Origin of the sequence: Streptomyces sp. NPDC102437 (genome assembly GCF_044765565.1) — a bacterium.
In the GTDB taxonomy this organism is placed as follows: domain Bacteria; phylum Actinomycetota; class Actinomycetes; order Streptomycetales; family Streptomycetaceae; genus Streptomyces.
Map to the genome: position 1 here is coordinate 57,672 of NZ_JBIWKI010000013.1, position 56,650 is coordinate 114,321.

Here is a 56,650-nt window from a genome sequence, read left to right on the forward strand (position 1 = left end):
GCTGGGACCTGCCGCGCGGCAGGTCGCCGTACAGCTACCCGCTGGACGCGCCGCGCGGCCCCGTGGTCGCCGTGGCCAACGAGTTCTCCGGCTCGGACGGCGACGTCGTGAACGCCGCGATCAAGGCGCTGCGCATCGGTCCGGTAGTCGGTACCCGGACCTGGGGCGGCGTGGTCGGCATCGACAGCAAGTACCGGCTGGTGGACGGGACTCTGGTCACCCAGCCCAAGTTCGCGTTCTGGTTCGAGGGTTACGGCTGGGGCGTGGAGAACCACGGGGTCGATCCCGATGTCGAGGTCGTGGTGACACCGCAGGACTATGCGGCGGGGCGGGATCCGCAGTTGGACGAGGCGATCCGGATCGCGCTGGAGTCGCTGGCCGAGACGCCGGCGAAGCGGGCGCCGGGGCTGCCGGAGCTGCCGGAGGCGTAGGGACAGCGGGGCGGGTGTGCGGGTGGGGGTGGGGTGCGCCTGCGGCGGGCTCGTTGCCCCTGCCCGCCCCTTCCCGTAACCGGGGGCGCTGCCCCAGGCCCCCGCTCCTCGATCGCCGGAGGGGCTGGGTTCCAGGTTCCGGAGGGGCTGGATTGCTGGGCCGATACCATGCCGTACAACGATCATCACCTAGCGAGGAGCAACCCCATGGCGGGAGAACCGCAGCCCGACTGCCTGTTCTGCAAGATCGTCTCGGGTGAGATCCCGGCAACCATCGTCCGCGAGACCGAGACCACCGTCGCCTTCCGGGACATCAACCCGCAGGCCCCCACCCACGTACTCGTCATCCCCCGCGTCCACCACCCGGACGCCGCCGCGCTCGCCGCCGCCGAGCCGGCCATCGCCGCCGACATACTGCGCGAGGCCGGGCAGGTCGCCGCCGACGAGAAGATCGTGGACACCGGTTACCGGGTCGTCCTCAACACCGGCTCCGGCGCCGGCCAGACCGTCTTCCACGCGCACGCCCACGTCCTGGGCGGCCGCGGACTGCAGTGGCCCCCCGGCTAGAGAGGCCGACCGCACACCGTGTCCGTACGCGAACTCGTGGTCCTCGGCACCGCCAGCCAGGTCCCGACCAGACACCGCAACCACAACGGCTACCTGCTGCGCTGGGACGGCGAGGGGATCCTCTTTGACCCCGGTGAGGGCACCCAGCGCCAGATGCTGCGAGCCGGTGTCGCCGCGCACGACATCGACCGGATCTGTGTCACGCATTTCCACGGCGACCACTCGCTGGGCCTGGCCGGGGTGATCCAGCGGATCAACCTCGACCAGGTCCCGCACCCGGTCACCGCGCACTACCCGGCGAGCGGGCAGCACTTCTTCGAGCGGCTGCGGTACGCCACCGCCTACCGCGAGTCCGTCGAGCTGACCGAGGCCCCGGTCGCCGCCGACGGCGTGCTCGCCACCACCGACACGTACACGCTCAGCACCCACCTGCTCTCGCACCCCGTCGAGTCCTACGGCTACCGGCTCGTCGAGCCCGACGGGCGGCGCATGCTGCCCGCGAAACTGGCCGAGCACGGAATCAAGGGGCCGGACGTCGGCCGGATCCAGCGCGAGGGCGCCATCGGAGACGTCACGCTCGACGACGTCTCCGAGCGCAGGCGCGGCCAGCGGTTCGCGTTCATCATGGACACGAGGCTCTGCGACGGCGTGCAGGTGCTCGCCGAGGACTGCGACCTGCTGGTCATCGAGTCGACCTTCCTCGACGAGGACGAACGGCTCGCCACCGACCACGGTCATCTGACCGCCGGCCAGGCGGCCCGGGTGGCCCGGGACGCGGGCGTGCGGCACCTCGTGCTGACGCACTTCTCGCAGCGCTACGACGACCCGGCAGTCTTCGGGGCCCAGGCCCGCGCCGCGGGGTTCGAGGGCGAACTGACCGTCGCCAAGGACCTCGACCGCGTTCCCGTGCCCAGCCGGCACCTCTGAACACATCAGCAGCAATTCGGCACCACACCAGCACCACCGTCTGTGAGCGTGAAAAACCCGTGCCCCTCCCCAAAGCCGAACTCCACCTCCACATCGAAGGCACCCTCGAACCCGAGCTGGCCTTCGAGCTCGCCGCGCGCAACGGCGTGGAGCTGCCGTACGCGGACACGGAAGCGCTGCGCACCGCCTACCTCTTCGACGACCTGCAGAGCTTCCTCGATCTGTACTACGCGCTGATGGCGGTGCTCCGGACCGAGCAGGACTTCGAGGAGCTCGCCGACGCGTACCTCGCCCGCGCCGCCGCCCAGGGCGTCCGGCACGCGGAGATCTTCTTCGACCCGCAGGCGCACACCGCCCGCGGCGTCCCGATCGGCACCGTCGTCGAGGGCCTCGGCCGGGCGCTGAACCGCAGCGAGGAGAGGCACGGCATCTCCACCCAGCTGATCATGTGCTTCCTGCGCGACGAGTCCGCCGATTCGGCGATGGAGACCCTGGAGGCGGCGAAGCCGTATCTGCACCGGATCAGCGCGGTCGGCCTGGACTCGGCGGAGGTCGGCCACCCGCCCGTCAAGTTCCGCGAGGTGTACGAGGCGGCCGCGGCACTGGGGCTGCGCAAGGTCGCCCACGCCGGCGAGGAGGGCCCGCCCGAGTACATCCGGGAGGCGCTGGACGTCCTCGGGGTCGAGCGCATCGACCACGGGCTGCGCTGCATGGAGGACCCGGAGCTGGTGGAGCGGCTGGTCGCGGACCGGGTGCCGCTCACCCTCTGCCCGCTGTCCAACGTACGGCTGCGCGCCATCGACACCCTGGAGGAGCACCCGCTGCGGGCCATGATGGACGCCGGACTGCTCTGCACGGTGAACTCCGACGACCCCGCCTACTTCGGCGGATACGTCGGGGACACCTTCCACGCCGTCCACGAGGCGCTCGGCCTGGACCAGGAGCGGCTGCGGACCCTGGCCCGCAACTCCTTCGAGGCGGCCTTCCTCGACCACGACGAGGAGCGCAGGGCGCGCTACCTGTCCGAGGTCGAGGCGTACGCGTTCGACTGACCGGCCCCGCCCGCCGGGCCGGCCGTCCGGAACGCGGCCCGGACCGGGCGCCTGCGGCGCACCGGCAGGCTGATCTCCCTGACGGCCTGCTCGGGCGCGCCCAGCTTGGGTACGGCGCCGGGCACCGCTCCGGTGGTGACGGCGAGCAGCGCGGCCGGGGCGCCGCCCCGGCGGCGCACCGATCCCGGCACCAGCGGACGGCCGCCGGTGTGCAGGGCGACGGCCGTGACCGGGGCCGCGACCAGCAGTGTGACGGCGCCCAGGATCAGGCCCATGACCGGGTACCCGGCCTGCTCGGACAGCACACTGCCCAGGACCGGCCCGCAGGCCACGCCGACGGACGAGGCGGAGCCCGCGAGGACCGCCCAGCGGCCGCGTACGTCCAGGGAGGCCGCCAGGCCGATCAGGTACGACAGGACCACGGGATAGACCGTGTTCCAGAGGATCTCGCCGGTCGCGAACTGGCCCAGGTTCCCGGCCGAGGAACTGAGAACGATGCTCGCCGCGATGATCACGGTGCCCATTCCGATCGGCACCGCCCGGCCGAGCCGGGCGCCCAGCATCCCGGCGCCCATCACCCCGAGCAGACCCGCACCGAGCGCGGCGGCGAACACCGCGCCGATGGTGACCTCGGAGAGGCCGACCTGGGACACCCCGATCCGGCTGCTGACACCCCACAGCGCGTTCTGCGCCATCGACCAGACGAGCATGCCGCCCGCGAGCACCAGACCGGAACGGCGGTGCGGCAGCCGGCCCGCGGCCGGGGCGGCCGGTCCGGTGGGCGTGACGCCGCCGAGCCGTGCGGTGGCGGGCCAGACGAGCAGGGCGACCAGAGCGATCGACGCGAACGGCAGCCGGTGGCCGCCGCCGAGGTGCGGGATCGTCAGATAGAGGGCGCCCGCCGTCGCGGAGACGCTGAGCAGCCCGAGCGAGGAGGTCCGGTGCGGATCGCGCTGGGCGGCGATGCCCGCGGCGGCCACCGCGGTCGCCGTGCCGGAGCCGAGGCCGCCGATCATCGCGCCCATGACCACCAGCGGCACCGACCCGGCCAGGGCGGCGCAGCCGTACCCCACCATGGCCAGCACCAGCCCGATCCGGGCAGGCCGCCGCGGCCCGTACGTCTCGACCCGGCCCGCCAGCGTGAACCCGGCGGTCGCCGAACTCAGCAGGAGGGCACTGCCGACCAGCCCGGCCTGCGCCGTACTGAGGCCGAGATAGACGGAGAGCCGCCCGACGATGGTGGGGAGCAGATAGGCGGCGAGGTAACCGGCGGTGAACACGGCGACCAGGGGCCACGCGGCGCGAGGGCGCGAGGACATGGGCGTTCCTGAAGACATGCCTGAGGCGGCAGAGAAGGCAGGGAAGGGCGATGCGGAAAGGCAGGGGAGGGCAATGCGGGAAATGCGGGGAATTCGGGCCACTCTTCGGTAAGTGTCACCGACGGGGCTCGCGGGCCAATTTGTATCAACTGCGGCCAGTCGACCGAAAGCCGCCCCAATATGATCTGGGTCACTTATGCGTTTACCTTTCGGAGGTCCGGGTAGCAGCGCATGTTTGTGCAGGTCGGAACCCACATGTGAGGTGCCGGGCCCTTCGCGGCCGGCGGCGCGCGCCCTCCGGTTACAGCGGTGAATCGGGCACACTGGCCGGATCTGCCACGACCGGGGAGTGCAAGGTGAGTACAGACATCCCAGCGGACATCCCAGGTATCGACCCACTGGACGGGCTGCGCGCCCCGCAGGACCCGGCCTGCGACGTCTTCCTCACCGGCACGGTCTTCCTCGACATCATCTTCACCGGCCTCGACAGCGCGCCGGTGCGCGGCACCGAGTCCTGGGCGCGCGGCATGGGATCCAGCCCCGGCGGAGTCGCCAACATGGCGACCGCCCTGGCGAGACTGGGGCTGCACACCTCGCTGGCCGCCGCGTTCGGCGACGACCACTACGGGGAGTACTGCTGGGACGCCCTGGAGCAGGGCGAGGGCATCGACCTGTCCATGTCGCACACCGTCCCCGGCTGGCACTCGCCGGTGACCGTCTCGATGGCGTACGAGGGCGAGCGGACGATGGTCTCGCACGGCCATGAGGCCCCCGGCCCCGCGGTCCTCACCGGGGAACAGGCGTTCCCGTGCTGCCCGCCGCGCGCGCGGGCAGCCGTCGCCTCGCTCGCCCCCGGCCGCAGCGAGCCCTGGGTGGCCACCGCGGCCCGCAACGGCGCCCGGATCTTCGCCGACGTCGGCTGGGACGAGACCGGCCGCTGGGACCTGGACGCCCTCACCGACCTGGAGCACTGCCAGGCCTTCCTGCCCAACGCGGAGGAGGCGATGCGCTACACCCGCACCGCCTGCCCGCGCGCCGCCGCGCACGCCCTGGCCGAGCGCGTGCCGCTCGCCGTGGTCACCCTGGGCGCGGAGGGCGCCTACGCGGTGGACTCGGCGACCGGGGCGAGCGCCGAGGTGCCCGCGATCGAGGTCGAGGCGCTCGACCCGACCGGCGCGGGCGACGTCTTCGTCGCCGGTTTCGTCACCGGAACCCTGGCGGACTGGCCGCTGGCCGACCGGCTGGCCTTCGCCGGACTGACCGCCGCGCTCTCGGTCCAGGAGTTCGGCGGATCGCTGTCGGCGCCGGGCTGGGCGGAGGTCGCGGCCTGGTGGCAGCAGATCCGCACCGTCGCCGACCAGGACCCGGCCGCGCTCCAGCGGTACGCCTTCCTGGACGAGCTACTGCCCGCCGCCGCCCGGCCCTGGCCGCTGCGCCGGGCGGTCCCGACGATCGGCTTCCGCCACCCCGCCTGACCGAGGGGCGCACCACGGACGGGCGCACCCGTTCGCGAGCCTGTGCGAAAAAGTCCTCGGTGTTGTCGGTGCGGAGTCGTAGGCTTGGTAATCCGAGAGGTTGTCGATCGGCGAGGACCTTGCAACGGGAGGTATGTGCAGGCCACAGAGCCGGCCCATGACTCAGACACCCACAGCCCAGACCCCTGCGCCGAGGCAGGCGCGAGCCCACTTCACCGTCCCTGCCAGCCATCCGATGGTGACCGTCCTGGGCTCAGGCGACGCCTTGCTGCGCGTGATCGAGACGGCCTTCCCGGCGGCCGACATCCACGTCCGGGGAAATGAGGTCAGCGCCGCCGGAGACGCGAGGGAAGTCGCGCTGATCCAGCGCCTGTTCGACGAGATGATGCTGGTGCTCCGCACCGGTCAGCCGATGACGGAGGACGCAGTGGAACGCTCGATCGCCATGCTCAGGGCGACTGAGAACGGGGAGGGGGACGGCGAGGAGACCCCGGCCGAGGTGCTCACGCAGAACATCCTCTCCAGCCGCGGTCGCACGATTCGACCCAAGACGCTCAACCAGAAGCGCTACGTCGACGCGATCGACAAGCACACGATCGTCTTCGGCATCGGCCCCGCCGGTACCGGCAAGACCTATCTCGCCATGGCGAAGGCCGTCCAGGCCCTGCAGTCCAAGCAGGTCAACCGCATCATCCTGACCCGTCCGGCCGTCGAGGCGGGCGAGCGGCTCGGCTTCCTGCCCGGCACGCTCTACGAGAAGATCGACCCGTACCTGCGCCCGCTCTACGACGCGCTGCACGACATGCTCGACCCCGACTCGATCCCGCGGCTGATGGCGGCGGGGACCATCGAGGTGGCGCCCCTGGCTTACATGCGTGGGCGCACGCTCAATGACGCCTTCATCATCCTCGACGAGGCGCAGAACACCAGCGCCGAGCAGATGAAGATGTTCCTGACCCGGCTCGGCTTCGACTCGAAGATCGTCATCACCGGTGACGTCACCCAGGTCGACCTGCCGAACGGCACCAAGAGCGGTCTGCGCCAGGTCCAGGAGATCCTGGACGGCGTCGAGGACGTGCACTTCTCCCGGCTCACCTCCCAGGATGTCGTCCGGCACAAGCTCGTCGGCCGTATCGTCGACGCGTACGAGAAGTACGACAACCGAGACAGCCACAAACGGAAGTAGTCGCAGCGCACCATGTCGATCGACGTCAACAACGAGTCCGGAACCGAGGTCGACGAGCAGGCGATCCTCGACATCGCCCGCTACGCGCTCGCGCGGATGCGGATCCACCCGCTCTCCGAGCTCTCGGTGATCGTGGTGGACACCGATGCCATGGAACAGCTCCACATCCAGTGGATGGACCTTCCTGGCCCGACCGATGTCATGTCCTTCCCGATGGACGAGCTGCGTCCGCCGGCCAAGGACGACGAGGAGCCCCCGCAGGGGCTCCTCGGTGACATCGTGCTCTGCCCGGAGGTCGCCAAGAAGCAGGGCGAGGACGCGGAGACCCGGCACTCCATGGACGAGGAGCTCCAGCTCCTCACCGTCCACGGGGTGCTGCACCTCCTCGGCTACGACCACGAGGAGCCGGACGAGAAGGCCGAGATGTTCGGGCTCCAGGCCGCGATCGTCGACGGTTGGCGCGCCGAGCACGGCCTGACCGGCCCGTCGCCCGCCCCCACCGTCTCGTGAGCGTTCCTCTCGTTCTCGGGGCCGTTCTGCTGGTCGTCGTCGGCTGGCTGGCGGCCTGCGCGGAGGCGGGCATCGCCCGGGTCTCCAGCTTCCGGGCCGCCGAGGCGGTCCGCTCCGGGCGGCGCGGCGGCGGGAAGCTGGAGCAGGTCGCGGCGGACCCGACCCGCTATCTCAACGTCGCCCTGCTGGTGCGGGTCGCCTGCGAGATGTCGGCCGCGGTGCTCGTCACGTACGCCTGCCTGAAGGAGCTCCCGCAGACCTGGCAGGCGCTGGCCGTCGCCATGGGCCTGATGGTCCTCGTCTCCTATGTCGCCATCGGGGTGTCGCCGCGCACCATCGGCCGCCAGCACCCGCTGAACACGGCCACGGCCGCGGCGTACGTCCTGCTGCCGCTGGCCAGGGTCATGGGCCCGGTCCCGCAGCTGCTGATCCTCATCGGCAACGCGCTGACCCCGGGCAAAGGGTTCCGCAAGGGCCCGTTCGCCAGTGAGGCGGAACTGCGCGCGATGGTCGACCTCGCCGAGGCGGAGTCGCTGATCGAGGACGAGGAGCGCCGCATGGTGCACTCCGTCTTCGAGCTCGGTGACACGCTCGTGCGCGAGGTCATGGTGCCGCGGACGGACCTGGTCTGCATCGAGCGCTACAAGACGATCCGGCAGGCGCTGACGCTGGCCCTGCGCTCCGGTTTCTCGCGGATCCCCGTCACCGGGGAGAACGAGGACGACATCGTCGGCATCGTGTATCTCAAGGACCTGGTCCGCAAGACCCACATCAACCGCGAGTCGGAGGCCGATGTGGTCTCCACCGCGATGCGGCCGGCGTCCTTCGTGCCCGACACCAAGAACGCCGGCGACCTGCTGCGCGAGATGCAGCAGGAACGCAACCACGTCGCCGTCGTGATCGACGAGTACGGCGGCACGGCCGGCATCGTCACCATCGAGGACATCCTCGAAGAGATCGTCGGCGAGATCACCGACGAGTACGACCGCGAACTCCCGCCCGTCCAGGAGCTGGAGAACGACAACTTCCGGGTGACCGCGCGCCTCGACATCGGCGACCTCGGGGAGCTGTTCGGCCTGGACGAGTACGACGACGAGGACGTGGAGACCGTCGGCGGACTGCTGGCCAAGGCGCTCGGGCGGGTCCCGATCGCCGGGGCCTCGGCCGTCGTCGACCTGCCCGACGGCCGCCGGCTGCGGCTGACCGCGGAGTCCCCGGCGGGCCGCCGCAACAAGATCGTCACGGTGCTGGTGGAGCCTGTGGCGGCCCAGGGGGAGGACGAGGGGTGACTCCTCAGCAACTGCGGGCGTTCTGCCTGGAGTTCAACGCGAGTGCCGAGGAGTTCCCGTTCGGGCCGGAGACCTCCGTCTTCAAGGTGCTCGGCAAGATGTTCGCGCTCAGCGCGCTGGACGCCCGGCCGCTGACGGTGAACCTGAAGTGTGACCCGGACGAGGCCGTGCGACTGCGGGAGAAGTACGACGCGGTGGTGCCGGGCTGGCACATGAACAAGCGGCACTGGAACACGGTGACGGTGTCCGGGGTGCCGGACCGGGCGCTCCGCGAGCTGATCGAGGACTCCTACGACCTGGTGGTGGCGGGGCTGCCGAAGGCGGACCGGCTGCGGCTCGACCGGCCGTAGGGGCCGTCCCGTGCGAGTGCCCGCGTGACCGGTTCGTATGCTCGGCACATGACTGAGAGCACCGACCTCGGCGCCGAGGACCGCAAGATCGTCACGCTGGCGCGCAGCGCCCGCGCCCGCAACGGCGTGCCTGAGGGCGCGGCCGTACGGGACGAGACCGGACGTACGTATGTCGCGGGCACCGTACGGCTGGAGTCGCTGAAGCTCAGCGCGCTGCAGACCGCCGTGGCGATGGCCGTGGCCAGCGGGGCCACCTCCCTGGAGGCGGCCGCGGTCGTCTCCGAGGCCGAGACCCCCTCGGACGAGGACCGCGCCGCGGTACGGGACCTGGGCGGCCCGGACACCCCCGTCCTGCTCGCCGGGCCCGACGGCACCCTGCGAGTCAGCGTGACGGCGGGCTGACCCGGCCACCCGGCCCCCTTGGCGGGACCCGCACCCGGCATTCGCCCGCCGGGTGCGGATCTTGACAGCAACTGATGGGTCATCAGCCGACGTGTTCCGCTCCCATTGACTTCTTCGGGGCCAAAACCGTCAATGGGCCCCCGTCGGCGCGGAGAGCCGCTGCGCCGCATCCGCTGGAGGGGGCTCCATGCGTCCGACCGTCCGAAGAATCAGCATGCGAAGATCCGGCGCCCGAAGACGGCCCGGACACCGCCACCGCTGGGCCGCCGCGCTCGGCGTCGGCGCGCTCGTCGTGGCCGGGGGAGGGGGGCTCGCGGCCCCCGCACAGGCCATGGTCACCGCCTCGGTGCCGGTGGACTTCCCCACCCACTGCATCCCGCCGGCCATCGCGGGCATCCCGCCGATCGACGGTACGACGAAGGCCTCGATCACCGTCGACAACGCCGCCCCGAAGGTGGGCGACACGGTCACGGTCACGTACACCGTCGTCGAAGCCGCCGCGAGCAACCCGGTCGATCTGGCGCTGCCCGCCGACATCATGACGCCGACCGGCAAGGTCACCGTCGGCGGTGCGCAGAGCGCGAGCGTCACCGTCGCGGGCCCGAAGAAGAACGACCCGGTACCCGGCAAGGGCACCTTCCCGTCGTTCTCGATGACCGGCACCTTCACGGTCACGGCGCCCGGCTCGATCACCCTGTCGCCCGGCGACTACAACATCCACACCAGCTACATCATGGAGCTGGACACGCCCTGCACCGTCACGGACCCGCCCGCCCCCGTCTCCGAGACGATCATCGCGACGGACGACGGCGGCCAGGTCAACGAGCGTGCCATCCAGCTCGGGGCCGCGTCCGGCAAGGCGGGCGACGAGGTCGCCGTCACCGGGTCGAAGTTCACCCCGGGCGCGGACATCACCCTCGCCGGCCGGGCCGGTGACACCCAGACCGCCGACACGGCCACCGTGAAGGCGGACGGCTCCGGCGGCTTCGGCGGCCGGCTCACCGTCAGCGACCCGGCGACCACCGGGATCGTCGCCTACGAGGGCGGCGCCTGGGACCCGGCCAAGGGTGCCGGACCGCAGGCCTACACCGTCACCGGTGGCGGCGGCGAGACCCCGGACGGCAGCCAGCAGCTCAACACCTCCATCAAGGCGGGCACGCTCTCCATGGTCCAGGCCGGGGACAGCGTCGAGATGTCGGCGGTCGACTTCGGCCGGGGCGGGGCCTCCCGCGGCTCCCTGCAGACGGTGACGGTCGAGGACTTCCGCGGTGGCCCCGCGGGCTGGTCCCTGACCGGAAAGGTCACCGACTTCCAGGGCCCCGGCGGCGCGACTATCGGCGCGTCCGCGCTCTCCTGGACTCCGGTCTGCGCGACGAAGCCCGGCAGCCCGAGCACCTGTGCGGCGGGTTCCCAGGGGTCGGTCGGCAGCGCGGGCGCCACGCTGGCGTCCACGCCGAACGGCACCGTCACCGGCGGCGAGTTCACCGTCGACGCCCGGCTCGCGCTGAACGTACCGGCGTACACCGCGCCCGGCGCGTACGCCGGCGTACTCACCCTCACCCTCACGTGACCGAGAGGCACCCTCACGTGACCGAGAGGCCCGAGCGCTCCTGAGCAACCGGCGGACCGGGCGCGCACCCGCCCGGACCGCCGTCCCGACCACCACCCGGGGGTTCCGCACCGTGCGCAACATCTACGTACTGCTCCTGGCCGGCGTCCTCCTGCTGACCGGCGCGCCCGCCGCCGGCGCCGCGGACAACGGCAGCTGGTCGGTCTACCCGGCCACCGGACGGGCCGGTCAGCGCCCGTACTTCTACCTCTCGGCCGACCCCGGCGCCACGCTCCACGACAAGGTCACCGTCACCAACAAGACGGACGGGCCGCAGACCTTCCGGCTGTACGCCGCCGACGCCTACAACACCGCCCGTGACGGCGGCTTCGCCGTACGGACCCGCGACGAGAAGCAGCACTCGATCGGCGCCTGGGCGAGGACCGGCCGCGACCGGGTCACCGTGAAACCGCACGGCTCGGTCACCGTCCCGGTCACCATCGCCGTCCCCGAGAACGCCGAACCGGGCGACCACCCCGGCGCGCTCGTCGCACTCGACGAGCGCATCGACCCCGCCGACGCCGGTGCCGTCGCCGTCGGCATCCAGAAGGCGGTCGGCGCCCGGATCTATCTGCGGGTGAACGGTCCGACCATGCCGGCGCTCTCCGTGGACGACATCCGGGTCGAGCACACCCAGCCGCTGGTCCCCGGCACCGGGAAGAGCCGGGCCGTCATCTCGTACACGCTCCACAACCGGGGCAATGTCACCCTCAGCGCCAAGGTGGCCCTCAAGGCCGAGGGACTCTTCGGCCGCACCCTGCTGGCCCGCGACCTGAAGAAGATCCCCTCCGAGCTGCTGCCCCGCCAGGAGGTCCGGCTGACCGAGCAGTGGGCCGGCGCGCCGCAGCTGGAATGGGGCGAGATCCGGCTGACCGCGAGCGCCCGCGAGACCCGGGAGTCCGCCAGCGCCTCGTACTTCGCCCTGCCCTGGCTGGTGGCCGGGATCCTGCTGGTGATCGTCGGCGGCGGTACAGGGCTGTGGATACGGGCCCGCCGCGGCCGTACCCGCACCGCCTGAGACGACATCCGACAGGCCCCGCCGCGGCCCTTGGTGCGGCGGGGCCGCCGGGATCGGGGACAATGGGCGCCATGAGCGTTCGACCTGACACAGATGCCGCCGCGCAGCAGGCCGCGGGCAAGGCCCCCCACCGGGCCGGTTTCGCCTGCTTCGTGGGCCGCCCCAACGCGGGCAAGTCCACCCTCACGAACGCTCTGGTCGGCCAGAAGGTGGCGATCACCTCCAACCGGCCGCAGACCACCCGGCACACCGTGCGCGGCATCGTGCACCGCGACGACGCGCAGCTGATCCTGGTCGACACCCCCGGCCTCCACAAGCCGCGCACGCTGCTGGGCGAGCGGCTCAACGACGTCGTGCGCACCACCTGGGCCGAGGTCGACGTCATCGGCTTCTGCCTGCCCGCCGACCAGAAGCTCGGCCCCGGCGACAAGTACATCGTCAAGGAACTCGCGGGCATCAAGAAGACCCCGAAGATCGCCATCATCACCAAGACCGACCTGGTCGACTCCAAGCAGCTCGCCGAACAGCTGCTGGCCGTCTCCCGCCTCGGCGAGGAGCTCGGCTTCGAGTGGGCGGAGATCATTCCGGTCTCCGCGGTCAAGGACACGCAGGTCGGTCTGCTGGGGGACCTGATCGCCCCGCTGCTCCCCGAGAGCCCGCCGCTCTACCCGGAGGGCGACCTCACCGACGAGCCCGAGATGGTCATGGTCGCGGAGCTGATCCGCGAGGCCGCGCTCGAAGGCGTACGGGACGAGCTGCCGCACTCCATCGCGGTCGTCGTCGAGGAGATGCTGCCGCGCGAGGGCCGCCCGGCGGACAAGCCACTGCTCGACATCCACGCCAACGTCTACATCGAGCGGCCGAGCCAGAAGGGCATCATCATCGGCCCGAAGGGCAAGCGGCTGAAGGACGTCGGCACCAAGTCCCGCAAGCACATCGAGGCCCTGCTCGGCACACCGGTCTTCCTGGACCTCCATGTGAAGGTCGCGAAGGACTGGCAGCGCGATCCCAAGCAGCTGCGCAAGCTGGGGTTCTGAGCCGGACGACAGGGAAACCGGCGACCCGGGTCACGCGGAGACCGGCCTCACGCGGAAGCCGCTCTCACGCGCCCTCCTTCAGGACGCGTGAGATCAGTGCCCGCTGGGCGTCGGTCAGCCTCGGGTCCGCGCAGTGAACCGTACGGTCGCCGACCGTGATCCGGTACCGGAAACCGTCCGGCACCCCCTTGGGCGGGGTCTCGTGGCCCGCGGCCAGCGCCGACTCGGCCAGCGCCTCCCACTCCGGGGCGTCGTCCCGCCCGGCGGTGTCGACCTCGCTGTGGCGTGCGATGCCGGCGAAGCCGCCGGTCCTGCTGACCTGAATCCGCATGCGATGCCCTTCAACGCCGGACTTCCGTGCCCTACGCGGTCGGTACGCCCACTTCCGACCATGCCTTCAGGACGGCCTCGACTTCGTCGCCCTCGCCGAAGCGGCTGCGGGCCGCTGCGACCGTAAGACGGGCGAAGGAAGCGAAGTCAGCGTCCACGGCCAGTTGACCACCTGTGAGCACATCGAACCAGAGCTGCCCGGCCCGCTCCCAGGCATTGCCGCCGAGGGCCGTCGCCAGCAGATAGAACGCGCGGTTCGGGATGCCCGAGTTGAGGTGCACCCCGCCGTTGTCCTCGCTGGTGTGGATGTAGTCCTCCATCTTCGCGGGCTGCGGGTCCTTGCCCAGCACGTCGTCGTCGTACGCCGTGCCCGGCGCCTTCATCGAGCGCAGCGCGACGCCCTGGACGCGGGGCGCCAGCAGCCCGGCGCCGATCAGCCAGTCGGCCCGGTCGGCGCTCTGGCCCAGCGAGTACTGCTTGACCAGGGAGCCGAAGACGTCGGACATGGATTCGTTGAGCGCTCCGGACTGGCCGTAGTAGCTCAGATTGGCGGTGTACTGGGTCAGGCCGTGGGTCAGCTCGTGGCCGATCACGTCGATGGCGACGGTGAAGTCCAGGAAGATCTCCCCGTCCCCGTCGCCGAAGACCATCTGCTCGCCGTCGAAGAAGGCGTTGTTGTACTTCTCGTCGTAATGCACGGAACCGATCAGCGGCAGTCCGTTGCCGTCGATCGAACTGCGGCCGTACGCCTTGAGCAACAGCTCGAAGGTGGCGCCGAGTCCCGCGTACGCGCGGTTGACACTCGCGTCCTTCGTCGGGTCCTGGCCCTCGGAGCGGACCTTGGTGCCGGGCAGCTTGGTGCGGTGGCGGCAGTCGTACAGGACGCGCTCGGGCTTGTCGGACGCTTCCCCGTGGGGCGCGGGGGCGACCGGCACGGTGACGACCGTGGCCATCTGGCGGCGGGTGCGGCGGGCCGCGTCGCCCTCCAGGGTGCGGCGGGCGGGACCGGCGAGATCGGGGTTGCCGGACTGCGACAGCCTGTCCAGGACCTGGGGCGGCACGATCGTGCAGAAGACGGGGCGGAATCCGTGCTGTGACTGAGGGTGCATACCACCGACTGTGGCAGCAGGTAATCAAGTTGTCACTGGTTGCGACCAGGATTGATGAAATGGAGTGATCGATCACGATTGGACGTTTCCTGCGCCCGGTCCCGCATACTGATACGGGACCGCCGCATCAGGCGCCACTCGGTTAGTCTCGTCGCATCATGCGTTTCGGGCTGCTTCTTCTTAGCTGCCGCGGCGAGGGCCTGTAGTCGTAGGCCGACCCCCTCCCCGCGGAGTCTTGTGTTGCAGCGACACAGTCGGCCGACCCATTGGTTGGACCCCGAGGAGCCGTACGCCATGACCGCCGCAAATCCCGCTCAGTCCCCCGCTGAAACCGCTGTCGGCCGTCCGACGCCGATCACCAACGCGACTCAGCTGCAGAAGCCGTCCGGGATGCCGATCCACAAGTACGGCAGCTACGAGGCCGTCGACATCCCGGACCGCACCTGGCCGGACAACCGGATCACGGTCGCTCCCCGCTGGCTCTCCACCGACCTGCGCGACGGCAACCAGGCCCTGATCGACCCGATGTCGCCGGCCCGCAAGCGCGAGATGTTCGATCTGCTCGTACGCATGGGCTACAAGGAGATCGAGGTCGGCTTCCCGTCCTCCGGCGAGACCGACTTCGCGTTCGTCCGCTCCATCATCGAAGAGGGCGCGATCCCCGAGGACGTGACGATCTCCGTCCTGACGCAGGCCCGCGAGGACCTGATCGAGCGGACCGTCGAGTCCATCGTCGGCGCCCGACGCGCAACCGTGCACCTGTACAACGCGACGGCACCCACCTTCCGCCGGGTCGTCTTCCGCGGCTCCAAGGACGACATCAAGCAGATCGCCGTGGACGGCACCCGGCTGGTCATGGAGTACGCGGAGAAACTGCTGGGCCCGGAGACGACCTTCGGCTACCAGTACAGCCCCGAGATCTTCACCGACACCGAGCTGGACTTCGCCCTGGAGGTCTGCGAGGCGGTCTGTGACGTCTGGCAGCCCGAGGAGGGCCGCGAGATCATCCTCAACCTGCCCGCCACCGTGGAGCGTTCGACGCCGTCCACGCACGCGGACCGGTTCGAGTGGATGTCGCGCAATCTGTCGCGCCGTGAGTTCGTCTGCCTGTCGGTCCACCCGCACAACGACCGCGGCACCGCCGTCGCCGCCGCCGAGCTGGCCATCATGGCCGGTGCGGACCGGATCGAGGGCTGCCTGTTCGGCCAGGGCGAGCGCACCGGCAACGTCGACCTGGTGACCCTGGGCATGAACCTGTTCTCGCAGGGCGTCGACCCGCAGATCGACTTCTCGCAGATCGACGAGATCCGCCGCACCAGCGAGTACTGCAACCAGATGGAGGTCCACCCGCGCCACCCCTACGCGGGCGACCTGGTCTACACCGCCTTCTCCGGCTCCCACCAGGACGCCATCAAGAAGGGCTTCGACGCCATGGAGGCCGACGCGGCCGCCCAGGGCAAGACGGTCGACGACATCGAGTGGGCGGTGCCGTACCTGCCGATCGACCCGAAGGACGTCGGCCGCAGCTACGAGGCCGTCATCCGGGTCAACTCGCAGTCCGGCAAGGGCGGAATCGCCTATGTCCTGAAGAACGACCACAAGCTGGACCTGCCGCGCCGGATGCAGATCGAATTCTCCCGGATCATTCAGGCCAAGACGGATGCCGAGGGCGGCGAGGTCACGCCGACGCAGATCTGGTCCACGTTCCGCGACGAGTACCTGCCGAACCCGGAGAACGCTGCGGCTCGATGGGGTCGCGTACAGATCCGCACCGGCCAGTCCACGACCGGCTCCGACGGCAAGGACACGATCACCGTCGAGGCGACCGTGGACGGCACGGACACCGTGCTGACCGGCACCGGCAACGGACCGATCTCCGCGTTCTTCGAAGCGCTGCAGGCCATCGGCATCGACGCCCGTCTGCTGGACTACACCGAGCACACCATGAGCGAGGGCGCCAGCTCCCAGGCCGCCTCGTACATCGAGTGCGCGATCGACGGAAAGGTCCTGTGGGGCATCGGCATCGACGCCAACACCACCCGGGCCTCGCTGAAGGCGGTCGTCTCCGCGGTCAACCGCGCCACCCGCTGATCCGGCGCGCGGCCGCACGGCCGAAAGCCCCGTCCACCCGCTTCCGGGGGGCGGGGTTCGGCCATCTCCGGACGGTTGTGACGAGCGAGGTACTGACGTCACATCACCACTGTGGTTAACATCACGTCCACACGGCAATGTTGCCGGAGGGGGCACCTCCCGTGCTTTTAAGGCCACGGGGGAGTTACGGAGGTGTGCGACGTGCGGCCAGGCCTGGGACAACGCGCCATGAAGCTGCGTATCTGTGGCATCCGCACCGTCTGGGACCCCGTCGGCGACGGGGAGTTCTTCTGCCCCGGCTGCGGCGGCGACCGCAACTACCGCCGTCTCAACGGCCGTCGGCGATTCGCGGTGCTCGGTGTGCCGATGCTGCGGCGCGGCACCGTGGGCCCCGTCGTCGAATGCGCCGCCTGCCGCGAGCACTTCGGCACCGACGCGCTCGACCACCCCACCACCACCCGGCTCTCCGCCATGCTCCGGGACGCCGTCCACACCGTCGCGCTCGGCGTCCTCGCGGCCGGCGGCACCACCTCACGCACGGTGCTGGAGACCGCGGCCGTCATCGTGCGCGGCGCCGGGTTCGAGGACTGCACCGAGGAGCAGCTCCGCACCGTCGTCGAGGTCCTCGCCCCCGACACCGGCCACGGCTCCGCCTTCGACCCCGCGGCCGAGGCGTGCGGAGCGGCCCTCGCCATCGAACTGCACGAGGCGCTGGAGCCCCTCGCCCCGCACCTGGCCCCCGCCGGACGTGAATCGATTCTGCTCCAGGGCGCCCGGATCGCCCTCGCCGACGGCCCGTACGGACCGGCCGAGCGCGAGGTGCTGACCACGGTCGGCGGAGCGCTCCAGCTCTGCGCCCAGGACACCGCCCGACTGCTCGCCGAGGCGGCGCGCACGCCCTCCTGACGGCCCGCGGGGCCGGGGGCCCCGCGGGCCGTCCCCGTGCCGGACAATGGACGCATGAGCTTGTTCCGGGACGACGGCGTGGTGCTGCGCACGCAGAAGCTGGGCGAGGCCGACCGGATCATCACGATCCTGACCCGCTGCCACGGCCGGGTACGTGCTGTCGCGCGCGGGGTGCGCCGCACGAAGTCCAAGTTCGGGGCGCGGCTGGAACCCTTCTCCCACGTCGACGTGCAGTTCTTCGCCCGGGGCAGCGAACTGGTCGGCCGCGGGCTGCCGCTCTGCACCCAGAGCGAGACGATCGCCCCGTACGGCGGCGGCATCGTCACCGACTACGCCCGCTACACCGCGGGCACCGCGATGCTGGAGACCGCCGAGCGGTTCACCGACCACGAGGGCGAGCCGGCCGTCCAGCAGTACCTGCTGCTCGTCGGCGGGCTGCGAACCCTCGCCCGCGGCGAACACGAGCCACATCTCATCCTCGACGCGTTCCTGCTGCGCTCGCTCGCCGTCAACGGCTACGCACCCAGCTTCGAGGACTGCGCCAAGTGCGGAATGTCCGGACCCAACCGATTCTTCTCGGTCGCGGCGGGGGGCGTCATATGCGGCGACTGCCGGGTGCCCGGCAGCGTCGTACCCTCGGCTGAGGCCGTCACGCTGCTGAGCGCACTGCTCAGCGGCGACTGGGAGACGGCGGACGCGTGCGAGCCGCGTCATGTCAGGGAGGGGAGCGGGCTGGTGTCCGCCTATCTGCACTGGCATCTGGAGCGCGGGCTGCGCTCACTGCGGTACGTAGAGAAGTGACACAGGCAGATCAGGCACAGGGAGCGAGACAGTTCATGGCAGTACGCGGGATGCTCGGCGGCCGTAACCGGCGCGACTACAAGACCCCGGAGCCGCACCCCTCCGGTGCCACGCCCCCGAAGATCCCCGGCGAGCTGGTGCCCAAGCACGTGGCCGTCGTGATGGACGGCAACGGCCGCTGGGCCAAGGAGCGCGGCCTCCCGCGCACCGAGGGCCACAAGGTCGGCGAGGGTGTCGTCATGGACGTTCTCAAGGGCTGCATCGAGATGGGCGTCAAGAACCTCTCGCTGTACGCGTTCTCCACCGAGAACTGGAAGCGGTCCCCGGAGGAGGTGAAGTTCCTGATGAACTTCAACCGGGACGTGATCCGCCGCCGCCGCGACGAGATGGACGAACTGGGCATCCGCATCCGCTGGGTCGGCCGCATGCCCAAGCTGTGGAAGTCCGTGGTCCAGGAGCTCCAGGTCGCCCAGGAGCAGACCAAGGACAACGACAAGATGACGCTGTACTTCTGCGTCAACTACGGCGGCCGGGCCGAGATCGCCGACGCCGCGCAGCGCATCGCGCGGGATGTCGCGGCCGGGAAGCTGGATCCGTCCAAGGTCAACGAGAAGACTTTCGCGAAGTACATCTACTACCCGGACATGCCGGACGTCGACCTCTTCGTCCGCCCCAGCGGCGAGCAGCGCACGTCCAACTATCTGATCTGGCAGAGCGCCTACGCCGAGATGGTCTTCCAGGACGTGCTCTGGCCGGACTTCGACCGCCGCGACCTGTGGCGGGCCTGCCTGGAGTTCGCCCAGCGCGACCGGCGCTTCGGCGGCGCGGTGGAGGCGGGGACCGCCGGACCGGCCGTCTGACCCTGCCGTTACGATTCCGCCCCATGACGAGTCAGGGGTGGGACGTGGAGGATGCCGTGGTCGAGCTGGAGTACCAGCCGACCACGGCCGATTTCGCGGAGGCGCTGAACGCCCGCGCGAAGATCAGTACGAGTGGCCGCATGCAGCGCAAGCTGCTGATCCTGATGCCGGTGCTGGCCGTGCTGATGGGGATCACGGTCGCGAGCGGCCGGAAGGGCCCGGGGGCGCCCGTCTGGGTGGGCATCGTCTTCGTGATGCTGGCCGTGATCCTGACGCCCTGGCTCCAGGGCCGGCAGCTGTACCGGTTCGCCGCGCGCCAGGGCACCTGCCGCACGGTGGTGCGCGAGACCGGCATAGAGGTGGCCACGGACCACAGCACCATGACCGTCGGCTGGGCGATGGTGCCCCGCTACCGGGAGACGCCGCAGCTCTTCGTGCTGTTCAGCGGCGACAAGCAGGCCACCGGGATCACCATGCTGCCCAAGCGCGGTGTGCGCGGGCAGGACGACCTCGACCGGCTGCGGAGCGTGCTCGACCGCAACGTACGAAGGCTGTGAGACGAAGGTTCTGTGACGGGTGAGGGCCCGGGGGCCGCCCCCGGGCCCTCACCCGTCACTTCCTACTTCTTCACGGCCGCGCACTCCGCGCAGGTGCCGAAGATCTCCACCGTGTGGGCCACGTTCACATACCCGTGCTGGGCGGCGATGGTCTCCGCCCACTGCTCCACCGCGGGCCCCTCGACCTCCACGGCCTTGCCGCACATCCGGCACACCAGGTGGTGATGGTGGTCCCCGGTCGAACAGCGCCGGTACACGGACTCGCCGTCCGTGGTGCGCAGCACGTCGACCTCGCCGGCGTCGGCCAGGGACTGGAGGGTGCGGTAGACGGTGGTGAGCCCGACCGAGTCGCCGCGGTGCTTGAGCACGTCGTGCAGCTCCTGGGCGCTGCGGAACTCGTCCACCTCGTCGAGCGCCGCCGCCACCGCCGCCCTCTGCCGGGTCGACCGGCCGCGTACCGGGGCCGCGTTCGTTCCACTGATCGGCGCCGTCGCCACAGCAGCCTCCTCGTGTCGCCCGTACCTGTGTCGGGCCATTGTGCCAGCCCGTCCGGACGCCGCGGTCAAACCCGGAGCTCGTCCGGGACCGGACGGGAGGCCGGTACCTCCAGGGTGCATCCCTCGGACGCCGCTTCGCTGCGGCGGGCGCGGCTTCTGGCCAGCGGGGTCGCCAGCAGCGTCAGGGCGACGAAGACCGCGATGGCCAGCAGCACGATCGTCGCGCCGGGCGGGACGTCCTGGTAGTACGAGGTGACGGTGCCGGCCAGTGTCACCGCCGTACCGATGACGACCGAAAGCACGAACGTCACCTTGAAGGACCGGGAGATCTGCTGCGCGGCCGCGACCGGCACCACCATCAGCGCGCTGACCAGCAGCAGCCCGACGACCCGCATCGCGACGGTGACGGTCACCGCCGCCGTCACGGCGACCAGCAGGTTCAGCGCCCGCACCGGCAGCCCGGTGACCCGGGCGAACTCCTCGTCCTGGCTGACCGCGAACAGCTGGCGGCGCAGCCCCAGCGTCACCAGCAGCACGAAGGCGGCCAGTACGCAGATCGAGGTGATGTCCTCGGAGGAGACAGTGGACAGGGAGCCGAAGAGGTACGAGGTGAGGTTGGCGTTGGAACCGGTGTCGGAGAGGTTGATCAGCAGCACACCGCCCGCCATGCCGCCGTAGAAGAGCATGGCCAGCGCGATGTCGCCGCGGGTGCGCCCGTACCAGCGGATCAGTTCCATCACGACGGCACCGGCGACGGCGACCGCGGTGGCCATCCAGACCGGGCTGGTGGAGAGCAGGAAGCCGAGGCCGACACCGGTCATCGCGATGTGGCCGATGCCGTCGCCCATCAGGGCCTGGCGGCGCTGGACGAGGTAGATGCCGACGGCGGGCGCGATGACGCCGACGAGCACGGCGGCGAGCAGGGCCCGCTGCATGAAGGGAGGGGTGAGGAATTCCATGGTCAGCTCAGCAGTCCCGTCCGGACGGGCTCGGAGGCCGCGTGGGGGTGTACGTGGTCGTGTCCTGGCAGGGCGTGCTGGCCAAGCGCCTTCGGCGGCGGCCCGTCGTGCATCACACAGCCGTCGCGCAGCACGATCGCGCGGTCGATCAGCGGCTCCAGCGGGCCCAGCTCGTGCAGGACGAGCAGCACCGTGGTGCCGGCCGCGACCTGCTCGCGCAGGGTCGTGGCGAGGATCTCCTGGCTGGCCAGGTCGACGCCCGCCATCGGCTCGTCCATGATCAGCAGTTCGGGTTCGGCAGCCAGCGCGCGGGCGATCAGCACCCGCTGGTGCTGGCCGCCGGAGAGCGCGTCCACCGAGTCCCTGGCGCGGTCGGCGAGGCCGACGAGCTCGATGGCCCGGTCGACGGCGGCCCGGTCCGCCTTGCGGAGCAGGCCCAGCTTCGCGCGGGACAGCCGCCCGGAGGTGACGACCTCGCGGATCGTGGCGGGGACACCGCCGGCCGCCGTGGTGCGCTGGGGCACATAGCCGATCCGCGCCCAGGAGCGGAAGCGGCGCAGCGGGGTGCCGAACAGTTCGACGGAGCCGCCGGTGAGCGGGACCTGCCCGATGACGGAGCGGACGGCGGTCGACTTGCCCGAGCCGTTGGCGCCGAGCAGGGCGGCGACCTCGCCGCGGTGGACGGTCAGGTCGATGCCGCGCAGCACCGGGCGCGCGCCGAGCGTGGCCGTGGCGCCCCGCAGGGCTATCACGGGGTCGGTCGTGGTGCTCCCGGTCTCGGGCATGTGCGCCTCCGGTGTTGCTGTGGCGGGTGTCGCTGGTGCTACGGGTGTTGCTGGGGTCACTTCGCGCCGAGCGCCTTCTGCAAGGCGGCGAGATTGGACCGCATGACCTCGATGTAGTCGGCGCCCTTGGACTTGTCCGTGATTCCTTCGAGCGGGTCCAGGACGTCGGTCTTCAGGCCGGTGTCCTTGGCGAGGGTCTTCGCGGTCCTGTCGCTGGCGAGCGTCTCGAAGAATACGGTGGTGGCCCCGTCCTTCTTCGCGATGGTGTGGATCTCGCTGATCCGGGCGGGGCTGGGCTCGGCCTCGGGGTCGACGCCGGCGATGCCCTCCTGGGTGAGGCCGTAGCGCTCTGCGAGGTACCCGAAGGCGGAGTGGGTGGTGATGAACGTCTTGGTGGCGGTGGTCCTCAGGCCGTCCGTGTACGCCTTGTCCAGCCCGTCGAGCTCGGTGACCAGCGCGGCCGTGTTCTTCCGGTAGTCCGCGGCGTGGTCGGGGTCGGACTTCTCCAGGGACTTCCCGACGCCCTTGGCGACCTCGGCGTACTTCACCGGGTCCAGCCAGATGTGGGGGTCGGCGCCGGCCTCGTCGCCGTGGTGCTCATGGCCGTGCTCCTCGCCGCCGGCCTCGGTGCCGTGGTCCTCCAGCGTGGTGAGCTTCGCGGCGTCGACGGCGCCCTTCGCGCCGGACTGCTCGATGGCGTCGTCCACGGCGGGCTGGATGCCCTTGAGGTACAGGATGTAGTCGGCGTCGGTGAGTCCGCCGATCTGCCGCGGGCTGAGCTCCAGGTCGTGCGGCTCGACGCCCGGCTTGGTCAGTGTGGTGACGGAGACGTGCTCCCCGCCTATCCGCTCGGCCAGGAACTGCATCGGGTAGAACGAGGCCACCACATCGAGCTTGTCGCCGTTCTTGTGGTCCGCGGCGTCCGAGGAGGAACAGGCGGTGAGGGCGGTGAGGCCGAGGACGACTGCTCCGGCGACGGCGGCGGTGGGTATGAGGCGGCTGACGTTCATGACAGTCATTTTCAACAAAACTGGAAACGATTGTCAACAAGGCTTATGAGATGACTTCACGGCCGGCCATGCCGATACCGATTTGATCCAGGGGCCGTGCCCGCCGGTAATCTGAAGCATTCGCCCGCCCGTCTCCCGACCACCACCCCCCACTGAGGCGCTTCGCGCCGCCCCTGTCCAATTTCGTCGTAATGAAGAGAGCACCGTGGCCGCCGACAAGATCGACTCCATCGTCAGCCTGAGCAAGCGCCGTGGCTTCGTCTACCCGTGCAGTGAGATCTACGGCGGCCAGCGCGCCGCCTGGGACTACGGGCCGCTGGGCGTCGAGATGAAGGAGAACCTCAAGCGCCAGTGGTGGCGCTACATGGTCACCTCGCGCGAGGACGTGGTCGGTCTCGACTCGTCGGTCATCCTCGCCCCCGAGGTCTGGTCCGCCTCCGGTCACGTCGCCACGTTCACGGACCCGCTGACCGAGTGCACCTCCTGCCACAAGCGCTTCCGCGCCGACCACCTGGAAGAGGCGTACGAGGAGAAGCACGGCCACGCGCCCGCGAACGGCCTGACCGAGCTCAACTGCCCCAACTGCGGCAACAAGGGCACCTTCACCGAGCCCAAGCAGTTCTCGGGCCTGCTCTCCACCCACCTCGGCCCGACCCAGGACTCCGGCTCGGTCGCCTATCTGCGCCCCGAGACCGCCCAGGGCATCTTCACCAACTTCGGCCAGGTGCTGCAGACCTCGCGCAAGAAGCCGCCGTTCGGCATCGCCCAGATGGGCAAGTCCTTCCGGAACGAGATCACTCCGGGCAACTTCATCTTCCGCACCCGCGAGTTCGAGCAGATGGAGATGGAGTTCTTCGTCAAGCCGGGCGAGGACGAGGAGTGGCAGCAGTACTGGATGGACCAGCGCTGGAACTGGTACACGGACCTCGGCATGCGCGAGGAGAACATGCGCTGGTTCGAGCACCCGAAGGAGAAGCTCTCCCACTACTCCAAGCGCACCGCCGACATCGAGTACCGCTTCCGCTTCGGCGGCAGCGAGTGGGGCGAGCTGGAGGGCGTCGCCAACCGTACGGACTACGACCTCAAGGCGCACTCCAAGGCCTCGGGCACCGACCTGTCCTTCTTCGACCAGGAGGCCGGCGAGCGCTGGACGCCGTACGTCATCGAGCCGGCGGCCGGTGTCGGCCGGGCGATGCTCGCCTTCCTCCTCGACGCCTACATCGAGGACGAGGCGCCCAACGCCAAGGGCGTCATGGAGAAGCGCACCGTGATGCGTCTCGACCCGCGCCTCGCGCCGGTCAAGGTCGCCGTCCTGCCGCTGTCCCGCAACCCGCAGCTGTCGCCGAAGGCCAAGGGCCTCGCGACCGACCTGCGGAAGAACTGGAACATCGAGTTCGACGACGCGGGCGCCATCGGCCGCCGCTACCGCCGCCAGGACGAGATCGGTACGCCGTACTGCGTCACCGTCGACTTCGACACCCTCGACGACAACGCGGTGACCGTGCGCGAGCGCGACACCATGAAGCAGGAGCGCGTCTCCCTGGACCAGATCCAGGCCTACCTCGGCGCCCGCCTGCTCGGCTGCTGACGTATCGCTCGTACCGACGAAGCCCCCGGTCGCCCGTTCGGAACCGGGGGCTTCGCCGTGCCCGCGCCCGGCCGGGCGAAAAACGGGTGCGACGGCCGACCGGGCCGGGGTACGGTTCCGGCATGTATTCGTTCTTCCAGATCTACGAGTGAGCGCGCGGCGGGTCCGACCACCCGCCGCCCCCCGGACCGATCAAGGTCGATTCAGACCTCACTTCGCCATACGAACGGGAGAACGCCATGGCCAAGAGCCGTAACAACCTTCTCGGTGTGGGCGGACAGCGCAAGAAGCTGTCCCGCGCCGATCAGCAGGGCGTGGGCGCTGCCCGCACCACCGACCGCAAGGCGGCGGCCGACCAGAAGCAGGAGCTGCTGCGCAAGATGCGTGAGCGCGCGCAGTCCCCCGCCGCCCCTCAGGCGGCCCCGGCGGACGGCGCCGCGGACGCGCCCGGGCAGGACGCCCCGGCCCAGAGCTGACACTCGCTCGGAGCTGATGTCTCCTCAGGGAATTGATGCCTCCTCGGGGAGCCGACGCCGCCTCACCATCCGTACGACTGTGGGCCCGGATCACCTCGTGATCCGGGCCCACGCCCCTGTCCGCGCCCCGTCGCCGCCCCGTGCTCACGCCACGCTGCGCGGCAGCCGCAGACTGAGCAGCGTCGTCAGCACCACCGCGGCCAGCTGCACCAGCAGCGTCACGGCCAGCGCGTCCCGCATGCCCGCGCCCGGGACCAGGGCGAGGAACAGCGTGCCGAGCGTGGCCACCCCCAGGGCCAGCGCGGCCTGCTGAGTCGTCGTCATCACCCCGCCGCCCACCCCGGCCCGCGCGGCCGGTACGTCGGAGAGCACGATCCGGAACAGGACGGGCAGCTGGAGCCCCTGCCCGAACCCCGCGATCGCGACCCCCGGCAGCAGCCCCAGCGCCCCGAGACCGGACCACTCGCGCCACACGGTGAGCACCAGCACCAGCACCCCCACCGCCTGGATCAGCCCTCCGGCCGTCACGACCCGGCTGCCGTACCGCAGGATCAGCCGCGGTCCGGCCAACGACGCCACGAAGAACGCCACCGCCATCGGCGCCATCGACAGCCCGGCCGCGGCCGGACCCAGTTCGAGCCCCTGCTGGAGGGCCACCGCGATGACGAACATGAAGCCGCCGAAGCCGATCGAGAACGGCACCACCAGCGCCAGCCCGCGGCGCAGCGACTCCAGCCGCAGCAGGCTCGGCGGTACCAGCGGGGTCAGCCCGCGGCGGTCGGCCCGCCGCTCGACCCGGTAGAAGGCGTACGCGGCGAACGGGAACAGGGCCAGCGAGACCCAGGTCCACACCGGCCAGCCCGCGGCACGCCCCTCCGTCAGCGGGGCGAGCAGCGTCACCAGCGACACGGCCAGCAGCAGCGTGCCCGGTACGTCGATCGGCGCGGGCCGCTGGGAGCGGGTCTCCGGCACGGCGCGGGCGGCCAGCACCAGCCCCATCGCCGCCACCGGAACGTTCACCAGGAACACCGAACGCCAGCCCGCGCTCTCGCCGAACACCGACGACAGCGGCGCGGCGGCGACGAGGACACCGCCGAGGATCTGGCCCGCGACCATGGAGAGCCCGCCCGTCGCCCCGTACAGGCCCATCGCACGGGCCCGCCGCTCTCCCGAGGTGGCTGCCTGGATCGTGGCGAGCACCTGCGGCAGCATCAGCGCGGCCGCCGCGCCCTGCGCCACCCGCGCCCCCACGAGCGTCCAGGCGTCCGGGGCGAGCCCGCAGGCGAGCGAGGTGATGCCGAAGGCGGCGATGCCAAGCAGGAAGAGCCGGCGCCGCCCGGCCATGTCGCCGAGCCGGCCGCCGAGGACGAGCAGCACGGCGTAGGCGAGGCCGTAGCCCGCGACGACCAGTTCGAGCAGGGCGGGGCCCGCGTCCAGATCGTGGTCGATCGCGGGCAGGGCGACGTTGACGATGAAGAAGTCGATGAGCGGCAGTGCCGCCCCGAGCAGCACGGTGAACAGCCCGAGCGTGCCGAGCACCGGGGCCGGGTGGTCGTGCCGCACCACGGCGTCGGCGCCGGTGGCCGTCTGCGTCCGCACGGACGATTCGCTCACGGCGGTCCGCGCAGTCGATCGACTCGCGGCAGTCCGCACGGTTGATCCGTTCGCGACAGTTGATTCACTCACGTCATCGAGAATCGCCGCAGTCCCAGCCTGGTACCAGAGTGTCTTTATCCTGGTACCAGGAGCACCTGGCAGAGCGCCGGGCGGCCCGGCAGGCTGGAGGCATGGCGACGATGGTGGGCGAACTGCCCGAGGTACGCGTGGTGCCCGGGATCCCGGGGCGGCGGGACCCCTCCGAGCCGGACGTCCGGCGGCACGAACTCGCGAACTTCCTGCGCAGCCGCCGCGAGCGGATCACCCCCGAACAGGTCGGCCTGCCCCGGGGCCGCCGCAGGCGCACCCCCGGCCTGCGCCGCGAGGAGGTCGCCCAGCTCTCCGCCGTGGGCGTCACCTGGTACACCTGGCTGGAACAGGCCCGCGACATCCAGGTCTCGCCCCAGGTGCTCGACGCGCTGGCCCGCGCCCTGCTGCTCGACCGCAGCGAACGCGGCCACCTCTTCTCGCTCGCAGGCGCCGTCGACCCGTCACCGGGGGCGGACTGCCCGAGCGTGACCCCGGCGCTGCGCCAGATGCTGCGGCAGCTGGACCCCATCCCGGCCTGCGTCCAGAACAGCCGCTACGACATCCTCGCGTACAACCGGACCTACGGCAGGCTGCTCTGCGACCTGGACGCGGTCGCCCCCGAGGACCGCAACTGCATGATCCTCGCCTACACCAACGAGCAGTGGCGCTCCTCCGTCGTCGACCTCCCCGAGGTGAACCGGCTGATGGCCGCCAAGTTCCGCAGGGCGATGGCCGAGCATCTGGCCGAGCCCGCCTGGAAGGCGCTCCTGGGGCGGCTGGAGGAGTCGTCCGCGGAGTTCCGGGAGCTCTGGGCCCGGCACGAGGTGGTGGGCGCGGGCAGCCGGACCAAGATCTTCCGCAACGCCCACGTCGGACTGCTGCGCCTGGAACACACCGACCTGTGGCTCGGCCCGTCGAGCGGGCCGCGCATGGTGACGTACGCCCCCGCCGACGAGGAAACACGGGAGCGCCTGGAGCGGCTTCAGGCCCTGGAGCTCGCCGACGTCTGACCTCCGGCCGGGGCGTCCGTCGGCCGCTCCAGCCGTTCGGCGGTCCGGCGCGCCGTCTCCCGCGCCCAGTGCCCGCTCGTCAGCGCGCCCACCAGCAGGACGGACAGCCCGCACCCGGCGAGGATCCACCAGGCGGGCTTGCTCGCCTCCACGAAGGCCTCGGCGTATGCGGCGCCGCGCGGCGACCCGGTGCCGGCCACCCCCGCCGCCAGCACCGCACCGATCACGGCGACCCCGAGCGTCCCGCCGATCTGCCGGCTGGTCGAGGCCACCGCGGCCGCCACCCCGGCCTGCGAGCGCGGCATCCCGGAGACGGCCGTGTTGGTGATCGGCGCGTTCACCATGCCGAAACCGAGGCCGAAGAGCACATAGCCGGTGAACAGCAGGACGTTGTCCGTCTCCGCGTCGAACGCGGCGAACAGCAGCCCGCACGCCGTCATGGCCACGCCCGCCACGAGCAGCGGGAGCCGGGGCCCGCGGCTGCCGACGAGCCGCCCGGACAGCGGCGCGCAGACGAAGGTGAGCGCCGCCATCGGCAGCATGTAGAGACCGGCGTGCAGCGCGCTCAGCCCGCGCACGTTCTGCAGGTACAGGGTGTTGAGGAAGAGGAATCCGCTCAGCGCGGCGAAGGCGCTGACCGCTATGACCGTGGCGCCGCTGAACGGGGCGCTGCGGAAGAACCGCAGCTCGATGAGGGGCTCGGTGCGCCGGGGCTCGTACAGCAGCAGGCCGGTCAGCGAACATCCGGCGAGCGCGGCGAACAGCAGGATCAGCGGTGAGTCCCAGCCCTGCGAGGGCGCCTCGATGATCGCGTACGTCAGCGAACCGAGCAGCCCGATCACCAGCAGCTGTCCCACCGGGTCGGGGCGGCGCGGCTTCGGGGCGCGGGACTCGGGGACGTAGCGCCAGGTGAGCAGGAGCGCGGCCAGACCGACCGGCAGGTTGATCCAGAAGATCGACCGCCAGCCCACCGAGTCCACCAGCAGACCGCCGACCACCGGTCCCGCGGCCATGGAGATGCCGACGACACCGCCCCACACCCCGATGGCGCGGGCCCGCTCGCGCGGGTCGGTGAAGGTGTTGGTGATGATCGACATCGCGACCGGGTTGAGCATCGAGCCGCCCACCGCCTGCACCATCCGGAACGCCACCAGCGACTCCAGGTTCGGCGCCAGGGAGCAGAGCAGCGAACCGAGGGTGAACAGGAGGAGCCCGGTCTTGAAGACCTTCCGGCGCCCGATCCGGTCGGCGGTGGAGCCCGCGAGCATCAGCAGCGAGGCCAGGACCAGGGTGTAGGCGTCGATCGTCCACTGCATGCCCGCGACGGTGGCGTGCAGTTCCTTCTGCATGGACGGCAGGGCGACATTGAGCACGGTGTTGTCGAGACTGACGATCAGCAGACTCATGCAGCAGATCGCCAGTACCAACTGCCGTCGGCGACGACTGAGCTCGGGCATACATGGATAGTACGGTTAACTAACGAACTCCGCTGCCGGGGAGACCCGCCCGGTACGCGACAATGGAGCAATGACCACGCTCGCCCCGTCTCTTCCCCTGCTCCGGATCGGCCCGCACACGGTGCAGCCGCCGGTGGTGCTCGCCCCCATGGCCGGCATCACCAACGCCCCGTTCCGCACCCTGTGCCGGGAGTTCTCCGGCGGCAAGGGGCTGTTCGTCAGCGAGATGATCACCACGCGGGCGCTGGTCGAGCGCAACGAGAAGACCATGCAGCTGATCCACTTCGACGCGAGCGAGACCCCGCGTTCGATCCAGCTGTACGGGGTGGACCCGGTCACCGTCGGCAAGGCCGTCCGGATGATCGTCGACGAGAACCTCGCCGACCACATCGACCTGAACTTCGGCTGCCCGGTCCCCAAGGTGACCCGCAAGGGCGGCGGCTCGGCGCTCCCGTACAAGCGGCCGCTGCTGCGCGCGATCCTCAACCAGGCGGTCTCCAACGCGGGTGAGCTGCCGGTCACGATCAAGATGCGCAAGGGTATCGACGACGACCACATGACCTATCTGGACGCGGGCCGGATAGCGGTCGAGGAGGGCGTCACGGCCGTCGCCCTGCACGGCAGGACGGCCGCCCAGCATTACGGCGGCACCGCCGACTGGGACGCCATCGCCCGGCTCAAGGAGCACGTCCCGGAGATTCCCGTCCTCGGCAACGGCGACATCTGGTGCGCGGACGACGCCCGCCGGATGATGCGCGAGACCGGCTGCGACGGTGTGGTCGTGGGCCGCGGCTGTCTGGGCCGTCCCTGGCTCTTCGGCGACCTGGTGAGCGAGTTCGAGGGCTCGCAGGCGCGTCAGGCGCCGGGGCTGCGGCAGGTCGCCGACGTGATGCTGCGCCACGCGACGCTGCTGGGGGAGTGGATCGGCGACGAGACGCGCGGTGTGATCGATTTCCGCAAGCACGTCGCCTGGTACCTGAAGGGCTTCGCGGTCGGCTCGGAGATGCGCAAGAAGCTCGCGGTCACCTCGTCGCTGGAGGAGCTCGGCGGGCAGTTGCAGGAGCTGGACCTGGACCAGCCGTGGCCGGACGGCGCGGACGGGCCGCGCGGGCGCACCTCGGGCAACAACCGCGTGGTGCTGCCGGACGGCTGGCTGAAGGACCCGTACGACTGCGCGGGCGTGAGCCCGGACGCGGAGCTGGACACCTCGGGCGGCTGAGGCCTTTCGGCCTTTGTGGGCACGCGGCGCCATAGGCACCGCGTGCCTCTTCTTTTGCCTCGCTCATCTGAGCGCGTTCTGGCGTTGTATTCGGCCGGATTCGCTGACGGTTCGGTCGACAGGTGGCCCGAACGAGTCGGAAACGGGCGTCGTGTGGTGACTCCGCCCCACCCCGAGTGGGCCTCGGTGATCATGGCGTGACGCGCAGTCGCCGATCGGGAGTCCGGATGGTGACATCTGAGCGCCGATCGCGGAGTGATTCTCGCCACCCTGAGGGCTCGTGCGCTCAGATGAGCGAAATTTTGAGGGCTGCATTTCTCAAATGATGGCACTGGGTGCCAGGGGCCTCCATTTTGATCAATCGATGCTTCCACTGCGCAGTGTCATCAGAATGACGGATATTGATGACTCTCGGTGTCTATGTGTTTAAGAAGTGAATGAATACTACTGATCGGACTACAGGTCCCGTCACTTTCGATCTGCTGGCGGACGGGTGGTTGAGGCCACGTGACGCGCAAGTGGACGTACCCAGCCACCTTCGATCTGGGTATGTTCCTCGCCGTCAGGGCAGCCACCGCGTCCTCGAGGAGTCGAGACCCGTGTCGAAAACCAAAGATCCCCAGGTAGCCACCCCGGAAACCCCGGAGCTCAAGGGCGAGAAGTTCGTTTATGACTTCACCGAGGGCAACAAGGATCTGAAGGATCTCCTCGGCGGCAAGGGCGCGAACCTCGCCGAGATGACCAACCTCGGGCTTCCCGTCCCTCCGGGATTCACCATCACCACCGAGGCATGCAAGGTCTACCTCGAAAGCGGCGAGGAGCCGACCGCGCTCCGTGCCGAGGTCAGCGCGCACCTCGACGCCCTCGAAGCGCGGATGGGCAAGAAGCTCGGCCAGGCCGACGACCCGCTGCTGGTCTCCGTCCGCTCCGGTGCGAAGTTCTCGATGCCCGGCATGATGGACACGGTCCTCAACATCGGCCTCTCCGACGAGTCCGTGGTCGGTCTCACCGCCCAGGCCGGCGACGAGCGGTTCGCGTGGGACTCCTACCGCCGCCTCATCCAGATGTTCGGCAAGACCGTCCTCGGTGTCGACGGCGACCTCTTCGAGGAGGCGCTGGAGGCGGCGAAGGAGGCCAAGGGCGTCACCGTCGACGTCGACCTCGACGCGTCGGACCTGAAGAAGCTGGTCAAGCAGTTCAAGAAGATCGTCGCCAGGGACGCCGGACGCGACTTCCCGCAGGACCCGCGCGAGCAGATGGACCTGGCCATAAAGGCCGTCTTCGACTCGTGGAACACCGACCGGGCCAAGCTCTACCGCCGCCAGGAGCGCATCCCCGGCGACCTGGGCACGGCCGTCAACGTCTGCTCGATGGTCTTCGGCAACCTCGGCCCCGACTCCGGTACGGGCGTCGCGTTCACCCGTGATCCGGCCAGCGGCCACCAGGGCGTGTACGGCGACTACCTGCAGAACGCGCAGGGCGAGGACGTCGTCGCCGGTATCCGCAACACGGTGCCGCTCGCCGAGCTGGAGTCGATCGACAAGAAGTCGTACGACCAGCTGATGCAGATCATGGAGACGCTGGAGACCCACTACAAGGATCTCTGCGACATCGAGTTCACCATCGAGCGCGGCCAGCTGTGGATGCTCCAGACCCGGGTCGGCAAGCGCACCGCCGGTGCCGCGTTCCGTATCGCCACCCAGCTCGTCGACCAGGGCCTGATCGACGAGGCCGAGGCGCTCCAGCGGGTCAACGGTGCGCAGCTGGCGCAGCTGATGTTCCCGCGCTTCGACGACGACGCGAAGACCGAGCTGCTGGGCCGCGGCATCGCCGCCTCGCCGGGCGCCGCGGTCGGCAAGGCCGTCTTCGACTCGTACACCGCGGTCAAGTGGTCCCGGTCCGGCGAGAAGGTCATCCTGATCCGCCGTGAGACCAACCCCGACGACCTCGACGGCATGATCGCGGCCGAGGGCATCCTGACCTCGCGCGGCGGCAAGACCTCGCACGCGGCCGTCGTCGCCCGAGGCATGGGCAAGACCTGTGTCTGCGGCGCCGAGGACCTGGAGGTCGACACCAAGCGCCGCCGGATGACGGTGGGCGGCCGGGTCATCGAGGAGGGCGACGTCGTCTCCATCGACGGCTCCACCGGCAAGGTGTACCTCGGTGAGGTCCCTGTCGTGCCGTCCCCGGTCGTCGAGTACTTCGAGGGCCGGATGCACGCCGGTGCCGACGACGCCGACGAGCTGGTCGCCGCCGTGCACCGGATCATGGCGTACGCGGACCGGGTGCGCCGGCTGCGGGTGCGGGCCAACGCCGACAACGCCGAGGACGCGCTGCGGGCCCGCCGCTTCGGCGCCCAGGGCATCGGCCTGTGCCGCACCGAGCACATGTTCCTCGGCGAGCGCCGCGAGATGGTCGAGAAGCTGATCCTCGCGGACACGGACGCCGAGCGCGAGACCGCGCTGGAGGAGCTGCTCCCGCTCCAGAAGGCCGACTTCATCGAGCTGTTCGAGGCGATGGACGGACTGCCCGTCACCGTACGGCTGCTCGACCCGCCGCTGCACGAGTTCCTGCCCGACATCACCGAGCTCTCGGTACGGGTCGCGCTCGCCGAGTCCCGCAAGGACGCCAACGAGAACGATCTGCGCCTGCTCCAGGCCGTGCACAAGCTGCACGAGCAGAACCCGATGCTCGGTCTGCGCGGTGTGCGCCTCGGGCTCGTCATCCCCGGCCTGTTCGCCATGCAGGTACGGGCGATCGCCGAGGCCGCGGCCGAGCGCAAGAACGCCAAGGGCGACCCGCGCGCCGAGATCATGATCCCGCTCGTCGGTACGGTCCAGGAGCTGGAGATCGTCCGCGAGGAGGCCGACCAGGTCATCGCCGAGGTCGAAGCCGCCACCGGCACCCGGCTGAAGCTCACCATCGGCACGATGATCGAGCTGCCGCGCGCCGCGCTGACCGCGGGTCAGATCGCCGAGGCCGCGCAGTTCTTCTCCTTCGGTACGAACGACCTGACCCAGACGGTGTGGGGCTTCTCCCGCGACGACGTGGAGGCCTCCTTCTTCACCGCGTACCTGGAGAAGGGCATCTTCGGGGTGTCGCCGTTCGAGACGATCGACAAGGACGGCGTCGGCTCGCTGGTCCGCAGCGCCGTCGAGGCCGGCCGGGCCACCCGTCCGGACCTGAAGCTCGGCATCTGCGGCGAGCACGGCGGAGACCCGGAGTCGGTGCACTTCTTCCACGAGGTGGGTCTGGACTACGTGTCCTGCTCCCCGTTCCGCATCCCCGTGGCCCGGCTCGAAGCGGGCCGTGCGGCGGCGGCTTCGACCGGCAGCGACAGCCGCTGAACCGGCACCGGACGCCCCTGACCGCATGACCCTTTGACCCGGAACCGCCGTCGGCCAGGCACGACCCTCACCGGCTCGACGGCAACTCCGGAACGCCCGAGGACGGCGGCACCCTGTGCCGGGGTGCCGCCGTCCCGTTCCGTTCTGGGGAAATCGTTGTGCGGCGTTGTGCCTTTTTCTTCGTGTTTCTTCGCGCATTACGCAGAGTTCGTTCAATACGCAAAGAGCGGGCCCGGAACGGGCCGGGGACGGACCGGGATGCGGCCCATGGATCCCCATCCATGGGCCGCACCCGGGTTACCCCATCGGGCACGGAGCCGCACCGTCGTCCACCGCCGCCGGGTGAGCGAAACCCCCCACGGCCTTCACTCACCCTTCCGGTGGCGCCGGATTCGTGCCCGACGCCGTACAGCTTTTCGGTTCACGGTGTGCGGGTGCGAGTCGTTTCACCTCTGGCCGAAACCCCGTGGTGACGTGCTGTTACGGATCACCTACCCTGGGGTGGGGTAATTGCAGGTGCAACAGGTGGGGGACCGGTGCTGCGTATCCATATGTCCGGAGTGGACCTTTCCAGGATGCGGATGGCCACCCGGCCCGACGCGCTGTGGGAAACCGCTCTGAGTTTCCACCGGCTGCGGGACCGGCGCGGTTCCGCGGTGTTCGGGAAATGGCGTACGGAAACCCGGCCTCGGTTGAATGGTGAAGTACGTCTGCTGTCCGCCGTGATTCCACCGCGCGGCTATTTCCCGGATTTCCTGACGCCCTCTCAGGAATGCGGAGAGCCGTACGGAATCGATGCGGGAATGCAGGCATTGCGCGAGACTCCGCCCGGCCGCGTCCGGGCCGAACTCGCGCTGCTCGGCGCCGAACGCCGCGACGCGTGCCTCTCCCCGGACGGCCGCGCCGAACCGCTCGGCCGCCTCGTCGACGCGCTGCGCAACTACCACCGTGCCGCCATCGAGCCGTACTGGCCGCACATCCGGGCCAGCGTCGAGGCCGACCGCGCCGTACGGGGCCGCGCCCTCCTGAACGGCGGCGCGCACGAACTGCTCGCCTCCCTCCCGCCGATGATCCGCTGGCGGGCCCCCGTGCTGGAGGCGGACTACCCCGTCGACCGGGACGTCCATCTGGACGGGCGGGGCCTGCTGCTCCAGCCGTCCTTCTTCTGCCGCGTCACCCCCGTCGTCTACCGCGACCCGGGGCTCCCGCCGGTCCTCGTATACCCGGCCACCCACTCCCGCGCCCCGGTCTTCGCCGAACCGGGACCGTGGCTCGGCCGGCTCCTCGGCAGCACCCGGTCGACGGTCCTGGGCGCCATAGGAAACGGCTGTACGACGAGTGAGCTCGCGCTGCGGGCCGGGGTGTCCCTCGCCTCGGCGAGCCAGCACGCCTGTGTGCTGCGTGAGGCGGGCCTCATACACACCCTGCGGCACGGCGGCTCGGTCCTGCACACGCTGACGCCGCTGGGCGGATCGCTGCTCCGCGGCGGCGCCCCGCTGGCGCTGTCCTGAGCCGGGCGGGCGACGGCGGTCGGACGCGACGGCAGGCGGACGGGCGCCGGAGCGGCGAAAATTCTTGTCCGGGCGGCGATGAGTTCCGCGACGCACCGCCGTCTACCTGTCGTACACGTTCGAACAACAGAGAGCGAAGCGGCCATGCCTCAGATGATCTTCGTCAACCTGCCGGTCAAGGACCTCGAAGCGACCAAGTCCTTCTTCGGCAAGCTGGGCTTCTCGTGCAACCCGCAGTTCACCGACGAGAACACCGCATGTCTCGTCATCAGCGACACCATCTTCGCGATGCTCCTCACCGAGCCGCGCTTCAAGGAGTTCACCAAGAAGGAGATCACCGACGCCTCCAAGTCCACCGAGGTGATCCTCGCCCTGAGCGCAGAGAGCCGGGAGAAGGTGGATGAGCTGGTCGACACCGCCCTCGCCTCCGGCGGCTCGCCCGCCAACGAGCCGGTGGACTTCGGCCACATGTATGGCCGTTCCTTCCAGGACCCGAACAACCACATCTGGGAGGTCATGTGGATGGACCCGGCCGCCGTGAAGGCCCAGTAGAGCCGACCTGGCATCAGGGGGCGAGGCCCGGATACGTCACACCGGTGAGCTGCTCGGACGCCATCCAGAGCCGCTCGCTCGTGACGTCGTCCCGGGTCCAGCCCGCACGCCAGGACGGGGCCGGGGCGCCGCGCCAGCCCAGCAGCCCCGGCCCGGTGAACGAATCGGGGTGCACGCCGGGTGCGGTGGCCGCGCACAGCGTGGGCAGCGCACCGGCCGAAGCGGGCTGGGCGATGATCCGGTTGCCCAGCTCGAAGAACCGCTCCACCGCCCGCCGGTTCTCCATCCGGGCCGCGGCGGACTGAAGGTTGGTCGACGCGTATCCCGGGTGCGCGGCGGCCGCCACCAGCCGGGAGCCCGCCTTCGTGAGCCGTCGCGCCAGCTCGTGGACGAAGAGCAGATTGGCGGTCTTCGAGCGGCCGTAGGCGATCCAGCGGCGGTAGTCGCGCTCGCTGTTGAGATCCCCCATGTCGATGTCGGACAGCGCGTGCATCCCGCTGGAGACGGTCACCACACGCGCCCCGGGGGTGTCGAGGAGGCGGGGGAGCAGCAGCCCTGTCAGGGCGAAGTGCCCCAGGTGGTTGATGCCGAACTGCCTCTCGAAGCCGTCGGCCGTCGTCCCGTACGGGAGGGCCATCACGCCCGCGTTGTTGATCAGCAGATCGATCCGCTCGGGCGCACGGGTCGCGGCGAACTCGCGCACCGAGCCCAGATCGGCCAGATCGAGCGGTACGAACGCCACGTCCGCGCCGGTCACGGCCTTCCGGATACGGGACTCGGCCTCTTTCCCCCGCGCCTCGTCACGGCAGGCGAGCAGGACCCGCGCTCCGTGCCGGGCCAGCTCCCGCGCGGTGTGCAGACCGATGCCGCTGTTGGCTCCGGTGACCACGGCCGTACGGCCGCTCTGGTCCGGGATGTCGTTCGCGCTCCAGCCGTGGCTCATGGGCCCAGCGTACGACCGCGGTGTGCCGCCCGGACCGGTCGGTCCGGTCCGGATCCGGGGTGGGTGCGCACCGGCGGTACGGGGGGGGGCGTGAACCTCAGGAGTCGCTCAACTTTTCCGTGATCCGGCCGAGGATGTTGGACGCCGCGCAGATCGTGTCCATAAGGTCGTGATCATGCCGGACATAGCGCTCACCACTCTGATCATCCTCTGTCTCGCGGCGGCCGCGGCGGGCTGGATCGACGCGGTGGTCGGCGGTGGCGGACTGCTTCTGCTGCCCGCGCTGCTGCTCGGCCTGCCGCACGTCCCGGCCGCGCAGGTGCTCGGCACCAACAAGGCGGTCGCGATCGTCGGTACGTCGGGGGCGGCCGTGACGTACGTACGCAAGGCACCGGTGAGGATCGGGACCGCGCTGCGGATCGGGCTCGCGGCGCTGGCCGGATCGATGGCCGGCGCGTTCTTCGCCGCCGGGATCAGCAGCGAGGTGCTCCGGCCGGTGATCATGGTGGTGCTGCTGGCCGTCGCGGCGTTCGTGATGCTGCGGCCCTCGTTCGGCAAGGACACGGACGACGGTGCGCGGCAGCGGGTCACCCGGGCCCGCACCGTCACCGCGATCGTGCTGGTCGGTGGCGGAATCGGCTTCTACGACGGGCTGTTCGGCCCCGGCACGGGCACGTTCCTGGTGCTGGCGCTGACCGCGGTGCTCCACCTCGACCTGGTGACGGCGTCCGCCACCGCCAAGATCGTCAACGTCTGCACCAACGGCGGCGCGCTGGCGATGTTCGCCTACCAGGGCAGCGTGCTGTGGCAACTGGCCGCGCTGATGGCGGTGTTCAACCTGGCGGGCGGGCTCATCGGGGCGCGGATGGCGCTGCGCAAGGGCAGCGAGTTCGTCCGCGGCGTGCTGCTGGTCGTGGTGTTCTCGCTGGTCGCGAAGCTGGGCTTCGACCAGTGGACCGCCTGAACGGCCCGTGCCCGGCCGCCGGGTTCAGCGGACGGCGGTCAGATGCGCGTACGCCACCACATTGCCCTCGTACCCCGTCTCCTTCGAGAAGCCGCCGCCGCAGGTGATCAGCCGCAGCGAGGCGAAGGAGGCGGCGCCGTACACCCGCTTGTCGGGGAAGTCCTTGTTGTCGTAGACCTCGATCGCGTCCAGGGAGAAGACGGCGGTGCGCCCGTCCTGGCGGACCACCTCGACCGTGCTGCCCTTCTGCAGGGCACCCAGGTCGTAGAAGACCGACCGGCCCTGCGCGTCGTCCACATGGCCGGCGACGATCGCGCTGCCCTTGGAGCCCGGGGGAGTGCCGTCCCGGTACCAGCCGACGATGTTGCGGTTGCCGGCCGGGGGCACGTCGAGACTGCCGTCCGCCCCCAGGCCGAGACGCATCACCGGGGCGTCCACCCGGATGCTCGGGATGCGGATGCGCACGGGGGCGGAAGGCTTCAGGGGTTCGGCGACCGGTGACCCCGGCTGGGGCTCCGGGCCGCCGGTGAACGCCTGGGCGGCGGTCGGCCGGGGCGGGACCAGTTGGGCGCCGGCACCATGGCTGATCAGCCAGACGCCGGCCAGCGCTGCGATGGCCAGCTGCCAGCCCTTGGCCTTCTGGGTCACGGTCGTCCTCCGGGTGATGGAACGGGGACGGTCCCGTCCCGGTGGCGCGCGGCCACCGGGACGGAAACCAGGCGGTACGGAGACGTGAATCCGTCTCCGTCAGCCGGCTGCCTGCGTGCCGCTCGCCCGGCGACGCAGGAGCCAGGCTCCGCCGACGGCGGTCGCGGCGAGAACGCCGGCGCCCGCCGCGATCTGGGTGGTGTCGGGCCGGACGCTGCCGCCGACTCCGGTTTTGACGTGGCCGGTGGGGCCATCGGGGCGGTTCCCGGAGGACGAGCCGTCGTGCTTGCCCGAGCCCCCTTCCTTGGACGGGCGCCAGCTCTCGCGTCCGCCGGAGCTGTCGTGCCCGGACGAGGACGAGTTCTCGCGCCCGGACGAGGAGCTGTCGCCTCGGTCGGTGCCTTCGCCCTGGTCCGTTTTCTCGCCTCGGTCGGTGCCTTCGCCCTGGTCCGTTTTCTCGCCTCGGTCCGTGCCTTCGCCCTGGTCCGTTCCCTCGCTCCGTTTCGTGCCCTCGTCCCCGCCCGGGGCGGTGAACCCGCCGGCGGAGTCGAGCAGCGAGGGCGCGATGAGGTTGGAGAGGTTGTCCAGGCTGAACGGGGTGTCCGCACCGGACCCGGCCCCGGCCCCGGACTCGTCGCCCGAGGCCCCGTCGTCCGAGGCTTCACCCCCGGTGGCCCGCGACACGGCATCGGCCGAGCTGATCCGCTGCGCGCCGGCCTCGTCCGCATGCGCGGAGGGGCCGGCGGTGAGGAAGCCGAACGTGGCTATGGTGACCGCGGATGCGGCGGTACCGGTCACTAGGCGGACAGGACGCATGGGGGGTTCCTCCGGCGATGGCACGAGTAGGTGTGTCCTGCCCCTGAGCTAACGGGCCGCCCGCCGCCCATGCCTGCTGACACCGAGTCAGCTTTCACTCGAACGGACCGGCGTGGCCCTCTTGCCAAGAGGTGATCGTGCAGGTCACAGCGGTGATCGGCGCAGGTGGAGCCGGCCCTCTGCCGCCCGGTGCCGATCGGGTGACCGGAGTCCGGAGGGAAGTGGCGCACGTCACACGCATGACCTCGCGGCTGTCGGGCACACGTCTTTCACCCCCCACGGGACGGCGTGCAAGGCCGCCCCCGGCCGCCGCCCTCACCGGACCCATCCCCCCGGGCCCGGTGAGGGCGGGTTCGCGCAGCGGGGGAGCGAACCGGAAGCGGATGGCGCCCTTTCGCGCACAGCAGGGGCCCGGCCCCGGTACGGTCGCCGACCGCACCGGGGCCGGGGCGCGTCAGACGGTGTCCCACCGCGCGCCGTCGTACGCCTGCCCGATCCGGCGCATGAGCTCCTCGTCCACCACGAATTCCATGTCGTCGATCCGCCCGACCGGCGCGATGCCCTGGGAGTTGGTGAGGAACGCCGACCGGAACGCGCGCAGCCCGTCCAGGGTCACCGGACGCCGTAAGGACTCCAGCCCCGCGCCCGGCAGTTCACGCTCCAGCAGTGCCATGGTGATGCCGATCAGGCACGGTGCGTCCGGCCAGATCACCGAAGCGCCGTCCCAGAAGCCGACGTTGGTGATCGCACCCTCCGTCACCGAGCCGTCCGGCGCGGTCAGCAGGGCCTCGTCGAACCCGGCGCGGGCGGCCAGCCGCGCGTAGTACGTCTGGCCGAACTCCCCGGGCCGCTTGATGTGCGGCACGGTACGGGCGTACGGGACGGACATCAGGGCGTGAGGTTCGGCGGACTTCCGGGCCGGTCCGCGCACCGTGACCATGACGGTCGTCTCCGGGGCACCCGGCGGCAGATAGCCGTGAACCCGGACCGAGGCGTCCCGCACCCCGGCACCCTCCAGCGCGTGCCGGACCAGCCCGCAAACCCGTTCCCCGTCCAGCGGGCGCTCGAACAGCTCCCGGTTCGCGGCGTCCAGCCGAGCCAGATGCAGATCGAGGCCGCGTACCTTTCCGTCCCTGACCTGCATGGCCGTGAAATGGCCGTAGCCGAGGAAGGCAGGAATCCGCAGGTCCGCCTCGGTGGCCGGACGGCCGTCGAACTCGGCGTACGGGAAGGGCGCGGGCGGGAGAGTCACCATGCCTCCACCGTAGCCGCGACGCCCGGCGGTACGGACCGACGGAAGTCGCTTGACCTCAACCTCGGTTGACGTACGAGCCTTTCGGCATGGACCTCACCACAGCATCCTCTTCGCCCTCGTCGTCCACCGCGCCCCTGAAGGTCGCGGTCATCCTCGCCAGCAACCGCGAGGGGCGGTTCGCCCCCGTCATCTCCGACTGGTTCCTCTCGCACACCGGCCCCCGACCCGACATCGAGACCGATCTGATCGACATCGCGGAACTCGACCTCCCGGTCGCGCTCTCCTTCCGGCCCGACGCCGACGCGCAGGCCCGGCTCGCGGCCGTCGCGTCCAGGCTGGCGTCGGCCGACGGTTTCGTCGTCGTCACCCCCGAGTACAATCACTCGTTCCCGGCCCCCTTGAAGAACCTCATCGACTGGCACCGCGACGAGTGGCAGGCCAAACCCGTCGCCTTCGTCTCGTACGGCGGGGTCTCCGGCGGGCTGCGCGCCGTCGAGCACCTGCGGCAGGTCTTCGCGGAGCTGCACACCGTCGGCATCCGCGAGACCGTGTCCTTCCACAACGCGGGCGCCCTGTTCGACGACGAGGGCAGGCACCGGGACCCGGCGGTCTGCGACGCGGCGGCCAAGGTGCTGCTCGACCAGCTGGTCTGGTGGGGGCACGCCCTGCGCGATGCCAAGGCCCTCCGCCCGTACGGCGCCTGACCCGGGGGCGCTGCGCCGCGCCGCGACGTCCCCGACAATCGACGGGTACCGGGACACCCCGCCACCCGACCCCGCAGGAGCCGAAAGTGACGACGCCGGCATGGCTGACCGTACTGACCACGACGGACAGCGAGGAGAAGGCCCATGCCCTGGCGCAGGGCGTGGTGGAGGCGCGGCTCGCCGCCTGCGTACAGATCTCCGCGCCCGTCACCTCGGTCTACCGCTGGCAGAACGCCATCGAGACCACCGAGGAGTGGCAGCTGCTGTTCAAGACGGCAGCGGAGCGGTACGACGAACTGGAGGCCCATCTGGAGGCGGCGCACGACTACGAGACCCCGGAGATCATCGCGGTCCCGGTGGTACGGGGCAGCGCCCGCTACCTCGCCTGGGTCTCGGCCGAGACCGCTCCGGTCACCTCGCTGTAGGGCCGGCCCGGGGCCCGACGGCCGCAGCCCAGGGCCCCTTCCGGGCTGCGGGCCTACCGCTCCCCGGCCGCCAGTGCCTCCCCGATCCCCGTCTCCTGGGGCCCCAGGAAGTGCGGATCGGGCTTGAAGACGGCGTCCAGCGCCGCCTTCCCTGCCGCGAACACCTCCCGGGTGCCGCCGTAGTACCAGGTCGCGTCGTGCTTGGCGTCCACGCCGACCCCGTACGCGTCGATCCCCGCGGTCCGGCACAGGGCGATCGCCCGGCGGATGTGGAACCCCTGGCTCACCAGCACCGCGCGGTCGACCCCGAAGATCTTCTTGGCCCGCACGCACGAGTCCCAGGTGTCGAACCCCGCGAAGTCGCTCACGATCCGCTCGTCCGGCACCCCGTGCTCCGTGAGATAGGTACGCATGGCATCCGGCTCGTCGTACTCCTTCCGGCTGTTGTCACCGGTCACGAGCACGACCTTCACTTTCCCGTCCCGGTACAGCTCGGCGGCGGCCTTCAGACGGTTGGCGAGATACGGCGACGGCCGGCCCTGCCAGAGCCCCGCCCCGAACACCACGGCCACCTGCTGCGCGGGCGCGTCCGCGGTCGTCCTGACCCGGGCGTCGGCGACGGAGTACATCCAGGTCATGGGCGCCAGCCCGGCCACACACGCGAGCATCACCCCCTGCACGGCCCGCCGCTGCCCGCGCCGCGTGCGCGGCCACCGCGGCCGCAACCGCCCGAGCACCTGCCGTCCCGGCCACTTCACCCGCATGGGAGCCCCCTCTTTCCGTGCCGTGCTCCGTCGTCCCACTTGATCGGACGAACCGGAGGCCGAAAGAGTTCTCCGACAGGCGGGACGAATGCCGCACGGCCGCTCAGGTCCGGCCCCACCGGTCCGGGGCCGCGCGGACCGCCGGGCGGTCCGGCCAATACCATCGCCCAATGCTGCGTCCACGGCTGATCGCCTCCGATCTCGACGGCACCCTCCTGCGCAACGACGGCACCCTCTCGCCCCGCACCCTGCGCGCCCTGCGCACCGCCGAGAGCGCCGGCGCGGAGATCGTCCTCGTCACCGCCCGGCCGCCCAGGTTCGTCGACCGGCTCGCCGACGCCGCCGGCTTCGCGGGCACGGCGGTGTGCAGCAACGGGGCGATGGTCTACGACATCGGGACGCGCACCGTCGTCTCCTCCCGCGCCCTGCCGCTCACCACCGCCCGCCGCGTGGCCACCGCGCTCGCCGCCGCAGTGCCCGGGATCGGCTTCGCCCTGGAGACCGGCAACCACATCCTGTACGAACCGGCCTACCGCCTGCGGCTCTCCGAGGACGCCGGTGCCGAGCTGCCCGTACCGGCGCTCGCGGACCTGTGGCTGGCCGATGCCCCCGTCACCAAGCTCCTCGCCTGGTCGGACCGGCTCGACGCGGACGCACTGCTGGCGGCGGCCGAGGCGGGCGCGGTCGACGGGGTGCAGCTCACCCATTCCGGCGGGCGCGGACTGCTGGAGATCAGCGCGTCCGGCGTCACCAAGGCCGGCACGCTTTCGGTGCTGTGCGCCGGGCGCGGCATCGAAGCCGCGGAGGTCATCGCCTTCGGCGACATGCCCAACGACCTGACCGTCCTCGAATGGGCCGGCACCGGCTACGCGATGGGCAACGCCCACCCGAGCGTGCTGGCCGCGATGCCGACGCACACGCTCAGCAACGAGGAGGATGGGGTCGCGGACGTCATCGAGCGGCTCTTCGGACCCGCCCGCTGACCCGGCGGCACGCCACCCGTCACCCGCTCGCAACGGCGCGGCAACCTCCCTCCCGCACCATCGATCCATGACGCAGCCGGCACCGGCCCAGGCCCAGGAGTCCCTGCCCCTCGACAGCACGGCGCAACTGCTGACCCGCATCACCGCGCAGCTCGGCACCCAGCTCGGACTGGTCACGCGGAACGGGACCCGAAGGACCGCACCGGCCCAGCCGGCCGGGTCCCGGCCACCGGACGGCTCTCAGAGCATGTCCGCAGCATCCGCAGTATCCACAGCGCCTGCAGTGAAAACCTGATGAACGGACATTTTCCGGGCGCATGCCTGAGCCTTCTTGTCGGTCCGGCCGTTTACTGTCGGACCATGGACGGCACGCACGGCACGCACGGCACGCACGACCACGGCACGCACGACCACGGCACCGGCCCCTACGGCGCGGCCGACGCCGAGCGCTGGGACACCGAGCCGGACAAACGGCCGGGCCGCACCGCGTTCCAGCGCGACCGTGCCCGGGTGCTGCACTCCGCCGCGCTGCGGCGGCTCGCCGGGAAGACCCAGGTCGTCACCCCGGGCACCCGCGGCCACGCCTGGGACGCCAGCCCCCGGACCAGGCTCACCCACTCCCTCGAATGCGCCCAGGTCGGCCGCGAGCTCGGGGCCGCACTCGGCTGCGACCCCGACCTCGTCGAGACCGCCTGCCTCGCCCACGACCTGGGCCACCCGCCGTTCGGACACAACGGCGAGCAGGCGCTCAACGACTTCGCGTCGGACTGCGGGGGCTTCGAGGGCAACGCCCAGTCGCTGCGGCTGCTGACCAGACTCGAACCGAAGCGGTTCGTGCCCGACACCCGCATCGGCGAACTGGTCAGCGTCGGGCTCAACCTCACCCGGGCCGCCCTGGACGCCGCCACCAAGTACCCGTGGCCGCGCGGCGAGCACCCCACCGACCCCGGCTCGCCGAAATTCGGTGTGTACGAAGACGACCTGCCGGTCTTCGCCTGGGCCCGCAAGGGGGCACCGAGGGACCGCAAGTGCTTCGAGGCCCAGGTCATGGACTGGTCCGACGACGTCGCCTACTCCGTGCACGACTTCGAGGACGGGCTGCACGCCGGGCACATCGACCCCGACTGCCTCTACGCCGAACCGGAGCGGGACGCGATCTGGGCGGTGGCCATCGGCCGCTACGTCCCGGCGGACACCGACCCCCAGGAGCTGGCCGACGCGCTGGACCGGCTCGTCGCCCAGGACTGGTGGCCGCACGGCTACGACGGAACCGCCGTCGCCCAGGCCCGGCTGAAGGACACGACGAGCCAGCTGATCGGCCGGTTCTGCCTTGCCGCCGAGAGCAGCACCCGGCAGGCTCATGGCACGGGCCGCCTCGGCCGGTACGCCGCCGAGCTGGTCGTCCCCCGCGAGGCCCGCAACGAATGCGCGGTACTCAAGGCGGTCGCCGACCGTTACGTCATGCAGCGCGCCGAGCAGGAGGCGATCCGCGCCGACCAGCGTATCGTCATCGCCGAGCTGGCCGCCGCCCTGACCGCCCGCGCCCCGGAGGGACTGGAGCCGCAGTTCCGGGCGCTGTTCGACGCCGCCCGCGACGACCGGTCCCGCAAGCGGGTCCTGGTCGACCAGATCGCCGCCCTGACCGACGCCTCGGCCCGCTCGCTGCACGCGTCGCTCACGGAGCACAGACACCGGGTGTGACCTGATCGGGGTACACCCTCTTTCGCCATCACGCTGCGTGCGGGACGCTCGCAGTTGGCGGCGCCGCGAAGCAAGCACCGAGGAGGCACCAAGTGGTCGACGCACATCGCACGTTCGTCATCGTGGGCGGAGGACTGGCGGGAGCGAAGGCGGCCGAGACGCTCCGGGCGGAGGGTTTCAGCGGCCGGGTGATCCTGCTCGGCGACGAACGCGACCACCCGTACGAACGGCCTCCGCTCTCCAAGGGCTATCTCGCCGGCAAGGAGGAGCGGGACAGCGTCTTCGTCCACGAGACCGCCTGGTACGCGGGCGCCGAGATCGAGCTGCACCTGGGGCAGCCCGTCACCTCGCTCGACCGGGAGGCCCGCGCCGTACAGCTCGGCGACGGCACCGTCGTCCACTACGACAAACTGCTGCTCGCCACCGGAGCCGAGCCGCGCCGCCTCACCGTCCCGGGCACGGACCTGACCGGCGTCCACCATCTGCGCCGCCTCGCCCACGCCGACCGGCTGCGCAACGTGCTCACCGCACTCGGCCGCGACAACGGCCATCTGGTGATCGCCGGGGCCGGCTGGATCGGCCTGGAGGTCGCGGCGGCGGCCCGCGGGTACGGCGCCGAGGTCACCGTCGTGGAACCGGAGCCGACCCCGCTGCACCAGGTCGTCGGCCCCGAGCTGGGCCAGATCTTCACCGATCTGCACAGCGACCACGGGGTCCGCTTCCACTTCGGCCTCCGCCTCACCGAGATCATCGGCCAGGACGGCCTGGTGCTCGCCGTCCGCACCGAAGACGGCGAGGAGCACCCCGCCCACGCCGTGCTCGCCGCGATCGGCGCCGCGCCCCGCACCGCCCTCGCCGAGACCGCCGGGCTCGCCATGGCCCCCCGCGCGGTCGGCGGCGGCATCGCCGTCGACGCCTCGCTGCGCACCAGCGACCCGCACATCTTCGCGGCCGGTGACGTCGCCAACGTGGAGCACCCGCTGCTCGGCATCCGGCTGCGTGTGGAGCACTGGGCGAACGCGCTGAACAGCGGCCCGGCCGCGGCCCGCGCCATGCTCGGCCAGGAGGTCAGCTACGACCGGGTGCCGTACTTCTTCTCCGACCAGTACGACCTCGGCCTCGAATACTCGGGCTGGGCGCCGCCGGGCAGCTACGACCAGGTGGTCATCCGGGGCGACGCGGGGAAGCGGGAGTTCATCGCCTTCTGGCTGAAGGACCGCCGGGTGCTGGCCGGGATGAACGTCAACGTGTGGGACGTCACCGAGACCGTGCAGGGGCTGATCCGGTCCGGCCGGCAGATCGACCCGGACGCGCTGGCGGACCCCTCGGTGCCGCTGGAATCCCTTGGCTGAGCCGCTTCGGGACAAGACGACCCGGCCGGTCCGCGAGGTCCCACCGGTTCCACGGATCACATCGGCGGGCTCCACGGCTGTCGTAGCCCACCCGTAGACTTCATCCGTGGCAGGCAGGATCAATGACGACGATGTGAAGGCGGTACGGGACGCGGTCCCGATCGACGCCGTCGTTTCCGAGTATCTCCAGCTGCGCAATGCGGGCGGTGGCAACCTCAAGGGTCTCTGCCCGTTCCACGACGAGAAGTCCCCCTCCTTCCAGGTCAGCCCGAGCAAGGGTCTCTTCCACTGCTTCGGCTGCCAGGAGGGCGGCGACACGATCGCCTTCGTGCAGAAGATCGACCACCTGACGTTCGCGGAGGTCGTCGAGCGGCTCGCCGCCAAGGCGGGCATCACCCTGCGGTACGAGGAGGGCGGCTACAACCCCTCCCACCAGCGCGGCGAGCGCATCAGGCTGGTCGAGGCACACAAGGTGGCCGCCCGGTTCTACGTCGAGCAGCTGGACGGCCCCGAGGCCGAGATCGGCCGGAAGTTCCTCGCCGAGCGCGGCTTCGACCAGGCGGCCGCCGCCCACTTCGGCGTCGGCTACAGCCCGGCCGGCTGGGACCACCTCACCCGCTACCTGCGCGGCCAGGGCTTCAGCGACAAGGAGCTGATCGCCTCCGGACTCTCCCAGGACGGCAGGCGCGGCCCCATCGACCGCTTCCGCGGCCGGCTGATGTGGCCGATCAGCGACACCTCCGGCGACGTCGTCGGCTTCGGCGCCCGCAAGCTGCGCGACGACGACAACGGACCGAAGTACCTCAACACCCCCGAGACCGCGATCTACAAGAAGTCCCAGGTGCTCTACGGCATCGACCTGGCGAAGAAGGACATCGCGAAGGCCAGCCGGGCCGTGGTCGTCGAGGGCTACACCGACGTCATGGCCTGCCATCTCGCCGGGATCACCACCGCCATCGCCACCTGCGGCACGGCCTTCGGCGGCGACCACATCAAGATCCTGCGCCGGCTCCTGATGGACAACGGCAGCGCCCGGGTGATCTTCACCTTCGACGGTGACGCGGCCGGGCAGAAGGCCGCCCTGCGCGCCTTCGAGGACGACCAGAAGTTCGCCGCCGAGACGTACATCGCGATCGCCCCGGACGGCATGGACCCCTGCGACCTGCGCCTGGTCAAGGGCGACGAGGCGGTCCGCGACCTGGTCGAACCCCGCACCCCGCTCTTCGAGTTCGCGCTCCGCCAGATCGTCGGCCGGTACGACCTGGAGACCCCGGCGGGCCGCGGCGCCGCGCTCGACGAGGCGGCACCCGTCGTCGCCCGGATCAAGAACAGCTCCTCGCAGCACGAGGTCGCCGTCCAGCTGGCCGGCATGCTCGGCATCCTGGACACCCAGTTCGTCGTCAAGCGCGTCGGGCAGCTCGCCCGCTGGGCCCGCGAGCGGGGCGACCAGCGGGGCCCCGGCCAGACCCCCTCCCGCGGCGGCCCCCGGCACCAGCAGATCCAGGCGCCCCCCGCCGCCCCCTCCGGCCCCGCGCTCAACCTCCGCAGCCCCGCCCACCGCACCGAGCGCGAGCTGCTCAAGCTCGCTCTGCAGAAGCCCGCCCTGGTCTCCCCGGCCTTCGACGCCTACGGGGCCGACGAGTTCACCGCCCCGCCGTACGCCGCCGTCCGGCAGTGCATCGCGGAGGCCGGCGGCGCCGAGCTGGGCGTCCCCGAGACCCGCGATTACCTGGTCCAGGTCCTGGACGCGGCGCCCAACGACACGGTGCGCAATCTGGTCACCGAGCTCGCCGTCGAGGTCTTCCACGGCAAGACCATCGACGAGACCTACGCGGGCATGCAGCTCGTCCAGGTCCGGCTGCGCGCCGTCGACCGCCGGATCAACGACGTACAGGGCAGCCTCGCCCGCCTCGGCAGCAATGTCGCCCCGGACCACCTCGCGGCGGCGCAGAACGAGGTCTGGGTCCTCCAGCAGTACGCCCAGTCCCTGCGCAACAACGGAGCCGACGCGCTCTGACGCGCCGGCCCCGCAGCGGGAGCGCCCCCGCGTAACCGGCCGGTCACGGACCGGACTCAGAAAGTCCCCGCACGCCCCTCGTGGCAGCGATGTGTCTTACCCCACACTGGGGTGCGGTGCCTGAGACATCGGAGCGCGGCCGGCCCATCGAACGGTGGTCCTCCATCCCCGCGGTCCGGCAGCGATCACCTGGAGGTCGCCCCCGTGCAGACCCGGCCCCTGACCAAAACCGAGCACGTCTCGGCCGTCCCCGCGCAGAACCGGGCCGTGCACCATCCGGAGGGCGCGGTGGAGCCGCCGATACCGAACGAGCCGTCCGACCCGCCCGAGGTGCTCATGGAGGAGCTGCCCGGGGCGCCGGAGCAGTCCGGGCCGAGGAGCCGCCCGGAGGCCGCCGGTCCGTCCTCCGACCTCTTCCGCCAGTACCTGCGGGAGATCGGCCGGATACCCCTGCTCAGCGCCGCCGACGAGGTGGAGCTCGCCCGCCGTGTCGAGGCCGGGCTCTTCGCCGAGGAACGGCTCGCGAGCGCCCCCGACCCGGACACCCGGCTGGCCGTCGACCTGGACCGCCTCGTCGTCATGGGAAGGATGGCCAAACGCCGCCTGATCGAGGCCAACCTCCGCCTCGTCGTCTCCGTCGCCAAGCGCTACGTCGGCCGCGGGCTGACCATGCTCGACCTGGTCCAGGAGGGCAACCTCGGGCTGATCAGGGCCGTCGAGAAATTCGACTACGCCCGGGGCTACAAGTTCTCCACGTACGCGACCTGGTGGATCCGCCAGGCCATGTCCCGCGCCCTCGCCGACCAGGCGCGGACCATACGGGTCCCGGTCCATGTCGTCGAGCTGATCAACCGGGTCGTACGCCTCCAGCGCCGGATGCTCCAGGAGCGCGGCTACGAACCGACCGCGGAGGAGGTCGCCGGCCAGCTCGACCTCACCCCGGAGCGGGTCGGCGAAGTCCTGCGGCTCGCCCAGGAACCCGTCTCGCTGCACGCCCCGGTCGGCGAGGAGGAGGACATCGCCCTCGGCGACCTGATCGAGGACGGCGACGCCGCGTCCCCGGTCGAGTCCGCGGCGTTCCTGCTGCTGCGCGAGCACCTGGAAGCGGTGCTCTCGACCCTGGGCGAGCGCGAACGGAAGGTGGTCCAGCTGCGCTACGGGCTGGACGACGGACGGCCCCGCACCCTGGAGGAGATCGGCAGGATCTTCGGCGTGACCCGCGAACGCATCCGCCAGATCGAGTCCAAGACCCTCAGCAAACTGCGGGACCACGCCTTCGCCGACCAGCTCCGCGGCTACCTCGACTGACGCCGTGAGGGTCCGCACCGCCACAAGCGGTACGGGCCCTCACGTACGTCCGAACGGACAGCGCTCCTAGTCGACTTCGGCGACCGCCTGCGCGAACTGCGCCGAATACAGCCGGGCGTAGGCGCCATCGGCGGCCAACAGCTCCTCGTGGGTGCCCTGTTCGACGATCGAGCCGTTCTCCATCACCAGGATGATGTCGGCGTCCCGGATGGTGGAGAGCCGGTGCGCGATCACGAAGCTCGTACGGCCGTGGGCCAGCCGCGCCATCGCCTTCTGGATCAGCACCTCGGTACGGGTGTCCACGGAGCTCGTCGCCTCGTCGAGCACCAGGATCACCGGGTCGGACAGGAACGCCCGCGCGATGGTGATCAGCTGCTTCTCGCCCGCGCTGACGCCGGAGCCCTCGTCGTCGATCACCGTGTCGTAACCGTCCGGCAGGGTGCGGATGAACCGGTCGGCGTGGGCCGCCCTCGCCGCCTCCTCGATCTCCTCGCGGGTGACCTCGCGCGAAGCGCCGTACGCGATGTTGTCCGCGATCGAACCGCCGAACAGCCAGGTGTCCTGGAGGACCATGCCGATGCCCTGGCGGAGCTCGTCGCGCGACATCTTCGTCACGTCGACCCCGTCCAGCGTGATCCGGCCGCCCGTCACCTCGTAGAACCGCATCAGCAGATTGACGAGCGTGGTCTTGCCGGCCCCGGTCGGGCCGACGATCGCGACCGTGTGGCCCGGTTCGACGTTCAGCGACAGATCCTCGATGAGCGGCTTCTCCGGGTCGTAACGGAACGACACCTTCTCCAGCGAGACGCTGCCCCGCAGCTCCTCGGGGCGCTCCCGCTCGCCGGGCGCGGGGTCGGTGCCCTGCTCCTCGGCGTCCAGCAGCTCGAAGATCCGCTCGGCCGAGGCGACACCCGACTGCACCAGGTTCGCCATCGAGGCGACCTGGGTCAGCGGCATCGAGAACTGCCGTGAGTACTGGATGAACGCCTGCACATCACCGATCGACAGCGCGCCCGAAGCGACCCGCAGACCACCCACGACGGCGATCAGCACATAGTTCAGGTTGGAGACGAACATCATCAGCGGCTGCATGATCCCGCTGTTGAACTGCGCCTTGAAACCGGCCTCGTACAGCGCTTCGTTCTGCTCGGCGAAGTCCCGCGCGGACTCCTCCTGCCGGCCGAAGACCTTCACCAGGGTGTGCCCGGTGTACATCTCCTCGATGTGGGCGTTGAGCTTGCCCGTCACCTTCCACTGCTGCACGAACTGTGGCTGCGAGCGCTTGCCGACCTTCGTCGCCACGAAAGCCGAGAGCGGCACCGTCACCAGCGCGACCAGAGCCAGCAGCGGCGAGACCCAGAACATCATGATCAGCACGCCGACGATGGTGAGCAGGGAGTTGATGAGCTGGCCCATCGTCTGCTGCATCGTCTGCGAGATGTTGTCGATGTCGTTCGTCGCCCGGCTGAGCACCTCGCCGCGCTTGGCCCGGTCGAAGTACGACAGCGGCAGCCGCGACAGCTTCGTCTGGATGTCCTCGCGCAGCTGGAAAATGATCCGGTTGATGATCCGGATCGACAGCCGGGTCGCCACCAGCATCAGCAGACCAGCGGCGACATAGACCGCCAGCGCCACCAGCAGCACGTCGCCCACCGCACCGAAGTCGATGCCGTGACCGGGAACGAAGTCCACCTTGGAGAGCATGTCGGCCAGGCCGCTGTTGCTCTGGCGCAGGCCCTCGACGGCCTGTTCCTTGGTCGCCCCCTCCGGTATCTCCGGGCTCCGGCCGACGACCCCGGCGAAGACCAGGTCGGTCGCCCGGCCGAGGATCTTCGGCCCGACCACCGACAGGCCCACGCTCAGCGCACAGGCCACCAGCATCACGTACAGCGAGGTCTTCTCCGTCGCGAAGCGCTTCAGCAGCCGCTTCGATGACCCCTTGAAGTCCATGGACCGGTCGGTCGGCGCCCCGCCCGCCATCATGCGTCCGCCAGGCCCGGCCATTACGCGGCCTCCGCTTCCGTCAGCTGGGAGAGCACGATCTCCCGGTACGTTTCATTGCCGTCCATCAGCTCGTGATGGGTGCCGGAGCCGACCACCCGGCCCTCGTCCAGCACCAGGATCCGGTCCGCGTCGCGGATGGTGGACACCCGCTGCGCCACGATCACCACGGTCGCATCGGCCGTCTCCTGCGTGAGGGCCCCGCGCAGCGCGGCGTCGGTGGCGTAGTCGAGCGCCGAGAACGAGTCGTCGAAGAGATAGATCTCCGGGCGCTGCACCAGCGTCCTGGCGATGGCCAGACGCTGCCGCTGCCCGCCCGAGACATTGGTGCCGCCCTGCGAGATCGGCGCGTCCAGACCGTGCTCCAGCGCCGTGACGAACTCCTTGGCCTGCGCGACCTCCAGCGCGTGCCACAGCTCCTCGTCGGTCGCGTCCGGGTTTCCGTACCGCAGGTTCGTCGCGACCGTCCCGGAGAACAGATACGGCTTCTGCGGAACGAGACTCACGGTCCTCGCCAGCAGCGCCGGCTCCAGCGTCCGCACATCCGTGCCGTCGACCAGCACCTGGCCGTCCGTCACGTCGAACAGCCGCGGTACGAGACCGAGCAGGGTCGACTTCCCGCTGCCCGTCGACCCGATGATCGCGGTGGTCTCGCCGGGGCGGGCCACCAGATCCACCGATCGCAGCACCGGCTCCTCGGCGCCCGGGTAACGGAAGTCCGCGCCGCGCACCTCCAGATGACCGCGGGCGAGGAGCTCGCGGACCGGCTTCACGGGCGGGACCACGCTGGACTCGGTCTCCAGGACCTCCTGGATGCGCTCGGCACAGACCTCGGCGCGCGGCACCATCATGAACATGAAGGTGGCCATCATCACCGACATGACGATCTGCATCAGATAGGCGAGGAACGCGGTCAGCGCGCCGATCTCCATGCCGCCGCTGTCGATACGCTGGGCACCGAACCAGATCACCGCGATCGACGAGACGTTCACGACCGTCATCACGGTGGGGAACATCAGCGCCATCAGCCGGCCCGTGGACAGCGCCACATCCGTCAGCTCGGTGTTGGAGCCGCGGAACCGCTCCTCCTCGTAGCCGTCCCGGACGAAGGCGCGGATGACGCGGTTGCCGGTGATCTGCTCGCGCAGCACCCGGTTCACCGTGTCGAGCCGCTCCTGCATCGTGCGGAACAGCGGGCGCATCCGCCGCACGATCAGGCTCACCGCGATGCCGAGCACCGGCACCACAGCGAGCAGCACCGCGGACAGCGGGACGTCCTGGCCGAGCGCCATGATGATGCCGCCGACACACATGATCGGGGCCGACACCATCAGCGTGAACGTCATCAGCACCAGCATCTGGACCTGCTGGACGTCATTGGTCGTACGGGTGATCAGCGAGGGCGCCCCGAAGCGTCCCACCTCACGGGCCGAGAACGACTGCACCCGGTCGAAGACCGACGCCCGGATGTCGCGGCCGAGCGCGGACGCGGTACGGGCGCCGAAATAGACGGCCCCCATGTTGCAGACCACCTGGGCGATGCTGACGGCGATCATGACGCCGCCGAATTCGAGGATGTAGCCCGTGTCGCCCTGCACGACACCGTTGTCGATGATGTCGGCGTTGAGCGTGGGCAGGTAGAGGCTGGCGCAGGTCTGCAGCAGTTGGAGGAGGACCAGCAGCAGGATGGGTTTTCTGTACGGACCGAGATAGGCCCGCAGGAGTTTTATGAGCACGCGTGTCTCTCGGAGTCGGCAGAAGGCAGGGGTCGACCTATTTTCCGGCACCGACGGCCGAGACTGCGAGCGGTTTTACTCAAGACCAGGTCAAAAAACGGACCGAGTACACAAGTGGAGGGTTCGCCTCGCTCGGAGCACTCGGCCCGTCGCGCAGACGTACGGACTCAGCTCGTGGAGTCGAACGCCCCCGGGTGGATCTGGTCCCGCGTCGCCACGTACTGCTGGCGCACCGCCTGCCCGACCGCCAGCTCCTCGCCCGGCTCCAGCACCTGCGCCGCGGCGCCCTGCCAGGCCGGGGGAGTGAGCGGATCGGCCGTACCCTGCGAGACCCCCAGCGCCCAGGCCGCCTGCCGGGCCGCGCCCAGCGCCGCGTACTCGGCGGGCTGCGGCACGACCACCTGCGTACCGAAGAGCGCGGGCGCCAGCCCCTGTACGGCGGGCAGTTCGGCCGCCGCCCCAAGCAGGAACACCCGCCGCACCTCGACGCCCCGGCCGCGCAGCACGTCGAGCGCGTCGGCCAGCGAGCACAGCATCCCCTCGAACGCCGCCCGCGCCAGGTGTTCCGGCTTCATCGACTCGCGCCGCAGCCCGCAGAGCGTCCCCGCGGCGTGCGGCAGCCGCGGCGTCCGCTCGCCCTCCAGGTACGGCAGCAGCACCAGCCCGGACGCGCCCGGCGTGGACTTCAGCGCCAGCGCGGAGAGCTCGTCGAGGCCCTCCACGCCGAGCATCTCGGCGGTCCCGCGCAGCGCCCGCACCGCGTTGGAGGTGTGCACCACCGGCAGGTGCTTCCCGGTCGCGTCCGCGAAAGAAGTGATCATCCCGGCCGGATCGGACAGCGCCTCGTGGTGCACCGCCATGACCGAGCCCGACGCGCCCAGCGAGACCACCGCGTCGCCGACCCCGACCCCGAGCCCGAGCGCCGCCGCCATCGTCTCGCCGGTCCCGGCGGAGATCAGCAGCCCCTCGGGCGTCGTCCCGGCGGCATCGGCGGGACCGAGCACCTCGGGCAGCGCCGCCTGGTGCCCGAGCGCGAGCTCCACCAGGTCGGGCCGGTAGGAACCGGTGTCCGCCGACCAATAGCCGGTGCCGGACGCGGCACCCCGGTCGGTGGTCCGCCGGGCCGGACGCCCCAGCAACTGCCAGACCAGCCAGTCGTGCGGCTGGAGCACCGCGGCCACCCGCTGGGCAGCCTCCGGCTCGGTCCGCGCCATCCAGCGCAGCTTCGCCACCGGCTGCGCGGCCTGCGGCACCGCCCCGACCGCCTCGGCCCACGCCTGCCGCCCGCCGAGCCCGTCGACCAGATCGGCCGCGGCGGCCTGCGCCCGCTTGTCGTTGCCGAGCAGCGCCGGGCGTACGAGATTGCCCTGGCGGTCCAGGGGCACCAGGCCGTGCTGCTGGGCGGAGACGCCGATGGCCTGCACCCCTTCGAGCAGCCCGCCGCCGGCGGCCTCCCCGAGCGAGAGCAGCCAGGCCTGCGGGTCGACCTCGGTGGCCTTCGCCTCGACGGGGTGTGCGGCGAACCCCCGGCGCAGCACTGCGCCCGTGTCCGTATCGCAGACGACGATGTGCGTGAAGGCGGAAGAGCTGTCCAAGCCGGCGACTATCCCCATGCCCAAGATTCTGCCGCACCGCCGGACCTTTTCCGTACCGGTTGCGCGGAGGCCAGGCCCCCGGGCCCCAGGGTTTTTCGTTTGGATCGGGCCGGATCAGGGAGCGGGGCACGCGAGCCCGGCACGGATCCGAACGAGAGACCCTAGGTGTTGCTGGTGCCCCAGTCGTCCTCTCCGTTGCGGCCGCGGTCCCGCAGCGAGCGCACCCGGTCGGTCACCGAGGCCGGGACCTTCTCGCCGACCTTCTCGCTCACCGCGTGGTACGCCTTGCCGGCCAGATCGCGGCCGCTCTGCGCCGCGGACTCGGCGGTATTGCGCACGGCCGGGTTCTGGGCGAACTGGCGTGCGGACTTCTTCATCTGCTCGTAGCGCTCGCGTCCGGCCCGTGTCCCGATCACGTATCCGAGGGCCAGTCCGGCGATGAACGTGAGCCGGTACCGCATGGCTGCCACCCTTCCTTGCTCACTGCGAAGCTTCAGTGCGACGTGTGCTGCCCGCCTACCCGCGGGCACCTGAGATCACCCCGGGGGATACCGATTGGCAAAGCACCCCCCTGCTTGCGCTAATGTATGTGTCGCAGCGAACGAGCGCCGCCCGGCAGCAGCCAGGTAGGTAGGGTTCGACGCACACGCAGCAATCCCCTGTAGCTCAATTGGCAGAGCAGCCGGCTGTTAACCGGCAGGTTACTGGTTCGAGTCCAGTCGGGGGAGCGCGATCCCCTGTAGCTCAATTGGCAGAGCATTCGGCTGTTAACCGGAGGGTTACTGGTTCGAGTCCAGTCGGGGGAGCGGAACGGAAGAGGACCCCGAGGGGTCCTTTTTCGCATGCCCGGCGACGGCCGTCACCGTGGTGCGTGTGGGGCGCATGCGACTCATTCGCATGCACTTCGCTCCATCCGGAACCGGACGGCCGACGGTGCGGTCTTCATGGTCATGCGAAGCCGACCATCCGGAGCGAGAGATCGTATGACCGGCTATGCTGCGGCAGACGGCGCGCACACTTGTACGCGCCACGCCGAAAAGGGGCGGTAGCTCAGCCGGTTAGAGCAGCGGACTCATAATCCGTCGGCCGTGGGTTCGAGTCCCACCCGCCCCACCGCAGCGAGGTAACGATTCACTCGTCTGACCTGCGTATACGGCTAGGCCCCCGCCACGGCGGGGGCCTTTTTTGTTGCCTCAAGATCATCAGCTCGCCCGATGCTCGCCCGAAGTGTCGGCGAAGTCTCCGGCGCGATCGAGGGATCGGCTTCGCACGTACGGTCGGTCCTCGCAGCGGCCGAGATGGGAAGGCAGAGGTCCAGCAGCGGGCGGACCCGGCGCTGACGCCAGGGCGGCCGTCCGGCTATCGAGGGGGCGCTGACGGGGCGGGCGAGGTCGGCGGGGTGCTCCTGGTAGAACGCAAAGACCCCCGTGTCGGCGGGGGTCTTTTCTGCATTCTCAAGTTCACGGCCCGGCCGAAGTGTCGGCGTAACCTTCGGCACGAACGGGGGCTTCGCGG

The 56,650-nt window shown here is 70.6% G+C and carries 52 protein-coding genes and 3 tRNA genes (1 of these 55 running past the window's edge); 37 read left to right on the forward strand and 18 right to left on the reverse strand.

What is annotated here, in order from left to right:
* From ACIRJP_RS18350 to ACIRJP_RS18365, 4 genes are all read left to right on the forward strand, one after another.
* Nucleotides 1-431, forward strand: partial view of a PDZ domain-containing protein gene (locus ACIRJP_RS18350; RefSeq protein WP_404174753.1) — the end only. The gene continues 2,806 nt to the left of window position 1, outside the view; only the last 431 of its 3,237 coding nucleotides appear in the window; its start codon lies off the left edge, out of view; it ends in the stop codon at nt 429-431.
* 207 nt (nt 432-638) lie between these two features.
* Nucleotides 639-998, forward strand: coding sequence for a histidine triad nucleotide-binding protein (locus ACIRJP_RS18355; RefSeq protein ID WP_326765530.1), 360 nt, complete (start codon nt 639-641; stop codon nt 996-998).
* Nucleotides 999-1,016: 18 nt separating this feature from the next.
* The gene (locus ACIRJP_RS18360; RefSeq protein ID WP_404174758.1) at nt 1,017-1,925 is read left to right on the forward strand and encodes a ribonuclease Z; all 909 of its coding nucleotides are present in this window, start codon (nt 1,017-1,019) and stop codon (nt 1,923-1,925) included.
* Nucleotides 1,926-1,984: 59 nt separating this feature from the next.
* Nucleotides 1,985-2,977, forward strand: coding sequence for an adenosine deaminase (locus tag ACIRJP_RS18365; RefSeq protein ID WP_404174761.1), 993 nt, complete (start codon nt 1,985-1,987; stop codon nt 2,975-2,977).
* On the opposite strand, the gene ACIRJP_RS18370 is transcribed toward ACIRJP_RS18365, so the two are convergent.
* The gene (locus ACIRJP_RS18370; RefSeq protein WP_404174764.1) at nt 2,941-4,296 is read right to left on the reverse strand and encodes an MFS transporter; all 1,356 of its coding nucleotides are present in this window, start codon (nt 4,294-4,296) and stop codon (nt 2,941-2,943) included. The two genes, ACIRJP_RS18365 and ACIRJP_RS18370, sit on opposite strands and share 37 nt — an antisense overlap.
* A gap of 368 nt (nt 4,297-4,664) precedes the next feature.
* Here ACIRJP_RS18370 and ACIRJP_RS18375 point away from each other — a divergent pair, with 368 nt between their 5' ends.
* The 9 genes from ACIRJP_RS18375 (at nt 4,665) to era (ending at nt 13,172) form a co-directional block, all read left to right on the forward strand.
* Nucleotides 4,665-5,771 (forward strand): carbohydrate kinase family protein, encoded by a 1,107-nt coding sequence (locus ACIRJP_RS18375; protein ID WP_404175275.1) that lies wholly within the window; start codon nt 4,665-4,667, stop codon nt 5,769-5,771.
* 157 nt (nt 5,772-5,928) lie between these two features.
* Nucleotides 5,929-6,957 carry a PhoH family protein gene (locus ACIRJP_RS18380; RefSeq protein WP_404174767.1) on the forward strand — a complete coding sequence of 343 codons (1,029 nt, stop codon included), beginning with the start codon at nt 5,929-5,931 and terminating at the stop codon, nt 6,955-6,957.
* A 12-nt stretch (nt 6,958-6,969) separates the two neighbouring features.
* Nucleotides 6,970-7,467, forward strand: a complete 498-nt coding sequence (gene ybeY / locus ACIRJP_RS18385) for an rRNA maturation RNase YbeY (RefSeq protein ID WP_072483570.1) — start codon at nt 6,970-6,972, stop codon at nt 7,465-7,467.
* Complete coding sequence (locus ACIRJP_RS18390) at nt 7,464-8,756, forward strand: hemolysin family protein (protein ID WP_404174770.1); 1,293 nt, start codon at nt 7,464-7,466, stop codon at nt 8,754-8,756. Before ybeY ends, ACIRJP_RS18390 begins: the two co-directional genes overlap by 4 nt.
* On the forward strand, nt 8,753-9,106 hold the full coding sequence (locus tag ACIRJP_RS18395) for an MmcQ/YjbR family DNA-binding protein (RefSeq protein WP_404174773.1): 354 nt from the start codon (nt 8,753-8,755) through the stop codon (nt 9,104-9,106). Before ACIRJP_RS18390 ends, ACIRJP_RS18395 begins: the two co-directional genes overlap by 4 nt.
* Nucleotides 9,107-9,154: 48 nt before the next feature.
* Nucleotides 9,155-9,508: a cytidine deaminase gene (locus tag ACIRJP_RS18400; protein WP_072483567.1), complete on the forward strand. Its 354-nt coding sequence runs from the start codon at nt 9,155-9,157 to the stop codon at nt 9,506-9,508.
* 214 nt (nt 9,509-9,722) lie between these two features.
* A complete protein-coding gene (locus ACIRJP_RS18405) occupies nt 9,723-11,078 on the forward strand; it encodes a beta-xylosidase (protein WP_404174776.1) in 1,356 nt (451 codons plus the stop codon).
* 112 nt (nt 11,079-11,190) lie between these two features.
* Nucleotides 11,191-12,135 carry a WxL protein peptidoglycan domain-containing protein gene (locus ACIRJP_RS18410; protein ID WP_404174778.1) on the forward strand — a complete coding sequence of 315 codons (945 nt, stop codon included), beginning with the start codon at nt 11,191-11,193 and terminating at the stop codon, nt 12,133-12,135.
* Nucleotides 12,136-12,197: 62 nt separating this feature from the next.
* Nucleotides 12,198-13,172 (forward strand): GTPase Era, encoded by a 975-nt coding sequence (era, locus tag ACIRJP_RS18415; protein ID WP_124717787.1) that lies wholly within the window; start codon nt 12,198-12,200, stop codon nt 13,170-13,172.
* A gap of 64 nt (nt 13,173-13,236) precedes the next feature.
* Here the strand turns inward: era and ACIRJP_RS18420 are convergent, their stop codons facing one another.
* Nucleotides 13,237-13,503 carry a protealysin inhibitor emfourin gene (locus tag ACIRJP_RS18420; RefSeq protein ID WP_404174782.1) on the reverse strand — a complete coding sequence of 89 codons (267 nt, stop codon included), beginning with the start codon at nt 13,501-13,503 and terminating at the stop codon, nt 13,237-13,239.
* Nucleotides 13,504-13,534: 31 nt separating this feature from the next.
* Nucleotides 13,535-14,611, reverse strand: a complete 1,077-nt coding sequence (locus ACIRJP_RS18425) for a M4 family metallopeptidase (RefSeq protein WP_404174785.1) — start codon at nt 14,609-14,611, stop codon at nt 13,535-13,537.
* 294 nt (nt 14,612-14,905) lie between these two features.
* Between ACIRJP_RS18425 and leuA the strand changes: the two genes are divergently transcribed.
* The 5 genes from leuA to ACIRJP_RS18450 all read left to right on the forward strand — a co-directional run bounded on the left by leuA (nt 14,906) and on the right by ACIRJP_RS18450 (nt 19,826).
* On the forward strand, nt 14,906-16,702 hold the full coding sequence (gene leuA / locus ACIRJP_RS18430; protein ID WP_351251277.1) for a 2-isopropylmalate synthase: 1,797 nt from the start codon (nt 14,906-14,908) through the stop codon (nt 16,700-16,702).
* A gap of 228 nt (nt 16,703-16,930) precedes the next feature.
* A complete protein-coding gene (locus tag ACIRJP_RS18435) occupies nt 16,931-17,608 on the forward strand; it encodes a TerB family tellurite resistance protein (RefSeq protein ID WP_404174789.1) in 678 nt (225 codons plus the stop codon).
* Nucleotides 17,609-17,662: 54 nt separating this feature from the next.
* Nucleotides 17,663-18,409, forward strand: a complete 747-nt coding sequence (recO, locus tag ACIRJP_RS18440; RefSeq protein WP_404174792.1) for a DNA repair protein RecO — start codon at nt 17,663-17,665, stop codon at nt 18,407-18,409.
* Nucleotides 18,410-18,444: 35 nt separating this feature from the next.
* Nucleotides 18,445-19,269 (forward strand): isoprenyl transferase, encoded by an 825-nt coding sequence (locus tag ACIRJP_RS18445; RefSeq protein ID WP_404174795.1) that lies wholly within the window; start codon nt 18,445-18,447, stop codon nt 19,267-19,269.
* Nucleotides 19,270-19,292: 23 nt separating this feature from the next.
* Complete coding sequence (locus ACIRJP_RS18450) at nt 19,293-19,826, forward strand: YcxB family protein (protein WP_404174798.1); 534 nt, start codon at nt 19,293-19,295, stop codon at nt 19,824-19,826.
* Between the two features lie 62 nt (nt 19,827-19,888).
* On the opposite strand, the gene ACIRJP_RS18455 is transcribed toward ACIRJP_RS18450, so the two are convergent.
* From ACIRJP_RS18455 to ACIRJP_RS18470, 4 genes are all read right to left on the reverse strand, one after another.
* A complete protein-coding gene (locus ACIRJP_RS18455; RefSeq protein WP_404174801.1) occupies nt 19,889-20,323 on the reverse strand; it encodes a Fur family transcriptional regulator in 435 nt (144 codons plus the stop codon).
* A 65-nt stretch (nt 20,324-20,388) separates the two neighbouring features.
* Complete coding sequence (locus ACIRJP_RS18460; RefSeq protein ID WP_404174804.1) at nt 20,389-21,282, reverse strand: metal ABC transporter permease; 894 nt, start codon at nt 21,280-21,282, stop codon at nt 20,389-20,391.
* Between the two features lie 2 nt (nt 21,283-21,284).
* Entirely contained in the window at nt 21,285-22,067 is a 783-nt protein-coding gene (locus tag ACIRJP_RS18465; RefSeq protein ID WP_404174807.1) for a metal ABC transporter ATP-binding protein, read from the reverse strand.
* Between the two features lie 56 nt (nt 22,068-22,123).
* Nucleotides 22,124-23,077, reverse strand: coding sequence for a metal ABC transporter substrate-binding protein (locus ACIRJP_RS18470; RefSeq protein ID WP_404174810.1), 954 nt, complete (start codon nt 23,075-23,077; stop codon nt 22,124-22,126).
* A gap of 205 nt (nt 23,078-23,282) precedes the next feature.
* On the opposite strand from ACIRJP_RS18470, the gene ACIRJP_RS18475 reads away from it, so the two are divergent.
* Both ACIRJP_RS18475 and ACIRJP_RS18480 read left to right on the forward strand, forming a co-directional pair.
* Complete coding sequence (locus ACIRJP_RS18475) at nt 23,283-24,665, forward strand: glycine--tRNA ligase (RefSeq protein WP_404174813.1); 1,383 nt, start codon at nt 23,283-23,285, stop codon at nt 24,663-24,665.
* Between the two features lie 239 nt (nt 24,666-24,904).
* Nucleotides 24,905-25,141: a DUF6243 family protein gene (locus tag ACIRJP_RS18480; RefSeq protein WP_404174816.1), complete on the forward strand. Its 237-nt coding sequence runs from the start codon at nt 24,905-24,907 to the stop codon at nt 25,139-25,141.
* A gap of 144 nt (nt 25,142-25,285) precedes the next feature.
* Here ACIRJP_RS18480 and ACIRJP_RS18485 read toward each other — a convergent pair whose 3' ends face one another.
* Nucleotides 25,286-26,707, reverse strand: coding sequence for an MFS transporter (locus ACIRJP_RS18485; RefSeq protein ID WP_404175278.1), 1,422 nt, complete (start codon nt 26,705-26,707; stop codon nt 25,286-25,288).
* Between the two features lie 230 nt (nt 26,708-26,937).
* Here ACIRJP_RS18485 and ACIRJP_RS18490 point away from each other — a divergent pair, with 230 nt between their 5' ends.
* Nucleotides 26,938-27,837, forward strand: a complete 900-nt coding sequence (locus ACIRJP_RS18490) for a helix-turn-helix domain-containing protein (protein ID WP_404175281.1) — start codon at nt 26,938-26,940, stop codon at nt 27,835-27,837.
* Here ACIRJP_RS18490 and ACIRJP_RS18495 read toward each other — a convergent pair.
* A complete protein-coding gene (locus ACIRJP_RS18495) occupies nt 27,810-29,294 on the reverse strand; it encodes an MFS transporter (RefSeq protein WP_404174819.1) in 1,485 nt (494 codons plus the stop codon). The two genes, ACIRJP_RS18490 and ACIRJP_RS18495, sit on opposite strands and share 28 nt — an antisense overlap.
* 70 nt (nt 29,295-29,364) lie before the next feature.
* On the opposite strand from ACIRJP_RS18495, the gene dusB reads away from it, so the two are divergent.
* The 4 genes from dusB (at nt 29,365) to ACIRJP_RS18515 (ending at nt 35,923) form a co-directional block, all read left to right on the forward strand.
* Nucleotides 29,365-30,513 (forward strand): tRNA dihydrouridine synthase DusB, encoded by a 1,149-nt coding sequence (dusB, locus tag ACIRJP_RS18500; protein WP_388655703.1) that lies wholly within the window; start codon nt 29,365-29,367, stop codon nt 30,511-30,513.
* A 599-nt stretch (nt 30,514-31,112) separates the two neighbouring features.
* Nucleotides 31,113-33,860 (forward strand): pyruvate, phosphate dikinase, encoded by a 2,748-nt coding sequence (ppdK, locus tag ACIRJP_RS18505; protein ID WP_404174823.1) that lies wholly within the window; start codon nt 31,113-31,115, stop codon nt 33,858-33,860.
* 536 nt (nt 33,861-34,396) lie between these two features.
* On the forward strand, nt 34,397-35,371 hold the full coding sequence (locus ACIRJP_RS18510) for an ArsR/SmtB family transcription factor (protein WP_404174825.1): 975 nt from the start codon (nt 34,397-34,399) through the stop codon (nt 35,369-35,371).
* Between the two features lie 144 nt (nt 35,372-35,515).
* The gene (locus tag ACIRJP_RS18515; RefSeq protein WP_404174828.1) at nt 35,516-35,923 is read left to right on the forward strand and encodes a VOC family protein; all 408 of its coding nucleotides are present in this window, start codon (nt 35,516-35,518) and stop codon (nt 35,921-35,923) included.
* A 13-nt stretch (nt 35,924-35,936) separates the two neighbouring features.
* On the opposite strand, the gene ACIRJP_RS18520 is transcribed toward ACIRJP_RS18515, so the two are convergent.
* Nucleotides 35,937-36,866, reverse strand: coding sequence for an oxidoreductase (locus ACIRJP_RS18520; protein ID WP_404174831.1), 930 nt, complete (start codon nt 36,864-36,866; stop codon nt 35,937-35,939).
* A 175-nt stretch (nt 36,867-37,041) separates the two neighbouring features.
* On the opposite strand from ACIRJP_RS18520, the gene ACIRJP_RS18525 reads away from it, so the two are divergent.
* Nucleotides 37,042-37,830, forward strand: coding sequence for a sulfite exporter TauE/SafE family protein (locus ACIRJP_RS18525; protein ID WP_404174833.1), 789 nt, complete (start codon nt 37,042-37,044; stop codon nt 37,828-37,830).
* A gap of 24 nt (nt 37,831-37,854) precedes the next feature.
* On the opposite strand, the gene ACIRJP_RS18530 is transcribed toward ACIRJP_RS18525, so the two are convergent.
* The 3 genes from ACIRJP_RS18530 to ACIRJP_RS18540 all read right to left on the reverse strand — a co-directional run bounded on the left by ACIRJP_RS18530 (nt 37,855) and on the right by ACIRJP_RS18540 (nt 40,549).
* The gene (locus ACIRJP_RS18530) at nt 37,855-38,478 is read right to left on the reverse strand and encodes a class F sortase (RefSeq protein WP_404174836.1); all 624 of its coding nucleotides are present in this window, start codon (nt 38,476-38,478) and stop codon (nt 37,855-37,857) included.
* A 99-nt stretch (nt 38,479-38,577) separates the two neighbouring features.
* Nucleotides 38,578-39,294: a hypothetical protein gene (locus tag ACIRJP_RS18535; RefSeq protein WP_404174839.1), complete on the reverse strand. Its 717-nt coding sequence runs from the start codon at nt 39,292-39,294 to the stop codon at nt 38,578-38,580.
* A gap of 454 nt (nt 39,295-39,748) precedes the next feature.
* Nucleotides 39,749-40,549 (reverse strand): aminotransferase class IV family protein, encoded by an 801-nt coding sequence (locus ACIRJP_RS18540; protein ID WP_404174842.1) that lies wholly within the window; start codon nt 40,547-40,549, stop codon nt 39,749-39,751.
* Nucleotides 40,550-40,635: 86 nt separating this feature from the next.
* On the opposite strand from ACIRJP_RS18540, the gene ACIRJP_RS18545 reads away from it, so the two are divergent.
* Both ACIRJP_RS18545 and cutA read left to right on the forward strand, forming a co-directional pair.
* Complete coding sequence (locus ACIRJP_RS18545; RefSeq protein WP_404174845.1) at nt 40,636-41,253, forward strand: NADPH-dependent FMN reductase; 618 nt, start codon at nt 40,636-40,638, stop codon at nt 41,251-41,253.
* Nucleotides 41,254-41,339: 86 nt separating this feature from the next.
* Nucleotides 41,340-41,678 (forward strand): divalent-cation tolerance protein CutA, encoded by a 339-nt coding sequence (gene cutA / locus ACIRJP_RS18550; RefSeq protein WP_404174848.1) that lies wholly within the window; start codon nt 41,340-41,342, stop codon nt 41,676-41,678.
* A gap of 53 nt (nt 41,679-41,731) precedes the next feature.
* Here cutA and ACIRJP_RS18555 read toward each other — a convergent pair whose 3' ends face one another.
* A complete protein-coding gene (locus tag ACIRJP_RS18555) occupies nt 41,732-42,442 on the reverse strand; it encodes a vancomycin high temperature exclusion protein (protein ID WP_266733182.1) in 711 nt (236 codons plus the stop codon).
* Nucleotides 42,443-42,627: 185 nt separating this feature from the next.
* Between ACIRJP_RS18555 and ACIRJP_RS18560 the strand changes: the two genes are divergently transcribed.
* From ACIRJP_RS18560 to ACIRJP_RS18585, 6 genes are all read left to right on the forward strand, one after another.
* Entirely contained in the window at nt 42,628-43,425 is a 798-nt protein-coding gene (locus tag ACIRJP_RS18560; protein ID WP_404175284.1) for a Cof-type HAD-IIB family hydrolase, read from the forward strand.
* A 67-nt stretch (nt 43,426-43,492) separates the two neighbouring features.
* Complete coding sequence (locus ACIRJP_RS18565) at nt 43,493-43,720, forward strand: hypothetical protein (protein ID WP_404174851.1); 228 nt, start codon at nt 43,493-43,495, stop codon at nt 43,718-43,720.
* A gap of 65 nt (nt 43,721-43,785) precedes the next feature.
* A complete protein-coding gene (locus ACIRJP_RS18570) occupies nt 43,786-45,126 on the forward strand; it encodes a deoxyguanosinetriphosphate triphosphohydrolase (RefSeq protein ID WP_404174853.1) in 1,341 nt (446 codons plus the stop codon).
* A gap of 92 nt (nt 45,127-45,218) precedes the next feature.
* Complete coding sequence (locus ACIRJP_RS18575; RefSeq protein ID WP_404174856.1) at nt 45,219-46,478, forward strand: NAD(P)/FAD-dependent oxidoreductase; 1,260 nt, start codon at nt 45,219-45,221, stop codon at nt 46,476-46,478.
* Between the two features lie 106 nt (nt 46,479-46,584).
* Entirely contained in the window at nt 46,585-48,495 is a 1,911-nt protein-coding gene (dnaG, locus tag ACIRJP_RS18580) for a DNA primase (RefSeq protein WP_404174859.1), read from the forward strand.
* Between the two features lie 204 nt (nt 48,496-48,699).
* A complete protein-coding gene (locus tag ACIRJP_RS18585; protein WP_404174862.1) occupies nt 48,700-49,803 on the forward strand; it encodes an RNA polymerase sigma factor in 1,104 nt (367 codons plus the stop codon).
* Between the two features lie 66 nt (nt 49,804-49,869).
* On the opposite strand, the gene ACIRJP_RS18590 is transcribed toward ACIRJP_RS18585, so the two are convergent.
* The 4 genes from ACIRJP_RS18590 to ACIRJP_RS18605 form a co-directional block, all read right to left on the reverse strand.
* Entirely contained in the window at nt 49,870-51,807 is a 1,938-nt protein-coding gene (locus ACIRJP_RS18590) for an ABC transporter ATP-binding protein (protein WP_404174865.1), read from the reverse strand.
* A complete protein-coding gene (locus ACIRJP_RS18595; RefSeq protein WP_404174868.1) occupies nt 51,807-53,540 on the reverse strand; it encodes an ABC transporter ATP-binding protein in 1,734 nt (577 codons plus the stop codon). Before ACIRJP_RS18595 ends, ACIRJP_RS18590 begins: the two co-directional genes overlap by 1 nt.
* 167 nt (nt 53,541-53,707) lie before the next feature.
* Nucleotides 53,708-55,153, reverse strand: a complete 1,446-nt coding sequence (locus ACIRJP_RS18600) for an FGGY family carbohydrate kinase (RefSeq protein ID WP_404174872.1) — start codon at nt 55,151-55,153, stop codon at nt 53,708-53,710.
* A 143-nt stretch (nt 55,154-55,296) separates the two neighbouring features.
* Nucleotides 55,297-55,596, reverse strand: coding sequence for a YtxH domain-containing protein (locus tag ACIRJP_RS18605; protein ID WP_266733193.1), 300 nt, complete (start codon nt 55,594-55,596; stop codon nt 55,297-55,299).
* A 194-nt stretch (nt 55,597-55,790) separates the two neighbouring features.
* Here ACIRJP_RS18605 and ACIRJP_RS18610 point away from each other — a divergent pair.
* The 3 genes from ACIRJP_RS18610 to ACIRJP_RS18620 all read left to right on the forward strand — a co-directional run bounded on the left by ACIRJP_RS18610 (nt 55,791) and on the right by ACIRJP_RS18620 (nt 56,248).
* Nucleotides 55,791-55,863 (forward strand) — tRNA-Asn (locus tag ACIRJP_RS18610).
* A gap of 5 nt (nt 55,864-55,868) precedes the next feature.
* Nucleotides 55,869-55,941: transfer RNA gene (locus ACIRJP_RS18615), tRNA-Asn, on the forward strand.
* A 233-nt stretch (nt 55,942-56,174) separates the two neighbouring features.
* Nucleotides 56,175-56,248 (forward strand) — tRNA-Ile (locus tag ACIRJP_RS18620).
* The last annotated feature ends 402 nt before the right edge of the window (nt 56,249-56,650 follow it).

Coding starts and splice junctions, on each gene's coding strand:
- ACIRJP_RS18470 (WP_404174810.1), bottom strand. CDS start 23,077: ATGAACGTCAGCCGCCTCATACCCACCGCCGCCGTCGCCGGAGCAGTC.
- ACIRJP_RS18555 (WP_266733182.1), bottom strand. CDS start 42,442: ATGCGGGTGAAGTGGCCGGGACGGCAGGTGCTCGGGCGGTTGCGGCCG.
- recO (WP_404174792.1), top strand. CDS start 17,663: ATGAGCTTGTTCCGGGACGACGGCGTGGTGCTGCGCACGCAGAAGCTG.
- ACIRJP_RS18425 (WP_404174785.1), bottom strand. CDS start 14,611: ATGCACCCTCAGTCACAGCACGGATTCCGCCCCGTCTTCTGCACGATC.
- era (WP_124717787.1), top strand. CDS start 12,198: ATGGGCGCCATGAGCGTTCGACCTGACACAGATGCCGCCGCGCAGCAG.
- ACIRJP_RS18400 (WP_072483567.1), top strand. CDS start 9,155: ATGACTGAGAGCACCGACCTCGGCGCCGAGGACCGCAAGATCGTCACG.
- ACIRJP_RS18590 (WP_404174865.1), bottom strand. CDS start 51,807: ATGGCCGGGCCTGGCGGACGCATGATGGCGGGCGGGGCGCCGACCGAC.
- ACIRJP_RS18450 (WP_404174798.1), top strand. CDS start 19,293: ATGACGAGTCAGGGGTGGGACGTGGAGGATGCCGTGGTCGAGCTGGAG.
- ACIRJP_RS18460 (WP_404174804.1), bottom strand. CDS start 21,282: ATGGAATTCCTCACCCCTCCCTTCATGCAGCGGGCCCTGCTCGCCGCC.
- ACIRJP_RS18370 (WP_404174764.1), bottom strand. CDS start 4,296: ATGTCCTCGCGCCCTCGCGCCGCGTGGCCCCTGGTCGCCGTGTTCACC.
- ACIRJP_RS18540 (WP_404174842.1), bottom strand. CDS start 40,549: ATGGTGACTCTCCCGCCCGCGCCCTTCCCGTACGCCGAGTTCGACGGC.
- ybeY (WP_072483570.1), top strand. CDS start 6,970: ATGTCGATCGACGTCAACAACGAGTCCGGAACCGAGGTCGACGAGCAG.
- ACIRJP_RS18535 (WP_404174839.1), bottom strand. CDS start 39,294: ATGCGTCCTGTCCGCCTAGTGACCGGTACCGCCGCATCCGCGGTCACC.
- ACIRJP_RS18490 (WP_404175281.1), top strand. CDS start 26,938: ATGGTGGGCGAACTGCCCGAGGTACGCGTGGTGCCCGGGATCCCGGGG.
- leuA (WP_351251277.1), top strand. CDS start 14,906: ATGACCGCCGCAAATCCCGCTCAGTCCCCCGCTGAAACCGCTGTCGGC.
- ACIRJP_RS18465 (WP_404174807.1), bottom strand. CDS start 22,067: ATGCCCGAGACCGGGAGCACCACGACCGACCCCGTGATAGCCCTGCGG.
- ACIRJP_RS18525 (WP_404174833.1), top strand. CDS start 37,042: ATGCCGGACATAGCGCTCACCACTCTGATCATCCTCTGTCTCGCGGCG.
- ACIRJP_RS18515 (WP_404174828.1), top strand. CDS start 35,516: ATGCCTCAGATGATCTTCGTCAACCTGCCGGTCAAGGACCTCGAAGCG.
- ACIRJP_RS18545 (WP_404174845.1), top strand. CDS start 40,636: ATGGACCTCACCACAGCATCCTCTTCGCCCTCGTCGTCCACCGCGCCC.
- ACIRJP_RS18355 (WP_326765530.1), top strand. CDS start 639: ATGGCGGGAGAACCGCAGCCCGACTGCCTGTTCTGCAAGATCGTCTCG.
- ACIRJP_RS18405 (WP_404174776.1), top strand. CDS start 9,723: ATGCGAAGATCCGGCGCCCGAAGACGGCCCGGACACCGCCACCGCTGG.
- ACIRJP_RS18570 (WP_404174853.1), top strand. CDS start 43,786: ATGGACGGCACGCACGGCACGCACGGCACGCACGACCACGGCACGCAC.
- ACIRJP_RS18435 (WP_404174789.1), top strand. CDS start 16,931: ATGAAGCTGCGTATCTGTGGCATCCGCACCGTCTGGGACCCCGTCGGC.
- ACIRJP_RS18380 (WP_404174767.1), top strand. CDS start 5,929: ATGACTCAGACACCCACAGCCCAGACCCCTGCGCCGAGGCAGGCGCGA.
- ACIRJP_RS18420 (WP_404174782.1), bottom strand. CDS start 13,503: ATGCGGATTCAGGTCAGCAGGACCGGCGGCTTCGCCGGCATCGCACGC.
- ACIRJP_RS18480 (WP_404174816.1), top strand. CDS start 24,905: ATGGCCAAGAGCCGTAACAACCTTCTCGGTGTGGGCGGACAGCGCAAG.
- ACIRJP_RS18445 (WP_404174795.1), top strand. CDS start 18,445: ATGGCAGTACGCGGGATGCTCGGCGGCCGTAACCGGCGCGACTACAAG.
- ACIRJP_RS18565 (WP_404174851.1), top strand. CDS start 43,493: ATGACGCAGCCGGCACCGGCCCAGGCCCAGGAGTCCCTGCCCCTCGAC.
- ACIRJP_RS18495 (WP_404174819.1), bottom strand. CDS start 29,294: ATGCCCGAGCTCAGTCGTCGCCGACGGCAGTTGGTACTGGCGATCTGC.
- ACIRJP_RS18520 (WP_404174831.1), bottom strand. CDS start 36,866: ATGAGCCACGGCTGGAGCGCGAACGACATCCCGGACCAGAGCGGCCGT.
- ACIRJP_RS18605 (WP_266733193.1), bottom strand. CDS start 55,596: ATGCGGTACCGGCTCACGTTCATCGCCGGACTGGCCCTCGGATACGTG.
- dusB (WP_388655703.1), top strand. CDS start 29,365: ATGACCACGCTCGCCCCGTCTCTTCCCCTGCTCCGGATCGGCCCGCAC.
- ACIRJP_RS18600 (WP_404174872.1), bottom strand. CDS start 55,153: ATGGGGATAGTCGCCGGCTTGGACAGCTCTTCCGCCTTCACGCACATC.